The following is a 56,286-nucleotide window of genomic DNA, read 5'->3' on the forward strand; positions in this document are numbered from 1 at the left end:
GCGGTGCGTGGGTGTTGGTTCCGCACGCCCCCCCCCCGCCCGGCGGGTCCGGCCGGCCGGGGCGCCATCGGCGCCGAGCCGGCCTTTTCCGTGACGGGGGCCGGGGGCCACCGGGCCTCTGGCCGTGGCATGGTCATGTCCGCCCACTGTCCGTAGCATCGCGTCACACATGCAACATGCCTTTCGGAGTCGGGGGATGTACATGGACGAGCTGCACGCGTGGGCCAACGAGCCGGGCGCCGTGTACCGATCGGCGCGGGACATGGTCGTCGTCCACGGCGGCGTGACCGAGCACCATCACGAGCACTACCACTCCGGTGGCGAGTACTCCACGAGAACCTCCACGCCCTCGGCGGGCGAGGACTCCCCCTACCCGGGACTGCGCGCGTTCGACACCGACGAGGCCGAGTGGTTCTTCGGCCGGGAGGCCCTCGTCGGCAGGGTCATGAACCGGCTCGAGCTGTGCGTGGCCGATCACAGCCCGCTGGCCGTCGTGGCACCGTCCGGCGCGGGCAAGTCGTCCCTGCTCCGCGCGGGTGTACTGCCGGGCCTCGCCCAGGGCCGCCTACCGGGATCCCGGCACTGGCCGCAGCTGCTCCTGACCCCCACGGCCGAACCGCTCGCGGCACTCGCCTCGGGTCTCGCCAGGCTCACGGGAGCCGAACCGGCGCTGGTCACCGAGGCGATGGAGGCCGGTCGGCTCACCGCTCTGGTACGCGAACGGCTCGATCTGCCGCCGGACCGCCGGGTCGTGCTCGTCGTCGACCAGCTGGAGGAGCTCTTCACCGTCTGCCAGGACGAGTCCGTCCGCCGCCGCTTCGTCGACGTACTCGCCGAGCTGACCGGCGCGGCACCGCCCCAGGGCGAGGCACCCGGCAGCGAGGGCCCCGTGGCCCTGGCCGTCTACGGACTGCGCGCGGACTTCTACGGCTCCTGCAGCGCCTTCCCCCATCTGCGCGACGCCCTGGTGGACCGTCAGGTCATCGTCGGACCGATGAACGACGACGAGGTCCGCCAAGCGGTCACCAGGCCGGCCGAGCGCAGTCGTCTGACGCTCGCGCCCGGTCTCGTGGACGTCGTGCTGCGCGATCTGCGTGGCACGGCACCGCGGGACGACGGCGCGTACGAGGCCGGCCGATTACCCCTCCTCGCGCACGCGCTGCGGGCCACCTGGCTGGAGCGCCGAGGCGACACGCTGACCGTGGACAGCTACCGCGACACCGGCGGCATCGACGGCGCGGTGGCGGCCACCGCCGAGGAGGAGTTCGGGAAGCTGACCCCGTCCGCTCAACGGGCCGCACGGCTGATGTTCCTCGGTCTGGTCAGGATCGGCGAGAACGGCGAGGTGACCCGGCGCCGGCGGACCCGCGCCGACCTGCTGCTCGCCGCCGCCGACCCGAAGGAGGTACCCGATCTCGCGGAGCGCTTCACGCGCGCCCGCCTGCTCACCCAGGGTGTGGAAGGGCGGGAGGGCACGGTCGTCGTCGAGGTCACCCACGAAGCACTGCTGCGGGCGTGGCCCCGGCTGCGCCATGAGTGGATCGGGGCGGGCAAGAGCGGCGAAGCGGTGCGGCAGGAGGTGGAGGAGGCGGCCGTGGCCTGGGAGCGCGGGGGCCGCAAGGACACGACGGCACTGTTCCGGGGAGCCAGGCTGGAACTGGCCCGCTCCTGGGCCTCGGGGGCGAGCCCGGAGGATCTGACGCCGCTGATCGCGGAGTTCCTCGCCGCCTCCGAGCGGCAGCAGCGCCGAAGCCGCCGGCTCCGGCGCGGAGCGGTGGCCGCCGTCACCGCACTGGCGGTCCTGGCCTCGGGTCTCGCGGCGTTCGCGTTCGACCAGAGCCGCAACGCCGTCGAGCAGCGCGACAACGCCATCTTCGACCGGGTCAGCGCCGAGGCGGACCGCCAGCGGGAGACCGACGGAGCGCTGGCCGCGCAGCTCGACCTCGTCGCCCATCGGATGCGCCCGACCGACCGGCTGCACACGCGGCTGATGACGGCGGCGAATTCGGTGCTGCCCACCACCCTGCCGGGCCATTTCGGCACGGCCCCACCGATTGCGTTCGGCCCGGCGGGACACATGGCCACCGGCGGGAGCTCCCTGCGGTTCTGGGACACCAAGGACCCGGCCCGTCCGGTGCCTCTGGCCGGCGAACCCGGGGCGGGAAAGGGCGTTACCGCGTCCGCGATCGCGTACAACGCGAGGGGCGACCTGCTCGCCCGTGGCGGAGGGGACAGCAAGGTACAGCTCCTGGACGTCTCCGACCCCAAGCGCCCTGTGGCGCTCACGGCGCCTTGGGCGGTGGACGGGCGGGGCATGGTGGGGAACCTGCAGTTCAGCCCGGACGGCCGGACGCTGGCCGTTGTCGACATGGATCCCGTCGGCAGCAAAACGAGCGCTACCGTACAGCTGTTCGACATAAGCGATCCGAGGCGCCCTCGGAAGGCGAGCACGGTGGTGTCGGTCGAATGGCAGCACATCTCGTCCGTGGCATTCAGCCATGACGGCCGCACCCTCGCCGTCACCGGGGGCACGGGACGCCCCGGCAGCGACCGCAGACTGCTCGCGCGGCTGTGGAACGTGTCGGATCCGGCCCGCCCGACTGCGCTCGGCGGCGAGCTGGGCGAGCATTCGGGCATCGTCAACAAGGCTGTCTTCAGCCCCGCCGCGCCGGTTCTGGCCACCGCGGGCGGCGACGGAAGGGTGCGGATCTGGGACGTGTCGGACCCGCGTCGGCCGAAGTTGAGCATCACCTTGTTCCTCGGGACGCCGGCCGACTCCATCGCGTTCAGCCGTGGTGGCCACATGCTCGCCACCGGGGACAACGCCGGGAACATCAACATCTGGAACGTGGGAGCCCCCGCACAGACCAGAGCGCTCGTCCCCACCCTGCGCGCGCACAGCACGCTCGTGACCAATCTCGCCTTCGACTCCACGGGGCGCACGCTCGTCAGCAGCGGCGGGGACGGCAAGGTGCGTCTGTGGCGACGGCCCACGAGCCTTTCCGTCCTGGGCGGCGGCCAGGCGGCCGAAGCCCTGGCGATGACCGACGACGGGCGGCTGCTCGCGGTGGCCTCGGGCGCCTACGTGACCTTGTTCGACCTCTCCGACCCGGCGCGCCTGGTTCACATCGGAGGACTGACGGGGTCCTACGGCACTCTGTCCTCCCTTGCCTTCATGCCGCGCAAGCGCGGCTCGTCGGGTACGTCGCAGAGGAACGTGCTCGCCACCGGCGGCTGGCGCGGCGACGTCCGGCTGTGGGACGTGTCCGCCCCCGCCCGGCCGGTGGCGATCGGCAACTCGTTGGCGGGGCAGACGCAACCGGTCTCCGCGCTGGCCTTCGGCGCCGACGGGAGCACGCTGGTCGCGGCGTCGATGGACCTCGACGGCGGTTACGCCGGCGGCCTGCGCGCCTGGAACGTGTCCGATCCGGCGCGCCCCGCCCCGCTCGGCGGCGAGCTGGACAGCGAGGAGTTGGCGACCAACGCCCTGGCCGTCGGAGGCCGGTCGGGCCATGTCTACTCGGCGCAGGCGTGGGGCGACGTCCGGTCCTGGCGAACGGGCGAGGGAACCGCTCCCGTCGCGGACGGCCGCGCGCTCGGCTCCGAGGCGGTCATCTCCCTCGACGCCCATCCGCGCGCCCCACTGGTCGCGACCGGTGGTGCGGACAGCCGGATCAGGCTCTGGGACGTGTCCCGGCCGTCCTCCCCCAAAGCTGTCGGCAAGCCGCCGCTCAGCGGAGGCGCGGTGTGGAGCGTCGGCTTCGCCCCGGACGCCACCATGCTCGCGAGCGGCAACTCCATCGGCCAGGTCCGGCTGTGGAGCGTCTCGGATCCCGCTCGCATCACCGCGTACGGGCTTCCCGTCACGGGACACAACTCCCTTGTCAAGGCGCTGCGGTACAGCCCGCGCGGTGACGTGCTCGTGACCGGCGGCGACGACGGCACCGTACGGCTCTGGCAGACCGATCCGGCTCGCGCCCGGGCGATCCTGTGCGCGTCGACGCGCACGGCGATGACCCCCGAGGTATGGAAGGAGTTCGTGTCGCCGGCCCTGCCCTACGACCCGCCCTGCGGAAAGTGACGCCGGTCGGGCGCCCCCACGGCGCCCGTCCCGACTTGCGGTTTCCGTTTGCGTCAACTCCTACGGTCGTCTCTGTGGCCGGAGAGACCGGCCCGGCGAGGGGAGGCACGGCCATGGCCTGGTCGATCGCGGACGTGGCCCGGATGTCCGGGGTAACGTCCCGGACGCTGCGGCACTACGACGAGATCGGTCTGCTGCCGCCCGCGTGGATCGGAAGCAACGGGCATCGCCACTACGAGGAGGCGGATCTGCTGCGGCTGCAGCAGATCCTGCTGATGCGGGAGCTGGGCCTGGGGCTGCGCGAGATCCAGGCGGTGCTGGACAGCCAGGTCGATCAGGTGGCCGTGCTGCGCGAGCACCACCGGCGGCTGCTCATGGAGCGGGACCGGCTGGAGACGCTGGCCCGCACGGTCGGGCGCACCATCGCCGAACTGGAGGAAGAGAAGGACGACGACAGCATGACGAGGATCAACAGGCCGGAGAACCTGTTCGAGGGCTTCGAGGCCCCGGCCGACGAGCCCGAGGTGCGTGAGCGGTGGCCGGAGGCGTGGGCGGAGTCCCGGCCGGCCGTCGAGGGCATGACCGAGGAGGACCAGGAGCGGTGGCAGCGTGAGGTCACGGCGCAGATGATCCGCTTCGCGGAGTTCATGGTGGCCGGCACGCCGGTCGACGACCCGGCGGTGCAGGCCGAGGTGGACGAACACTACCGGGGCGTCTGCCGGTACTGGACGCCGAACGCCGAGGCGTACAAGGGTCTGGGCCGGACCTACGTCGACGACCCGCGGTTCCGCGCGAACTACGACAAGATCGCCGACGGTCTGGCCCTCTACCAGCGCGATGCGATGGTCGCCTACGCCGACGCCCGGCTGAGCTGACCGATCACGCATACCGCCGGGGGGCTGCAGACCCCCGGCGACAGGTGGCTCCCTTCCCCCTCGTCGAGGCCATCACCCCAGTTCGACAGGGGCCCGCACCAGGGAGCCGTACTCGGTCCAGGAGCCGTCGTAGTTCTTGACGTCCGGGTAGCCGAGGAGTTCGTGGAGCGCGAACCATGTGTGCGAGGAGCGTTCGCCGATGCGGCAGTAGGCGATGATCTCCCGGTCGGGGGTGATGCCCTTGCCCGTGTACAGCTCCTTCAGTTCGTCGGCCGACTTGAAGGTCCCGTCCTCGTTGGCCGCCTGTGCCCAGGGGACGTTGGCCGCGCCGGGGATGTGGCCGGGGACCTGTGCCTGTTCCTGGGGCAGGTGGGGCGGCGCCAGTTTCTCGCCGCGGTACTCCTCGGGGGAACGTACGTCGACCATGCGGGCGGCGGACCCGACGCTGTCGAGGACCTCGGTGCGCAGGGCGCGGAACTGGGGGTTCTCCTGGCCCGTCACCGTGAAGTCGGTGCGCCGGTGCTCCGTGACCATCCGGGTCATGCCCCGGCCTTCCAGCTCCCACTTCTTCCGTCCGCCGTCGAGCAGCTTCACCTTGTTGAAGCCGCGCAGCCGGAGGATCCAATAGGCGTACGCCGCGAACCAGTTGTTGTTGCCCCCGTACAGGATCACGGTGGTGTCGTCCGCGACGCCCGCCGCGGCGAGGAGACCGCCGAGCGCGTCCCGGTCCAGGTAGTCACGGCCCACGGCGGTGTGCAGGTCGGTGGTCCAGTTCCAGCCGACCGCCCCGGGTATGTGGGCGTGTTCGAAGGCGGTCGTGTCCTCGTCCACGTCGATGACGCGAACGGTCGGGTCGTCGAGGTGGGCGGCCAGCCACTCGGTGTCCACCAGGGTCTCCGGATGTGCGTAGCCGTTGGTGCCCATCGTCTTCTCCGTTCTCCTGTGCGCTTCAAGCGCCTCATGTGCCTCATCCGTGCGTCATCAGGTCGCCGACACCTCCTCGCACCACCGCCGTGACGGGGATGCCCGCCCGGTCGAGCAGGCTGGCCGCGATGGTCGCCCTGCGTCCGCTGCCGCAGATCGTCCAGACCTCGCGGTCCCGGGGTATCTCGCCCAGCCGCCTGGGCAGTTCGGCGAGCGGGACGGCGTGCGTGCCGGGAATTCCGCCCTCGGGGCGCTGCGGCCGGACGTCGAGCACCCATCGGTCGGCGAGAGAGGCGGCCAGGTCGGCCGCGTCCGCGGTACGGAAGGAGCGCACCGGCCGGCCGGCCTCGCGCCAGGCGTCGACGCCGCCGGCCACATGGCCCGCGACGTTCTCGTAGCCGATCCGCAGCAGCTGGAGCATCGCCTCCTCGACGGCGGCCTCGGCGGGCTCCGGCAGGACGAGGACGAGCCGGGTGCCGAACGGCACGACCTCACCGACCAGGCTCGCGAAGCGCTCGTCCAGCTCGTCGCAGAGGGAACCCGGCAGATGGGCCGCGGCGAAGGTCCGGCGGTCCCGCCCGTCGACGAGTTGCGCACCGCCGCCGATCAGCCCCTCGACCTCGTTCACCGAGAGCGGGCGGACGGCCGGGCGACCGCCGAGCACCTCTGGACCGGACCGGTTGATCGGCGCCATGTAGCGGTAGTACGCGGGGTATGGCGGCAGGCCCGAGAGACGGTCCCGGACGAACTCCTCCTCGTTCCGGGTGCCGAGCGTGGGGTTGGTGCGCCGTTCGTCGCCCATCGTGGTGGTGCGCTTCCCGGACACCGGGCCCGAGACGCACGAGCTGCCCGCGCCATGGGTCGGCAGCACCCGGGTGGCGTCCGGGAGCAGCGAGAGCCGCCGCAGCGAGCGGAACTGCGCCCGGGTGAGCTCCTTCGTGCGGTCGGCGCCGGAGAGGTCGGTACGGCCCGCGCTGCCGACGAGCAGACTGCCGCCGGTGAAGACGGCGGTCGGGGATTCCCGGCCGTTCTCGCAGACCAGGTAGGAGGTGTGCTCGGCGGTGTGCCCGGGTGTCTCCATCGCCCGTACGAGCACGTCACCGACGGTGATCTCGTCCTCGTCGGCGAGCGGCAGGTGGTCGAAGGCGTACGGCGCGCGGGCAGGGCCGGCCACGGTGGCACCGGTGGCGGCGCGGACCTCCAGGGCGCCGGAGACGTAGTCGTTGTGCACATGGGTCTCCAGGACGTACCGGATGCGCACCCCCTTGGCCGTACAGGACTCGATCAGGCCCCAGCTGTCGCGCTGGGGGTCGACCAGCGCGGCCTCGTCGCCGCTGACGAGGAGGTAGCTGGTGTCGCCGAGCGAGGCCGTGGTCAGGGGCTCGATCTCCATCGCGTGGGCGTTCATGCCGTCACCCTGCTCCCGTGTCGTTCCCTGCGCGTTCCCTGTGAGGCCCCGGAGCCGCCGGGAGCGCCGGGTCGCGGGTGCGCCGGTGTCTCAGACGACGACCACGTCGACCGCCGCCACCGGATTGCAGCCGTAGCCCTGGGCGTTCCACGGCGCCCGTGGGGGCTGGGTGTCGCCGTGCGCGTCGGTCGCCCGGGCCAGCAGCCGGTACCGGCCCGGCTTCCGGGGTGTCCACCGGTACGACCAGCTCGTCCAGGCGTACGGCCCGGTCGGCGGCTCGAGGTCGGCGTCGTGCCACTCCGTGCCGCCGGCGCGCTCCTCCCCCGGGCCGTCCTCGTCCTCGTGCTCGGCCCGCACCTCGACCCGTCCCACGGCGAGACCGGCTCCCGACCACGCCCGGCCGCGTACGACGGTCTGCGTGCCGCGCCGGAGGTCGTCGTCCGGCTCGGGGGCGGTGATGAGCGACTTGACCCGGATCGCCGAGACGGGCCCGTCGGGGATGCCCTCCGAGGCGACGTACACGTACTCCTCGGCCTGGAAGACGCCCGTGAAGGGTTCCGTGACGGCCGTGGCCTCGACCAGCCATTTCACGTCGGCGACGGCGTAGCGGCCGGGGACCACGAGGCGGACCGGGGCGCCGTGCTCGGGCGGGAGGGGCTCGCCGTTCATGTGTGTGGCGAGGAGGGTGTCCGGGTGGAGGGCCTCGGCGAGCGGGAGGCTGCGCTCGAAGGCGGCCGGATGGCCGTGCACGCTGCCGGTGTCGGCTCCGGCGAAGACGAACTCGACCGTCTCCGGTGCGACACCGGCGCGCTCGGCGACGAGATGGAAGGGGACGCCCGCGAACCGTGCGCAGCCGACCGCCCGTTGGTCCCAGGGCAGTCCCGGCGGGCGGGGGACCATCTGGGCGCGGCCGTTGCCCGCGCACTCCAGGACGACGTCGAACTCCCGGCGTCCTTCGCGTCCCAGGGCGAGCAGCTCCTCGTAGCCGAGGGTGACCGGCGTGGTCACCGCCCCGCCGATCCGCAGCCGCCAGCGGGCCGCGGGCGTCCGCGGCACCCCGAAGTGGTCCCGCACGAACAGCGCGTCCGCGGGCGTGAGCCGCTCGGTCAGGGCGGCCCTGGGGGTCTGGGCGTTGTACGGGTCGGTGGTCACCGTCTCGGGTGCCCAGGCGGTGGCACCGGGCCCACGAGGAACGGCCGATGCGGTCATGACGGGCACCTCCGTCAGGCACGATCCCGTTCCAGCGTACGTCCGCCCGGGCCGGGCCACCCCACGAGACCGGGGTGGCCCCTCGGGCCCGGTCCGGGGGCGTCCGATTCGTACAAGACCCGCGCTCCCCCACCCGCATACCGTGCCCGCATGAACACACCACGACTCGATGTCATCGGCCTCGTCGTCTCCGACATGGCCGCCTCGCTCGCCTTCTACCGCCGGCTCGGCCTGGAGATTCCCGTCGAGTCCGACACCGCTCCGCACGTGGAAGCCGCCCTGCCCGGCGGGATGCGGATCGCGTGGGACACGGAGGAGGTGATCCGGTCCTTCGACGCCGGCTGGTCCCGTCCCGAGGGCGGCGACCGGATCGGGCTCGCGTTCCGCTGTGCCTCGCCCCAGGAGGTGGACGCCACCTACGAATCCCTGGTCGCGGCCGGGTACCGCGGGCACCTCAAGCCCTGGGACGCCGTGTGGGGGCAGCGCTATGCCGTCGTGCTCGACCCGGACGGGTGCGGGGTCTCCCTCTTCGCCCAGGCCGAGGCGTAGGCGGACAGCGTCGTACCGGCAAGGGCCCGGGTCTCGCGGGCCAGGTGGGCCTGGTCGACGCAACCGGCGCCGAGCGCCGCCTCGGGGTACGGGACCCCCGCCCTGACCAGGGCGAGCGCCCGCTGGAGGCGCAGGATGCGGGCCAGGGTCTTGGGCCCGTAGCCGAACGCGTCCAGTGACCGCCGGTGCAGCTGCCGGGCGCCGAGCCCGACGGCCTCGGCGGTCTCGGCCACCGGCCGGCCGGCCCGGAGCCGCCGGACGACGGCCTGGAGGAGCGGGTCGGGTGCCGGGGCGTCCGCGGCCCGGCGCAGCGCGAGAGCTTCGAGGGCGGCGGCGGGGTCGGGGGCGTCGGCGACGCGTTCGCCGAGCCGCCGCGCCCGGGCCTCGCCCCACAGCGCCCCGAGCTCGACCCGCCGGTCGCGCAGTTCGCTCGCCGGTACGCCGAGCAGCGCGGGCGCGTCACCGGGGGCGAAGCGGATCCCCGCGTAGCGGCGCGCACCGCCCTCGGGGACGTAGGCGACGGTGTCGGGACCCGCGACGAGCAGCCGGCCGTCGCTCCACAGCACGTCCATGCAGCCGTCGGGCAGCACGGGCACCGGTTCGGCGCCTGCGCGGGGCGTGAGGGTCCAGACGACGGCGCCGTCCAGACGTGCGGGGTGTTCCTCATACACCCTTCGAGCGTAGATCCGGTTCTGGGGCCTGGCTCTAGTCCTTCTCCCAGCCGGAGTGCAGGCGCGACTTCACGTCGTCCGGGGGCAGGAACCGCGACCAGCGTTCGGGGAACTCGGACGGCATGTCCGGGTCGTCCTCGTCCACGTCGTCCTCCTCCGCGCGCAGCCGGGCGACGAGGTCGCGGGCCTGCGCGGCGCGGGCGCGGTCGCTGGCCTCGCGGGCGGCGGCGGTGGCGACGGAGGGCCAGACACGGTCGATCGCCGCGTTCACGGCCGCGCCGACGAGCACGGCGAAGGCCGAGATGCCGATCCAGAGCAGGACGGCGATGGGGGCGGCGAGGGATCCGTAGATCGTGGGGCCCTCGACCTGGCTGGTGAGGTAGATCCGCAGCAGGAAGCTGCCGAGCACCCACATTCCGAGGGCCACCAGGGCGCCCGGGATGTCCTCGATCCATGGGGAGCGGACCGGGACGGACACGTGGTAGAGCGTGGTCAGGAAGGCGATGGAGAGCAGGATGACGACCGGCCAGTAGAGGACGGCGACGACTTCCGTGCCCCACGGGATCAGCTCCACCACCCGGTCCGGGCCGACCACGGCGAGCGGCAGGACGACCGCGCCGATGAGCAGCGCCACGAGGTAGAGCAGGAAGGCGAGGAGCCGGGTCTTGACGATGCCGCGGTGCCCGTCGAGCCCGTACATCACCGTGATGGTGTCGATGAAGACGTTCACGGCCCGCGAGCCCGACCAGAGGGCGATGGCGAAGCCGAGGGAGATCAGTTCGGGGCGTTTGCCCTGGGTGACGTCTTCCAGGAGGGGCTTGGCGATGTCGCGGACGCCGCGGTCGGAGAGGACCGTTCCGGCGGCGCGGAGGATGTTCTCCTGGATGCTCGCGACGGTGTCGGTGTTGGTCCAGTCGTCGGCGTAGCCGAGGAGGGCGATCAGGCCGAGCATCAGCGGGGGCAGGGACAGGAGGGTGAAGAACGCCGCTTCGGCGGCGAGGCCGAGGATGCGGTACTCGATGCACGAGTTGACGGTGTCCTTCAGGAGCAGCCAGACCAGCTTCCGCTTGGAGACGTTGCGGTAGAGGACTCGCGCCCGGTGGAGTCTGCCACCGGACCGCCGCTCGGGTGTTTCGTTTGCTGCCTGCACCTCCTTACCGTATCGGCATGGCAGCCAGCACCCACACAGTGACCAACCAGGCTCCGCCCCTGGTGGGATACGACGCGTTCACGTCCGACCGGCCGCTGGCGGAGGCCGTCGAGCGTCATCTGCCGCCCGAGGTCTTCGCGGAAGCGCGCGATCATTTCGTGGCCCAGGGGCAGTCCGTCGGATCGGTGCAGGCGCAGGAGTGGGGGACGCTCGCCAACGAGTACCCGCCGCGGCTGCGGACGCACGACCGGTACGGGCACCGGATCGACGAGGTCGAGTTCCATCCCGCCTGGCACCGGCTCCTGGGGCGCGCGGTCGGTGCCGGTCTGACCGATGCCTGGGGCCGTCCGGGTGGTCATGTGCGGCGCGCGGCCGGGTTCGTCCTGGCGACGCAGAGCGAGGCGGGGCACGGCTGTCCGCTGTCGATGACCCATGCCGCGGTGCCGGCGCTGCGGGCGGAGCCCGCGCTCGCCGCCGTCTGGGAGCCGCTGCTGACCTCGCACGTGTACGAGGAGGGGCTGCGGCCGCCCGGCGAGAAGGCCGGGGTGCTCCTCGGGATGGGGATGACGGAGAAGCAGGGCGGCAGCGACGTACGGGCGAACGCGACCGAGGCGCGGCCGGTGTCCGGCGGCTCGGACGAGTACGTCCTGACCGGGCACAAGTGGTTCTGCTCGGCGCCGATGTCGGACGGCTTCCTGGTCCTCGCCCAGGCATCCCCCTCTCAGGGAAAGGGGGGCCTGACCTGCTTCCTGGTGCCACGGGTGCTCGAGGACGGTACGCGCAACGCGTTCGCGATCCAGCGGCTCAAGGACAAGCTTGGGAACCGGTCGAATGCCTCCGCCGAGGTCGAGTTCGACGGGACGACCTGGGCGCGCCGGGTCGGGGAGGAGGGCCGCGGGGTGCGCACGATCATCGAGATGGTGGCGGCGACCCGGCTGGACTGTGTGCTGGGTTCGGCGGCGCTGATGCGGCAGGCGCTGACGCAGGCCGTGCACCACACCGCGTACCGCGGTGCGTTCGGCGGTCCGCTGATCGACAAGCCGCTGATGCGCAATGTGCTGGCCGATCTGGCGCTGGAGTCGGAGGCGGCGACGGTGCTCGGGATGCGGCTGGCCGCGGCGTACGACTCCGACACGGAGGCGGAACGGGCTTTCGCGCGGATCGCGGTGCCGGCGGCGAAGTACTGGGTGACGAAGCGGTGCACGCCGATGGTGGCGGAGGCGCTGGAGTGCCTGGGCGGCAACGGCTATGTGGAGGAGTCCGGGATGCCGCGGCTGCTGCGCGAGTCGCCGCTCAACTCGATCTGGGAGGGCTCCGGCAATGTCCAGGCGCTGGATGTGCTGCGGGCGCTGCAGAGGGAGCCGATGGCGCTCAACGCGTTCCTGTCGGAGGTCGGGAAGGCCCGGGGCGCGGATCACAGGCTCGACGGGGCGATCAAGGGGATGCTGACGGAACTGGCCGATCTGGAGGGGATCGAGGGGCGGGCCAGGCGGCTCGTGGAGCGGATGGCGCTGGTGTTGCAGGGGTCGCTGCTGGTGCGGTGGGCGCCGGCGGAGGTGGCGGACGCCTTCTGCGCCTCGCGGCTGGGCGGCGACCGGGGCTCGGCGTTCGGGACGCTGCCGACCACGCTGGATCTGCGGGCGGTGGTGGAGCGGGCGCGGGTGGAGGTCTGAGCCGGGCCACGCGGGATTGAAGCGGAGGGTGGTGCTGCGCCGACACGGCACCACCCGCCGCTCGCACCAGCCTCATGCACGAGCCCCGTTGCTACCAGAGTTGCAAAGGGTTGCAGGATTACCAGAATCGGGCGCTGACGGGGTGCTCTGAACGGCACGATGGGCAGCGACACTCCGGCACATCGATCCAGAACAGTGCAGAACCGATACAGCGCCGCGGGTGGCTGGGAGAGACCGATGAAGAACACTCAGCTGAACAACACCCGGCTCGACATGAAGCGGCTCGCCGCCATGGACGCCGCCCAGGCGACCCGCCTGCTCCACCGGGTACGGGAGGAGACGCTCGCCGGCCGCACACCGCCGATCGCGCCCCGCCCGGTCATCGACGCGTCCTGGCAGCGGATGTTCCGGCTCGGGCTGGACCCGGACCAGGGCACCAGCAGCGTGCTGCTCCAGCGGGACGAGTTGGAGGAGCGCCGCCGTACGACGGTGCTCGGTGAGGTGATGCGGACGCTGAGCACCGGGCTCGCCGGGATCGCGGACGCCTCCATGCAGATCATGGTCGTCACCGACGAACAGGGCCGGGTGCTGTGGCGCCAGGGCAACATGGCGGTGATGCGGCAGGCCAACGGGATCTGTCTGGAGGAGGGTGCGGCCTGGACCGAACACACCACCGGCACGAACGCGGTGGGCACCGCGCTCGCGATGCGGCGGGCCGTCCAGGTCCACTCGGCCGAGCACTACGTCCACACGCTCCACAACTGGACCTGCGCCGCGGCACCCGTCCACGATCCGCGCGACCAGCGGCTGTTGGGGATCGTGGACGTGAGCGGGCCGGCCTCCAGCTTCCATCCGGCGACGCTGGCGCTGGTCGGCTCGGTGGCCCAACTCGCCGAGGCGGAGATGCGCGACCGCCATCTGCGGTCCATCGAGCGGCTGCGCTCGGTGGCCGCACCGATCCTGTGCCGGGTGGGCGGCCGGGCGATCGCGGTGGACACGCACGGCTGGACGGCGGCGGTGACCGGGATGGCCCCGGTGGACCGGCTCACGCTGCCCAAGTCCTTCCGCGCCGGGCGGGTGTGGCTGCCGTCGCTGGGGATGTGCGCGGTGGAGCCCCTGCCGGGCGGCTGGCTGCTGCGGGTCGAGGAGGAACAAGGAGCGGTGGACGCCGCCACCGGCGCGCCGAGCCGCGTGGTCCTCGACCTGAGCAGGCCGCGCCGCTGGTCGGTGGCGGTGTCGGGGGCGGCCGGCAGCTGGACGCAGGAGCTGAGCCCGCGCCACGCCGAGCTGCTGTACGTCCTGGCCCTGCACCGCGACGGACGGACGGCGGCGGAGCTGGCCGAGGACGTGTTCGGCGACCGGACGAGGACGGTGACGGTACGGGCGGAGATGTCCCGGGTCCGCCGCAACCTGGCGAGCGTGCTCGCCCACCGTCCGTACCGCTTCAGCGAGGAGGTCGAGGTCGAGGTCGTCACCCCGGCCCACCCGGCCGACCTCCTGCCCCACTCGACGGCCCCTGCGGTCCGCTCCGCCCGCCTGGGCCGGGGGGAGACGGGGGCGACGGCGTAGGCCGGGCCGCGGCATCGCGCCGCGTGGCTCGGGCCGGGGCGCATGCGGCGGCGGCCCGGCGTGGCGGGTGTCAGACCGGCGCACTCAGTTCCTCGGCCCGCGGTGGGTTCGCGCCGCGGACCGCGCAGGTGGCCGCTGCGACCCTGGTGCCGAAGGTGACGGCCTCCTCCAGGGTCCGCCGGTCGAGGGTGTCGAGTCGGCCGCCCAGTACGCCGGCCGTGTGCAGGCGGTGGAGAAGGCCTGCCGTGAAGGCGTCGCCCGCGCCGACGGTGTCGACGACGTCGACGTGCGGGGCGGGGAGGAGGCTGCGGACGCCGTCGTACGAGACGAGGGCGCCGGCCCCGCCGAGGGTGACGACCACGAGGGGGACGCCCGCGCGGTGCCAGGTGTCGCAGGCCGCCTCGGGGGTGGTGCCGGGGTGGAGGTGGGCCAGGTCGTCCTCGCTGAGCCGGAGGATGTCCGCGAGGGCGCACCAGTGCGGCAGCCGGGCGCGGTAGTGCTCGGGGGCGACGAGCAGCGGGCGCACGTTGGGGTCGAGGGAGATCGTGCTGGTGGGGCGCAGTTCGGCCAGGAGCTCTTCGACGGCGGCGGCGCCCGGTGCGCGCACCAGGGCCAGTGAACCGGTGTGCAGACAGTCGGGGTCGAGGCCGCGTACGGGCGCGAGTTCTTGCCGGGTCCACTGCCAGTCGGCGGTGGCCTCGGCGTGGAAGGTGTACTCGGCCGCGCCGTCGGGGCCGAGGCCGGCGATCGCGAGGGTGCTGGGCTCGGCGGCGTCGGGGCAGAGGTCGATGCGGACGCCTGACTCGGCGAGCCGGCGGCGGAAGAGGCCGCCGAAGACGTCACCGGAGAGCCGGGCCAGGAAGTGGGTGGGGGTGCCGAGGCGGGCGAGCGCGACGGCGGTGTTCGCGGGCCCGCCGCCGGGCAGCACGTCGAGCCGGAGGCCCGGTCCCTCGTCGGCGCCGGGGGCACCGGGGGCGGCGAAGGCGTCGGCGACGCATTCGCCGAGGACGGCCACGGGGCGGCGGGTCGCGGTCATGCGGGAGACCTTTCGATGAGGGGCCTTGCGGCCGGGTGGAGAGAGCCGGTCAGTCGGGGAGGACCGCGGAACCCAGCGGGGTCGAGGACGCGCTCCTCAGGCGCAGTTGGCCGCCCTCCGCCGTGAACTCGACCGCCTGGGACTCGCGGTAGCGCGGGTACACCCGGGCGGTGAGGGCCGCGCCGTCCCCGGTGAACACCTCCACCGACGAGCGGTCGACGAAGATGTCGAGGGCCAGCGTGGCGTCCGGGCCCGGTTCGACATGGGTGCGGTACGTCGCGCGCGTGCCGTGACCGGCGCCGGTCGTGTCGAGCGAGAGCGTGCCGTCGGCCTTCTCGTAGCGCAGGACGGTCGCCTCCGCGGCGGAGGCCTTGAGGCGCACGGTGACCGTGTCGGCGGTGGTGCGCCCCAGGTCGAGGACGGCCTTGACGCGTGCCGTGTCACCGCGGCCGAGTCGCCAGGTGCCGTTCACGGTCTTGTCGGTGACGGTGACGGGCGCGCCCGTGGCCAGCGAGTCGGCCGCCGCGACGGGGCGTTGGCCGAGGCGCCCGTCGGCGGTGAGGAACAGTTCGCGGTGGAGGGACTGGGCGCCGGCCCAGCCACCCACCCTCGTGGGCTCCTTGGCGTTCCAGTCGCTCATCCAGGCGGTCATCAGCCGGCGTCCGGTGTCGTCGCGGTAGCTCTGCGCCGCGTAGATGTCGCCGCCGCCGTCGAGGATCCCGTGCCGCTCCGCGCGGAAGCCGCTGCCGTCGTAGTGGCCGACGGCGTACCGCTGGAGCGACTGCCCGCCCTCGTTGGTGGAGTAGAGCAGGACCCATTTGCCGTCGAGCGGGAACAGGTCGGGGCACTCCCACATCGCGCCGGTCGTGCCGTCGCCCTCGGCGAGGACGCCGGTGTACGTCCAGGTGCGCAGGTCGTCGGAGGCGTACAGCTGTACCTTCCCGCGTCCGCCGTCGCCCGATCCGACGACCATCTTCCAGCGGCCGTCGACGGGGTCGCGGAAGAGCTTGGGGTCGCGGAACCCGGCGGACGAGCCGGGCGGAGCCTGGGTGATGACCTCGTTCCCGGGGGTGAAGGTGACCCCGTCCGTGCTGGTCGCCACGGCGACGGTCTCCGGGGTGGCGCCGGGGTGGGCGCCGGTGTCGGTGAACTTCGTGTACGCGACGGTCAGGGTGCCGTCGTCGTCGACGGCGCTGCCGCTGAAGATCCCGCTGTTGTCGGTGGGGGTCGCGCGCGGCGGCGGGGTGAGGGCGACGGGGAGGTCGCGCCAGTGGACGGCGTCGGGACCCTCGGCGTGGGCCCAGTGCATGGGCCCCCACTTGGGGGCGTCGGGGAAGTACTGGCTGAAGAGGTGGTGGCGGCCGCGCCACTGGATCACGCCGTTGGGGTCGTTGATCCAGCCCTGGTAGGGCGTGTAGTGGAACTGCGGACGCAGCGGGTCGGCGGTGAAGTCCCGGGTGGCGGTCGGCTGGTTGGCCTGGCCGAGGGTGCGGAAGGTGAGGCCGTTGTCGTCCCGGGTGGCGGCCTCTCCGGTGCGTACGTCGTCGAGGTTGAGGTGGCCCCAGCCGCCGGTCTTGCGGTCGACGACTTCGAGGTGGACGCCCTGGCCGCGCCAGGCGGAGGTGTCCCAGACGATCCGGACGTACGCCTCGTCCTCGGGGCCGGTCTGCTTGTGGAGCACCTGGCCGTCGCTGTCCCTGATCAGGGCGACGTAGAGGCGTTCGGGGTCCCAGCCGCCGCCGATCAGAAAGCTGATCCGGGCGGGGGCGGCGAAGGAGGTGGAGGTGAGGGTGCCGGTGGCGTCGTCGCCGGCGGCGGCGTAGCCCCAGAGATGGTGGCTGCCCCTGTGCTGGAAGGGGCCTCCCCAGTAGGTGTCGGTGGTGGTGACGGCGGCGGGGCCGAAGGCGGTGCCCTCGGTGACCGTCCAGCCGGTGAGATCTCCGGTGTCGAAACCGGGGTTGACCGGGCCGGTGGCGAGTGGTCGCGGGGTTGCCTGCGGTGCGGGCGGTGCGGCGTTTGCGCTGATGGGGGTGGACGCGGCGACGAGCAGGGCCGCGATGGCGGTCAGTTGCGGTGCGTTCCAGCGGCTCATCCGGAAGCCTCCGTTGCCAACTCGTAACGAGTGAGGGGCATTGACGTTGCTCGCGGCGGAGTCCATCATCCTGGCCAGTCGATGTCAACGTTGACATAAGTCAACGATGACACCCCTGCGTCCCCTGAGGAGCCGCGCCATGAAGCGCACCTTCCGCACCGCACTCCCCCTCACGGCCACCCTGGTGTCCGGAGCTCTGCTGCTCACCGCCTGCGGCGAAGGAGCCAAGGGCTCCGCCGGGGCCGGGGGCAGCGGCGGGCCCGTCAAGGTCGGCCTGATCACCAAGACCGACACCAACCCGTTCTTCGTGAAGATGAAGGAGGGCGCGGAGGGCGCCGCGAAGAAGGCCGGAGCGGAACTCACCACGGCGGCGGGGAAGTTCGACGGCGACAACGAGGGCCAGGTCACCGCGATCGAGAACATGGTCGCGTCCGGGGTCAAGGGCATCCTGATCACCCCCAACGACTCCAAGGCGATCGTCCCCGCGATCGAGCAGGCCCGGAAGAAGGGCGTACTCGTCATCGCGCTCGACAGCCCCACCGATCCGCAGGCCGCCGCCGACGCGCTGTTCGCCACCGACAACCTCAAGGCCGGCGAGCTGATCGGCCGGTACGCGAAGGCCGCCATGGCGGGGAAGACCGCGAAGATCGCCACGCTCGACCTCGCACCCGGCGTCGCCGTCGGACAACTGCGGCACGACGGCTTCCTCAAGGGGTACGGGATCAAGGAGGGCGACCCGGCCGTCGTCTGCTCCCAGGACACCGGCGGCGACCAGGCCAAGGGCCAGACGGCCATGGAGAACTGCCTGCAGAAGGCCCCGGACATCAACGTCGTCTACACGATCAACGAGCCCGCCGCGCTGGGCGCGTACACGGCGCTCAAGGCGAAGGGCCGCGAGAAGGACGTCCTGATCGTCTCGGTGGACGGCGGATGCACCGGCACGGACGCGGTCAAGAAGGGCAGGATCGCCGCCACGTCGCAGCAGTACCCGCTGCTCATGGCCGCCAAGGGCGTCGACGCGGTCGTCGCGTACGCCAAGGACGGCACGAAGGCCTCCGGTTACGTCGACACCGGCGTCACCCTCATCACGGACACGCCGACCTCGGCGGTCCCGGCCAAGGACACGATGTACGGCCTGGAGAACTGCTGGGGCTGAGCCTCCACCCCCCATTCCCCTTACAAGGAGCCCCAGTTGACCACCACCACCGCACCACCCACCACCGCACCGCCGGCCGCGCCCGGGACCCGGACGCGTCGCACGGCGGGCCGGCTGCTCACCCATCCCACCGCGGGCCCGCTCGTCGCCCTGCTCGTCGCCTGCGTGTTCTTCTCCTTCCAGAGCGAGCAGTTCCTCTCCGGCGGCAATCTCTCCCTCGTCGTCCAGCAGGTGATGGTCGTCGGCACCCTCGCCCTCGGCCAGACCCTGATCATCCTCACCGCCGGCATCGACCTGTCCTGCGGCGCCGTGATGGCCTTCGGCTCCATCGTGATGGCCAAGCTCGCCGCCGAGGGCGCCCTCCCGCCCCTCGTCGCGATCGCCGCGGGCATCGGCGTCTGCGCCCTGTTCGGGCTCGCGAACGGCGCGCTCGTCACCTTCGTCAAGCTGCCGCCGTTCATCGTGACGCTCGGGATGCTCAACATCGCCTTCGCCCTCACCCACATCTACTCCGAAGAGCAGACGGTCACCGAACTCCCGGGCCTGCTCACCGGGTTGGGCGAGACCTTCCCGCTGGGACGTACCGACATCACGTACGGCTCGGTGCTCACCATCGGGCTCTTCCTCTGCTTCGCGTACCTCCTCGGCCAGACGGCCTGGGGCAAGCACACGTACGCGCTCGGCAACAGCCCCGAGGTCGCCCGGCTCACCGGTATCCGCACCACCCGTCTCCAGCTCGGCATCTACACGCTGGCCGGGGTGATCTACGGCATCGCCGCCCTGCTGCTGATCTCCCGGACCGGTGTCGGCGACCCCAAAGCGGGCCAGACCGACAACCTGGACGCGATCACGGCGGTGGTGCTCGGCGGCACGAGTCTCTTCGGCGGCCGCGGGGCGGTCCTCGGCACGCTCGTCGGGGCGCTGATCGTCGGCGTGTTCCGCAACGGCCTCCAGCTGATGGGGGTCGGTTCGATCTACCAGACCCTGATCACCGGCGGCCTCGTCATCCTCGCCGTGACCGTCGACCAGTTCTCCCGCAGGAAGGTCCGCCGATGACGCCGCAGGAAAGCCGGCCGACGACCACCGCTCCCGCGGCGACCCCGGTGCTCAAGGCCCGCGGACTCGTCAAGCGCTACGGCCAGGTCACCGCGCTCGACGGCGCCGACTTCGATCTGATGCCCGGTGAGGTGCTCGCGGTCATCGGGGACAACGGCGCCGGCAAGTCCAGTCTGATCAAGGCGCTCACCGGGGCGCTCCAGCCCGACGAGGGAACCCTCGAGCTCGACGGGGCGCCCGTCCGGTTCCGCGATCCGGTGGACGCGCGCCGGCACGGCATCGAGACCGTCTACCAGGACCTGGCGGTCGCGGCCTCGCTCGACATCGCCAGCAACATGTTCCTGGGCCGCGAGGTCCGTCGGCGCGGCCCGCTCGGCTCCGTACTGCGGATGCTCGACAACAAGCGGATGCGCGAGGAGTCCGCCGCGCACATGGCGGATCTGAAGATCGGCCTGCGGTCCCTCACCCAGGCCGTGGAGACGCTCTCCGGCGGCCAGCGGCAGGGCGTGGCGGTGGCCCGCGCGGTCGCCTGGGCGCGGCATGTGGTGGTGATGGACGAGCCGACGGCGGCGCTCGGGGTGAAGGAGTCGGGCCAGGTGCTCGACATGATCCGCCGGGTCCGGGACCGGGGTCTGCCCGTCGTCCTCATCAGCCACAACATGCCGCACGTCTTCGAGATCGCGGACCGGATCCATGTCCAGCGGCTCGGCCGGCGGGTGGCGCAGATCCGGCCGTCGGACCATTCGATGGCGGAGGTGGTGGCGATCATGACCGGGGCCCTGACCGTGGAAGGGGCGGACGGCGGTACGGTCGAGGGCGACCGAGCCTGAAACGACGACGGAGATGCGGTGACCATGGGGAGCACCCGGCGGCCGACCCTGGCCGATGTGGCGGCGCGGGTCGGTGTGACCCCGAAGACCGTGTCCCGGGTGCTCAACGAGGACGGGCCGGTCTCCGAGGCGACCCGGGCGAAGGTGCTCGCGGTCGTCGAGGAGCTGGGCTTCCGCCCCAATCTCATGGCCCGCAACATGCGGGTGGGGGCGCGGGACTCCACGGTCGGCCTGGTCGTGCCGGACATGGGCAACCCCTTCTTCGGCACGGTCGCGGGCGGCGTCGAGGACGTCGTACGGGACCGTGGGCTCACGCTCCTGATGGGGTCGTCGGGCGAGCGTGAGCCGATGGAGCACGCGCTGATCACCACGTTCCTCGCGCGGCGGATCAGCGGCCTGCTCGTCGTCCCGGCGGCCGGCAGCGACCACCGCTTCCTGCGCCGGGAGCGGGAGAGCGGTCTGCCGGTGGTCTTCGTGGACCGGCCGGGCTCGGGGCTCGCGGCGGACGCGGTGGTCAGCGCGAACGAGGAGGGTGCGCGGGCGGGTGTGGCGCACCTGATCGCGCACGGGCACCGCCGGATCGCCTTCATCGGCGACCGGCCGGCCACGCTCTACACCCGCAAGACACGGCAGCGCGGCTACCGGTCGGCGCTGGATGCGGCGGGGATCGGCCACGACCCGGCGCTGGTCGTCACGGCCCACGACCCGTACGCCGCGGGGGTCGCCGTACGGCGTCTCCTTGCGCTGGCCGACCCGCCGACGGCCGTGTTCGCTGCGAACAACTTCGCCTCGCTCGGGGTCGTACCCGCGCTGGCGGAGGCGGGCCGCCGTGACGTGGCCCTGGTCGGCTTCGACGACCTGCCGTTGGCGGCGGTCCTGGAGCCCGGCCTGACGGTCGTGGCCCAGGACCCGGCGGCGGTCGGCCGCGCGGCGGCGGAGCAGATCCTGGCCCGCCTCGGCGGCGACCGCTCCCGCGCGACGACGCACACGGTCCCGGTGCGTCTGATCGAGCGCGGCTCGGGCGAACTGCCGCCGCGGACCGGTTGAACTCCCCCATGTCGCCCCTCGCCCGGCTCCCCGGTCTCGGTGAGGACCGCGTCCCGGTGGAACTTGATCACGTTCCCGAGACGCTCGGCGTGCTGGTCGGCACGGAAGGTCATCGTGCCCGGGCGACGAAGTCCTCGTAGGCGCGGCGCACCCGGTCCTCCAGTTCGGCATGGCCGCTCGCCGCAACGACGCCTTCCTCGCCCTGACCGCCACCGTCGCGCCCGAGCTGCTCACCCCGCCGGTGAGCGTGGCCCGGCTGCTGCTGCACCCCCGGGGCCTGGCGCCCCGGATCGTGAACATCGACGAGTAGGCCCGGCACATCCTCAACCGCCTGACGGCGGAGGGTGTCCAGAATCCGGACAACCGGCTCACGGAACTGCTCGCCGAGCTGAAGCTGGAGGCCTTCCTCCCCGCGGACGAGCGCAGCGCCGCCCTGCTCGCCGAGCTGGGGCCGCGTCGGCATCCGACACATAGGCGTGATGCGATGAAGGCATGCGCATCACTCTGACCACCTGGTCCCTCGAACAGACCTCGCCGTCCGACCTCCGCCCCTCCCCCGCGCCCGAGGGGGACGACGTCACGATCAGGCGCGCCGAGGTGCCCTCGCCGGAGTACAGCCGCTTCCTCTATACGGCGGTCGGTGGCGACATCCGCTGGAACGACCGGCTGTCGCTCACGTACAAGCAGTGGCAGGAGATCGTCGAGAAGCCGGGGTCCGAGATCTGGGTGGCCTACGACCGGGGCACGCCGGCCGGGTACGTCGAGCTCGACCCGCAGGACGACGGCGTCGTCGAGATCGTCTACTTCGGGCTGATCCCGGCCTTCCGTGGGCGCCGGATCGGCGGCCATCTGCTCTCCTACGGCGTTCAGCGCGCCTGGGACCTGGCCGAGCGCTGGCCGGACCGCGAGGAGACGCGCCGGGTGTGGCTCCACACCTGCTCACTGGACGGGCCGCACGCGATGGACAACTATCTGAGGCGCGGGTTCAAGCTCTTCGACACCAAGGTGGAGGAGGTCGAGGAGTCCGAGGCCCCCGGCCCCTGGCCCGGCGCCCACGCCTGACCCCCTTTTCACCCCACCCGCCTCAACTGCCCCACCCCCAGACGTGACCCACGGCACACCGTCTCGCGATGCGGGACGGTCGTGTCCACATTTCGGACGAAGCTGGACTGGGTCCAAAGTCCCGTGACAGGCTTCCGTCATGTCTGGAACTGGAATTGCCTTGGTGAGTCGGCGGCACGTCGACCTCGGCCGCATGTCCAGCGCCATCTGTCCGGCGCGCTGAGAGAACCAGCACCGCCGCGATCTCCTTTTCTGACCCACCCGCTGCGCACCGTCGCGCCGTCACCTGACCCGAGTACGAGTGTGCTGGTCAGAGCCGCCCTCCCGCAGTCCCGAAGGACAAAACGCCATGGCCGCCACCCCTGAAATCCCCGCACCCGCTACGCCCCGCCGCAAGGTGAGCCGTCACCGTGGCGAGGGTCAGTGGGCCGTGGGGCACTTCACCCCGCTGAACGGCAATGAGCAGTTCAAGAAGGACGACGACGGTCTCAATGTGCGGACACGTATTGAGACGATCTACTCCAAGCGTGGATTCGACTCCATCGACCCCAACGACCTGCGCGGCCGTATGCGGTGGTGGGGCCTCTACACCCAGCGCAAGGAAGGCCTCGACGGCACCAAGACCGGTGTCCTGGAGCCGGAGGAGCTGGACGCGGAGTACTTCATGCTCCGGGTCCGCATCGACGGCGGCCGGCTGACGACCGAGCAGCTGCGGGTCATCGGCGAGATCTCGCAGGAGTTCGCGCGCGGCACCGCCGACATCACCGACCGGCAGAACGTCCAGTACCACTGGATCCGTATCGAGGACGTCCCGGAGATCTGGAACCGCCTGGAGGCGGTCGGCCTGTCGACGACCGAGGCCTGCGGTGACACCCCGCGCGTCATCCTCGGCTCGCCGGTCGCCGGCATCGCCGAGGACGAGATCATCGACGGCACCCCCGCCATCGACGAGATCTACCGCCGGATCGTGGGCAACAAGGACTTCTCCAACCTGCCCCGCAAGTTCAAGTCGGCGGTCTCCGGCTCGCCGCTGCTCGACGTGGCGCACGAGATCAACGACATCGCCTTCGTCGGCGTGAACCACCCGGAGCACGGGCCCGGTTTCGACGTCTGGGTCGGCGGCGGCCTCTCCACCAACCCCAAACTGGGTGTGCGCCTGGGCACCTGGGTCTCGCTCGACGAGGTCCCGGACGTCTACGAGGGCGTCATCTCGATCTTCCGCGACTACGGCTACCGCCGGCTGCGCACCCGCGCCCGGCTGAAGTTCCTCGTCGCCGACTGGGGCCCGGAGAAGTTCCGCCAGGTCCTGGAGGACGAGTACCTGAAGCGCAAGCTGACGGACGGACCGGCCCCGGAGCAGCCTGCCGGGCAGTGGCGGGACCACGTCGGCGTCCACAAGCAGCAGGACGGCCGCTTCTACGTCGGCTTCGCGCCGCGCGTCGGCCGCGTCGACGGCACCACGCTCACCAAGATCGCGGAGATCGCCGAGGCGCACGGTTCGGGCCGCGTCCGTACCACCGCCGAGCAGAAGATGATCGTCCTGGACATCGAGGAGGCGCAGGTCGAGTCGATCGTCTCCGCCCTCGAGTCGCTGGACCTGCGGGTCAACCCCTCGCCGTTCCGGCGCGGCACGATGGCCTGCACCGGTATCGAGTTCTGCAAGCTGGCGATCGTCGAGACGAAGGCGCGCGGTGCCTCGCTCATCGACGAACTCGAGCGCCGCATCCCCGAGTTCGACGAGCCGATCACCATCAACATCAACGGCTGCCCCAACGCCTGCGCCCGTATCCAGGTGGCGGACATCGGTCTCAAGGGTCAGCTGGTCCTGGACGACGAGGGCAACCGCGTCGAGGGCTACCAGGTGCACCTGGGCGGCGCCCTCGGTCTGGAGGCGGGCTTCGGCCGCAAGGTCCGTGGCCTGAAGGTCACCTCGGCCGAGTTGCCGGACTACGTCGAGCGGGTCCTCAAGCGCTTCCAGGAGGAGCGCGAGGACGGCGAGCGCTTCGCCACCTGGGCGGCCCGGGCCTCGGAAGAGGCCCTGTCATGAGCGAGCGCGCTGCCCCGTTCTACTGCCCGTACTGCGGCGACGAGGACCTGTTCCCGCACGAGCAGGGTCACGGCGCCTGGGAATGCCGGGCGTGCAGTCGAGCCTTCCAGTTGAAGTTCCTGGGGCTCCTCGCCCCGGGCACTTCGAGCAACTCCACTGGAGGGGAAGATATATGACGACGACTCAGGCCACCGAGGCCACCGACCTGAAGGCGCTCGCCGAGCAGGCCGGCCGCGACCTGGAGGACGCCTCCGCGCTGGAGATCCTCCAGTGGGCGGCCGACACCTTCGGCAACCGCTTCTGCGTCACCTCCTCCATGGAGGACGCCGTGGTCGCCCACCTCGCCTCGCGCGCCATGCCCGGAGTGGATGTCGTCTTCCTCGACACCGGCTACCACTTCCCCGAGACCATCGGCACCCGGGACGCGGTCGACGCGGTGATGGACGTCAACGTCATCACCCTGACCCCGCGTCAGACGGTCGCCGAGCAGGACGCCGAGTACGGTCCGAAGCTGCACGACCGCGACCCGGACCTGTGCTGCGCGCTGCGCAAGGTCAAGCCGCTCGAGGACGGCCTGGCCGCGTACAGCGCGTGGGCGACCGGCCTGCGCCGCGACGAGTCCCCGACCCGGGCGAACACCCCGGTCGTCGGCTGGGACGAGAAGCGGCAGAAGGTCAAGATCTCCCCCATCGCCCGCTGGACGCAGGACGACGTCGACGCGTACGTCGCCGAGCACGGCGTCCTCACCAACCCGCTCCTCATGGACGGTTACGCCTCCGTCGGCTGCGCGCCCTGCACCCGCCGCGTCGCGGAGGGCGAGGACGCCCGGGCCGGCCGCTGGGCAGGCCGGACCAAGACCGAATGCGGGCTGCACGGCTGATGACGACCACCACAGAGACTTCCCAGGAGAATCACGTGACCGGTGCCACCATCTGGCTCACGGGCCTGCCGAGCGCCGGCAAGACCACGATCGCGTACGAACTCGCCGGCCGGCTGCGCGGCGAGGGCCACCGCGTCGAGGTGCTCGACGGCGACGAGATCCGCGAGTTCCTCTCCGCGGGCCTCGGCTTCAGCCGCGAGGACCGGCACACCAATGTGCAGCGGATCGGCTTCGTGTCCGAGCTGCTCGCGTCGAACGGTGTGAAGGTCCTGGTCCCGGTCATCGCTCCGTACGAGGACAGCCGCGAGGCCGTCCGCAAGCGTCACCAGTCCGAGGGCACCCCCTATGTCGAGGTGCACGTGGCCACTCCGGTGGACGTGTGCTCCGTACGCGATGTGAAGGGGCTGTACGCCAAGCAGGCCGCGGGCGAGCTCCAGGGGCTCACCGGGGTCGACGACCCGTACGACGAGCCGCGGAACCCCGATCTGCGGATCGAGTCCCAGAACCAGACCGTGCAGGAGTCGGCAGCACAGCTCCACGCGCTGCTCACCGAGAGGGGTCTCGCATGACGACCGCCGTTACCGTGAACGAGGCGACCGACAGCCCGTTCGCGCTGTCGCACCTGGACTCGCTCGAGTCCGAGGCCGTCCACATCTTCCGTGAGGTGGCGGGCGAGTTCGAGCGGCCGGTGATCCTCTTCTCCGGCGGCAAGGACTCGATCGTCATGCTGCACCTGGCGCTCAAGGCGTTCGCGCCCGCGCCGGTGCCGTTCACGCTGCTGCACGTCGACACCGGGCACAACTTCCCCGAGGTCATCGAGTACCGCGACCGCGTCGTGGCCCAGCACGGGCTGCGGCTGCACGTCGCCTCCGTGCAGGAGTACATCGACGCCGGGAAGCTGCGCGAGCGTCCCGACGGGACGCGCAACCCGCTCCAGACGGTGCCGCTGACCGAGGCGATCCAGCAGCACCGTTTCGACGCCGTCTTCGGCGGCGGCCGGCGCGACGAGGAGAAGGCCCGCGCCAAGGAGCGGGTGTTCTCGCTGCGCGACGAGTTCTCGCAGTGGGACCCGCGCCGGCAGCGCCCGGAGCTGTGGCAGCTCTACAACGGCCGCCACGCACCCGGTGAGCACGTCCGTGTCTTCCCGCTGTCGAACTGGACCGAGCTCGACGTGTGGCAGTACATCCAGCGGGAGAAGATCGAGCTCCCCGAGATCTACTTCGCCCACGAGCGCGAGGTGTTCGCCCGCAACGGCATGTGGCTGACGGCCGGCGAGTGGGGCGGCCCGAAGGAGTCCGAGACGGTCGAGACGCGGCTCATCCGCTACCGCACCGTCGGTGACATGTCCTGCACGGGCGCCGTCGACTCCGACGCCCGCACGCTGGACGCCGTGATCGCCGAGATCGCCGCCTCCCGGCTCACCGAGCGGGGCGCGACCCGCGCCGACGACAAGATGTCCGAGGCCGCGATGGAAGACCGCAAGCGCGAAGGGTACTTCTAGCCATGACGAGCACCACCGAGCAGTTCGCCGACGTGGCGGCCACCACCCTGCTGCGCTTCGCCACCGCCGGGTCCGTCGACGACGGCAAGTCCACCCTGGTGGGCCGTCTCCTGCACGACTCCAAGTCGGTCCTCACCGACCAGCTGGAGGCCGTCGAGGCCGCGTCCCTCAAGCGTGGTCAGGAGGCACCCGACCTGGCGCTGCTGACCGACGGTCTGCGGGCCGAGCGCGAGCAGGGCATCACCATCGACGTGGCCTACCGCTACTTCGCGACCCCGCGGCGCCGGTTCATCCTGGCCGACACCCCGGGCCACGTGCAGTACACCCGCAACATGGTCACGGGTGCCTCGACCGCCGAGCTGGCCGTGGTCCTGGTCGACGCGCGCAACGGTGTGGTCGAGCAGACCCGCCGCCACGCGGCCGTCGCCGCCCTGCTGCGCGTGCCGCACGTGGTCCTGGCCGTGAACAAGATGGACCTCGTCGACTACGCGGAGCCCGTCTTCGCGGCGATCGCCGAGGAGTTCACGCAGTACGCGTCCGAGCTCGGCGTCCCGGAGATCACCGCGATCCCGATCTCGGCGCTGGCCGGCGACAACGTGGTGGAGCCCTCCGCCAACATGGACTGGTACGGCGGCCCGACCGTGCTTGAGCACCTGGAGACGGTCCCGGTCAGCCATGACCTGACGGCCTGCCACGCGCGCTTCCCGGTGCAGTACGTGATCCGTCCGCAGACCGCCGAGCACCCCGACTACCGGGGTTACGCCGGTCAGATCGCGGCCGGTGCGTTCCGGGTCGGCGAGCAGATCACCGTCCTGCCGTCGGGCCGGACCTCCACGATCACGGCGATCGACGCGCTGGGCGAGTCGGTCGACATCGCCTGGGCCCCGCAGTCGGTGACGATCCGGCTTGCCGACGACATCGACATCTCGCGCGGCGACCTCCTCGCCCCGAGCGGTGACGCCCCGGCCACCAGCCAGGACGTCGAGGCGACGGTCTGCCACGTGGCGGACCAGCCGCTGACCGTCGGGCAGCGGGTGCTGCTGAAGCACACCACCCGCACGGTCAAGGCGATCGTCAAGGAGATCCCGTCCCGGCTGACCCTGGACGACCTCTCCCAGCACCCCGAGCCGGGGCAGCTGGTCGCCAACGACATCGGCCGGGTCAAGGTCCGTACCGCGGAGCCGCTCGCGCTCGACGCGTACGCCGACTCCCGCCGTACCGGCTCGTTCCTGCTGATCGACCCCGCGGACGGCACCACGCTCGCGGCCGGCATGGCGGGCGAGTCCTTCGCCGGCGCCAAGGCCGCGGCCGTCGCGGAGACCACGGAAGACGAAGGGTGGGACTTCTGAGATGAGCATCGACGTCTACAGCACCTTCGCCAAGGAGGGGGGCCGGGTGGGTTCCGGCGCCCTCGGTGCGGGCCGCGGAGGTGTCGCGCGATGTGCGTGCTGACGCCGATGCGCCGCGTACGCGGCGCGATCCCGCTCCACCTGCTCCACCTCGAACGACATAGACGAAGAAGACTTCGAAGACCCTGAGGGGAACCTTTCGTGCCTGCCTCCCGTACCACCCTGCGCCGCTCCTTCGCCGCCGCCGCGGCTCTGCCGCTGCTGATCGGCGCACTCGCCTCCTGCGGCTACGGCTCCGAGGCCAAGAACGACGAGAAGAAGGTGGCCGCCGAGGGCGAGAAGCTCTCGGCCGACACGGTCCGGCTCGGGTACTTCCCGAACCTGACGCACGCCACCGCCCTGGTCGGCGACCAGGAGGGCATCATCCAGAAGGAGCTGGGCGGCACGCAGCTGAAGGTCTCGACCTTCAACGCCGGCCCCTCCGAGATCGAGGCGCTCAACGCCGACTCGATCGACATCGGCTTCATCGGCCCCTCCCCCTCGATCAACGGCTACACCAAGTCCAAGGGCAAGAACCTGCGCATCATCGCCGGTTCGGCCTCCGGCGGCGTGAAGCTGGTCGTGAACCCGGCCAAGATCAAGACCCTGGACGACATCAAGGGCAAGCGGATCGCGACCCCGCAGCTCGGCAACACCCAGGACGTGGCCTTCCTCAACTGGATCTCGGAGAAGGGCTGGAAGGTCGACGCCCAGAGCGGCAAGGGCGACGTCTCCGTGCTCCGTACGGACAACAAGGTGACCCCGGACGCCTACAAGGCCGGCTCGATCGACGGCGCCTGGGTGCCGGAGCCTACCGCGTCCAAGCTGGTCAGCGAGGGCGCGAAGGTGCTGCTCGACGAGTCCACGCTGTGGCCCGACAAGAAGTTCGTGATCACGAACATCATCGTGTCGCAGAAGTTCCTCACCGAGCACCCGGACGTCGTCGAGGCGGTGCTGCGCGGCTCGGTGAAGACCAACGAGTGGATCAACGCCAACCAGGCGAAGGCCAAGGAGTCGGCGAACGCCAAGCTGAAGGAGCTCACCGGCAAGCCGCTGGGCGCGAAGGTCATCGACGGTGCCTGGCCCTCGATCCAGTTCACCAACGACCCGCTGGCCGCCACGCTCCAGGCCCAGGCGGACCACGCGGTGAAGGCCGGTCTGCTCAAGCAGCCCGACCTGGCCGGCATCTACGACCTGAAGCCGCTCAACAAGGTCCTGAAGGCCGCCGGGCAGCCCGAGGTCTCCGACGCCGGTCTCGGCGTCAAGTAACAAGTCCGCAGCTCATACCCAGGAGGTGACGACCATGGCCACGACCGCGACGCTCGCCAAGGCCGAGGACCGTGCGGCGGTGACGCACGCCGCCCGTATCGAGCACGTCTCGAAGTCCTTCGGCGGACCCAACGGCGGGCAGCTCGTTCTCGACGACATCTCTCTCGATGTCGCCCCGGGCGAGTTCGTCACCCTCCTGGGTGCCTCGGGCTGCGGAAAGTCCACCCTGCTCAACCTGGTCGCCGGGCTCGACCGGCCGTCCGCGGGGTCCATCGAGACCCCCGGCGGCCGGCCGGCCCTGATGTTCCAGGAGCACGCCCTGTTCCCGTGGCTCACCGCGGGCAAGAACATCGAACTGGCCCTGCGGCTGCGCGGGGTCCCGAAGGCCGAGCGCCGCCCGGAGGCGGAGCGCCTGCTCGAGCTGGTGCGGCTCACGGGCTCGTACGGCAAGCGGGTGCACGAGCTGTCCGGCGGTATGCGCCAGCGTGTGGCGCTCGCCCGGGCGCTCGCCCAGGACAGCGATCTGCTGCTGATGGACGAGCCGTTCGCGGCGCTCGACGCGATCACCCGCGACGTGCTGCACGACGAGCTCACCCGGATCTGGCGGGAGACGAAGCTGTCGGTGCTGTTCGTCACCCACAACGTGCGCGAGGCCGTGCGGCTGGCCGAGCGCGTGGTGCTGCTGTCGTCCCGGCCGGGGCGGATCGCCCGGGAGTGGACCATCGACATCCCGCAGCCGCGCCGCATCGAGGACGCCGCCGTGGCGGAGCTGTCCGTCGAGATCACCGAAGAACTGCGTGAGGAGATCCGCCGTCATGGCCAGCACTGATACGACGACGTCGACGGCCGCCAAGGCCGACGACCTGGCCGGTCTGGAGGCGGGCCTCGACGCGCTCGACGCCGTGCAGGTGAACCGCACGCCTCTGCGCGAGGTCGTGCTGAAGAAGGTGCTGCCGCCGGTCACGGCCGTGGTGCTGGTGCTGGTGGTCTGGCAGCTCCTGGTGCTGGCCGAGGTCACCGACGAGTCCAAGCTGCCGGCACCGTCCGCGGTGTGGGACAGCGTGACCACCATGTGGCTGGAGGGCACGCTCCTCGAGGTCCTCTGGACCAGTGTGTCGCGCGCCCTGCTCGGCTTCCTGATGGCGCTCGCGATCGGCACCCCGCTGGGTCTGCTCGTCGCCCGGGTGAAGTTCGTCCGGGCCGCCATCGGACCGGTCCTCGCGGGTCTGCAGTCCCTGCCGTCCGTGGCCTGGGTCGCCCCGGCCGTGCTGTGGATCGGCCTCAACGACTCGATGATGTACGCGGTCATCCTGCTGGGCGCCGTGCCGTCGATCGCCAACGGTCTGGTGGCCGGTGTCGACCAGGTCCCGCCGCTCTTCCTGCGGGCCGGGCGGACGCTGGGCGCGACCGGGCTCAGGGGCGCCTGGCACATCGTGATGCCGGCCGCGCTGCCGGGCTATCTCGCGGGTCTGAAGCAGGGCTGGGCGTTCTCCTGGCGCTCGCTGATGGCCGCCGAGATCATCGCCTCCTCGCCCGATCTGGGTCTGGGGCTCGGTCAGCTGCTCGAGAACGGCCGCAACAACTTCGACATGCCGGGGATCTTCCTGGCCATCATCCTGATCCTGCTCGTCGGTGTCGCCATCGACCTGCTGATCTTCAGCCCGCTGGAGCGCGCGGTGCTGCGCCGCCGCGGCCTGCTGGTGAAGGCCTGACCATGAGCGCCCCCGTTCTCCTCGTCATCGCCCACGGCAGCCGTGACCCGCGGCACGCGGCGACCGTGCACGCGCTGGTGCGCCGTGCCCGGGCGCTGCGGCCGGGGGTGCGCGTGGAGACGGCGTTCCTGGACTTCAACCTGCCGTCGGTGCCCGGGGTGCTCGACCGGCTCGCGGCCGACGGCGTACGGGACGTGGTGGCGCTGCCGCTGCTGCTGACCCGGGCCTTCCACGCGAAGTCCGACATCCCGGCCGTGCTGCGCCAGGCGCCGCCCGGCCTGCGGATCCGCCAGGCGGAGGTGCTCGGCCCGTCGCCGCTGCTGGTCGCGGCGGTGGAGCGCCGGCTGTACGAGGCCGGGCTGACGCCCGGCGCCAAGCGCTCGACCGGGGTCGTCCTGGCCTCGGCGGGCTCCACGGACCCGGACGCGATCGCGGTGATCGCAGCTGTGTCTTCCCGGGGGACAACCCCCGGACCCCCGGCAGCAACCCCCGCGTGGCGCCGGGCGGTCGCCGAGATGAAGCGCTCGACCGGGGTCGTCCTGGCCTCGGCGGGCTCCACGGACCCGGAGGCGATCGCGGTGATCGCAGAAACGGCGCGGGAGCTGCGGCGCACCGGTTGGTGCTCCGTGCGGCCCGCGTTCGCCTCCGCATCTCTCCCCCGTACCGAGGACGCGGTCCGGGCGATGCGCGCCGACGGCGTCCGCCGGGTGGCGGTGGCCCCCTACGTCATCGCCCCCGGCCGTCTGCCGGACCGCATCGCGGCGGGCGCGGCGGAGGCCGACGTCCTGGCGGACGTCCTCGGCCCCTCGCCTGAGCTGGCCCAGCTGCTGATCGAGCGGTACGAGGAGCGCTACGCGCTGCGCACCGAGGGCATCGCGGCACAGGCCGCGGGCTAGGCGGCGCCGGGCAGGCCCCGCCCGGCGATCATGACCGCTCCACGTTCTCGGAGTGACCTGCGCCACACGGTGTCACAACGAACGCTCATGCGGTGTCTTAAGGCCGAACCCCGGCGAACGAAGGAGACACCATGACTGAGAACACCGACGTGGTCGTGATCGGTGGCGGGTACGCCGGCGTCATGGCGGCCAATCGCCTGACGCAGCGCGGCGACGTGACGGTGACGTTGATCAACCCGCGTGCGACCTTCGTCGAGCGGATCCGCCTGCACCAGCTGGTGGGCGGGACGAACGACGCGGTCGTCGACTACCGCGAGGTCCTGGGCGAGGGCGTCCGGCTGGTGGTCGACAGCGTGACCCGGATCGACGCGGCGGGGCGCGGTCTGGAGCTGGCGTCGGGTGGCAGGGTCGGTTACGACTACCTGGTCTACGCGGTGGGCAGTGGCAGCGCCGACCCCCGGGTGCCCGGGGCGGCTGAGTTCGCCTATCCGATCGCCGATCTGGAGGAGGCGGAGCGGCTGCGGCCGGTCCTGGACGCCGCGTCCGCTGCGGCTCCGGTGACGGTGGTCGGTGCAGGTCCGACCGGCATCGAGACGGCCGCCGAGCTGGCGGAGGCGGGCCGCGCGGTGACCCTGGTGTGCGGCGGGGTCCTCGGCCCCTACCTGCACGCCCGGGGCCGGCGCTCGGTCGCCGGGCGGCTGGCCAGGCTCGGGGTGAGCGTGGTCGACGGGCCCGACACGAAGGTGACGGCGGTGACCCGCGAGGCCGTGCGGCTCGCCGACGGCCGCGAGCTGCCGAGCGAGGTGACCATCTGGACCGCCGGATTCGGTGTGCCGGACCTGGCGGTGCGCAGCGGGCTGAGCACCGACGCGCTGGGCCGGCTGCTCACGGACGAGACGCTGACCAGCGTGGACGACGAGCGCATTGTCGCGGCCGGGGATTCGGCGGCGCCCTCGGGCCTGCCGCTGCGGATGAGCTGCCAGGCCGCGATGCCGCTGGGCGCACGGGCCGCCGACACGATCCTCAGCCGGATCGCCGGTGAGCAGCCCTCGCCCCTCAACCAGGTGTTCGCCGGCCAGTGCATCAGCCTGGGCCGACGTGCCGGTATCTTCCAGTTCGCCCACAAGCACGATGTCGCGCTGTGGTTCCACATCGCCGGCCGACCTGGCGCGAAGCTCAAGGAGTTCGTGTGCAAGGGCACCGTCAAGCACCTGGCCGATGAGGCGCACAAGCCCGGCGGGTACGGCCTGCACCGCGTGTCGGGAGGTACCAAGCGCCAGGAGCTGCTCCAGGCCAAGCACGGCGAGGCGACGGCCACCGCCGAACCGGCGGCGTGACCAGGTATCGAGGAAAAGGATTCGAGACATGAGCGAGCACGCCACCGACCCGGCGACCGAGGCGTTCATCGCCCACCGCAACCTGCTCTTCACCGTCGCGTACGAGATGCTCGGATCGGCGGCCGACGCCGAGGACGTCCTCCAGGAGACCTGGCTGCGCTGGGTCGACGTCGACCGGGAGCAGGTGCGGGACCACCGTGCCTACCTCGTCCGGATCACGACCCGGCAGGCGCTCAACAGGCTGCGCACCATGAGCCGCCGCAAGGAGGCGTACGTCGGCCCGTGGCTGCCCGAACCGCTGCTCACCGCTCCGGACGTGGCCGAGGACGTCGAACTCGCCGAGAGTGTGTCGATGGCGATGATGCTCGTCCTCGAGACGCTGTCGCCGACCGAACGCGCCGTCTTCGTGCTGCGCGAGGCCTTCGACGTCGGCTACGACGAGATCGCGGTCGCCGTCGACAAGAGCCCGGCGGCCGTGCGTCAGATCGCACACCGCGCCCGCCGGCACGTCGACGCCCGCCGCCCTCGCCAGGTCGTCTCCGCGAGCGAGACCCGGGCGGCTGTGGAGTCGTTCCGGCGCGTGCTCGAAACCGGGAACCCGCAGGACCTGCTCGACGTGCTCGCCCCGCAGGTCGTCCTGATGAGCGACGGCGGCGGCGTCAAGCGGGCCGCGCTGCGGCCGGTTGTCGGCGCCGAGAAGGTGGCCCGCTTCATGACCGGTCTCGCCAAGACCAAGCAGTCGGTCGTCGTCGAACCCACCGTGGTCAACGGCAACCCGGCACTCCTCGTCCACGTGGACGGCGAGTTCGACGGCATCATGGCCATCCATGTCGAGGACGCCCGCATCACCGGCCTCTACTACGTCCGCAACCCGGAGAAGCTGACCCGCATCACATCCGAGAACCCGCTCACCCTGCGATGAACACCGGCGATGAACACCGGTGGCGCGCCGGGACCTTCAGTCCGACGGCGGCCAGGGACCGGCGAGCAGCCGCTCGGCCTCCGCGACGATCGCTTCGGCGAGGTGCTCGCGGGTGCCGCGCCGGACCGCCTCCCAGTCGTTGTACGCCTCGACCGTGTCGACCAGCGGCCGGAGCGCCTGCGGCCGAGCCAGCGCGCCCCAGCCCTCGTACGTGATGATGTCGCCGCCGGCCCCCGGCGCCAGACTGCCGTTCACGATCAGCCGGAGCCACCAGCGCACGAGTTCCCAGCGGGCCGCTTCCCAGGGGATACCGGTGTCGTCGGCGGGCAGGTCCTCGGTCAGGCCCAGCTCGGCCAGGACCTGGTCGAAAAGCGCGTCGGCGTTCTCGTGCTCGGTGCGCAGCAGGCCGGCGAGCAGGGGAAGCGACTCCGCCTCGACGTCGAGCATCAGCGCGGTGAGCCCTGCCTCCACCAGCTGGTGCGGGGAGAGTTGACGGCCGATCAGGCGCTCCAGCGCCAGGATCCGCAGATGCTCGACCGCCTCCTGCGCGGTGACGGCGTACGGGGTGTACGGCGTGGGCGCGGTGACGTCGATGCCCGGACCGCCCGCGACGAAGTACGACCAGAAGTCGACGGTCGTGTGGGCCAGGCGGCTGGTCGATCGGCCGGCGAATTCGCACTGGATGTAGTCGCTGAGGTCGTTCCCGTACATGATGATGTCGGTCTGCCAGACGGACAGCACGGGGTGCCCGGACTCGCCCGCCGTGCCGGGCAGGTAACGGTGTCCGTAGACCGGGACCAGCTGCGGCACGGTCGCCAGCTCCGACCTCGCGACGCGCAGCGCGTCGGATGTCTCCGCGGGTCTCGACGGCCAGGCAGGATGCCAGAACCCGTTGTGCTCCACGTCGAAGAGCACGCCCTCCACCGGCCACGCCAGCCGCTCGGCCAGGTCCTCGGGGTCGCCGTGCCGCCAGTCGGGCCAGTGCGGTGAACCGTGCGGGAGTCCGGCGGCGAGAAAGACCCTGTGGTCCGCCGAGAAGGTGAAGCCGAACCGGGCCTCGATCCCGCCGAGTTCACGGTCGGTGAGGCCCGGCCCGATCTCGGCGCGGAGCAGGTTCTGCAAGGCCCTGGCGGCTTCGAGGGTCAAGGGCGGGGGCGACGGGGTGACCATCCCGTCAGCTTAGGGACGGACCCTGGGGACCTGGGTCCTGGGGTCGCGGCCGCTGGTGGCGAGGGCGCGCTCGAGGTCGGAGGCGTTCTCCGGCAGCTCGACGGGGTCGGCGAAGCCGTCGTACTGGCGGTAGACCTCGGCGTGCTCCTCGACGACCGCGCGCACGAACGTCCCCGTCGCGTCGGGGACGGTGAAGTCCTGGCCGGTGGAGCGGGCCAGGTCCCAGCCGTGCAGGGTGAGTTCCTTGACGATGAGCGAGGCGATCACCGGTGCCGGCATGGTCATGTAACCGGTGCCCACGTCGCCCTCCCAGACGTCCGGCTTCTCCCAGGCCGCGAGCGCCCGGTCGAGCTGGGCCGCGTACCGGTCCGCCCAGTCGGCGTCGGCCGTGAAGTCGCGCTGGACGGTCTCCTCGGGGAGCTGCCGGCGCAGGGCGCGGTGCTCCAGGCCGTGGGAGGAGTAGAGGACGAGGTGGTTGACGAGTTCGCGGACGGTCCAGTCGGCGCAGACGGACGGCCGGCCGAGCTGGTCGGCGGTGACGCCGCGGGCGACGCGGGCGGCCTCGGCGGCGCAGACAGTGAGATGGGTGTGGATGTCGTTCATGCCGCCGAGGCTACGAAGCGTGCGATTGCCCGGTCTTGAAGAATCGCGACAGGGTCGCGCTCAGCCGAAGTCGAGCCCGCCCGTCCGGGTCCGCTTGAGTTCGAACAGGTCGGAGTGGCCGGCGAGCACCCGGAAGCTGTCGAAGAGGTCGGCCGCCTCCCGGCCGCGCGGGATGGCCCGCAGGACCGGCCCGAACCAGACCGTGCCGTCGACGTGGATGGTCGGCGTGCCGACGTACCCGTCGGCCTCCGGGTCCTTGCCGGCGTCGTGGCTGCGCCGGACCGCCTCGTCGTAGGTGTCGTCGTGCGCGGCCTCGGCCAGTTCGGCCGGCAGGCCGAGCTCCGCGAGGGACTCGGCGATCACCGCGTCGAAGTCCTTCTGCTTCTCCTGGTGGATGCGGGTGCCGTACGCGGTGTAGAGCGGGCGCAGGACCTCGTCGCCGTGCTTCTCGGCAGCCGCGGCCGCCACCCGCACCGGGCCGATCGACTTGTCGACGAGCTCCCGGTACCAGTCGGGCAGTTCGTTGCCGACGTTGTGGAAGTACAGGCTCATCACCCGGAAGCGCAGCTCGATGTCGCGGTGCTGCTCGACCTCCAGCATCCAGCGGGAGGTGATCCAGGCGAAGGGGCAGGCGGGGTCGAAGTAGAAGTCGACGACGGTCCTGGGCTGCGTCTCGGTGGTCATGGCAGGAGCCTAGCCAGCGACCGGCCGCCGTCTTCGGTCCATTCACGACTCCGTCAACTGGGCCACTTCCGGCGGGAACCCCGGTGATTGTTGTAGCGTCCATCCATGATCTCGGAGACGTACGCGCTCGGCGGTGACCTTCCCGTACGGCGGCTCGGCTACGGAACGGCCCAGCTCACCGGCCCCGGCTACTGGGGGCCGCGCGGCGAGCGGACGGACGCGGTCGCCGTCCTGCGGCGGGCGGTGGAGCGGGGCGTCACGCTGATCGACACGGCCGACAACTACGGCCCCGGCATCGCCGAGGAGCTGGTCGCGGAGGCGCTGCACCCCTACCGGGACGGGCTGGTGATCGCGACCAAGGGCGGGGTCGTGCGGACGAGCGACAGCGCCTGGCACGTGGAGGGCCGGCCGGAGCGGCTGCGCGCGATGTGCGAGGCGAGTCTGCGGCGGCTGCGGACGGACCGGATCGACCTGTACCAGCTGCACCGGCTCGACCCCGAGGTGCCGATGGCCGAGCAGCTCGGCGCTCTCGACGAGCTGCGCGCGGAGGGCAAGATCCGGCACATCGGCCTGGACTCGGTGACGGCGGAGCAGGTGGCGCAGGCGCTGGCGCTGACGTCCTCGATCGTCTCGGTGCAGAACCGCTTCAACCTCCTGGACCGAGGGTCGGCGGCGGTGCTGGAGGTCTGCGAGGCGCACGGCCTGGCGTTCCTGCCGTGGTTCCCCCTGGCCAACGGCGCACTGACCGGTGAGGCCGCGGCGGCGCTGGACGCGGTGGCGGGGCGGCTGGGGGCGAGCCGGGGGCAGGTCGCGCTGGCGTGGTTGCTGCACCACTCCCGCGTGCTGCTGCCGACCCCCGGCACCGGTTCGCTCACGCACCTGGAGGAGAACCTGGACGCCGCCGCGCTCCGGCTCGACGCGTCCGAGCTCTCCCTCCTGGACGCGCTCGCCGGACTCCCCGTCCCCTCGTGACCGGCGTCAGGCGCTCGTGAGGATGACGAGCTGCTGGGTCGCTCGGGTCATCGCCACATAGCGGTCGACCGCTCCTTCGACGCCCTCGCCGAACGTGTCCGGATCGATGAGGACGACCAGGTCGAACTCGAGCCCCTTCGACAGCGCCGGGGTCAGCGACCGGACTCGGGACGTCTCCCGGAACGAGCCCTCGCCGATGTCACCGGTGCCGATGACGCAGGCGATGCCCTCGGCGTGCGCGTCGAGCCAGGTGTCGAGGATCGCGTCCAGATCCGAGACGGGTCCGTGGACGACGGGGATGCCGTTGCTGCGGATGGAGGTCGGCACGTTGGCGTCGGGGAGCGCGGCCCGGATGACCGGCTCGGCCTCCGTCATGACCTCTTCCGGGGTGCGGTAGTTGACGGTCAGGGAGGTCATGGTGATCCGGTTGAGCCCGACGCGTTCGAGCCGTTCCTCCCACGACTCCGTGAACCCGTGCCTGGCCTGGGCGCGGTCCCCGACGATGGTGAAGCTCCGGGACGGGCAGCGGAGCAGCAGCATCTGCCATTCCGCGTCGGTCAGTTCCTGAGCTTCGTCCACGACGATGTGCGCGAAGGGGCCGGCGAGCAGGTCCCGTTCGGTGGTGGCCAGTTCGGACTCGTCGACCAGGCTGATCTGGGCGTCCTTGCCCCGCAACATCGTCACCAGGCCTTCGCCGTCGTCACCGTCGGCGCCGGAGTCGGACGCGGCGTCGATCAGGTTGTCGACGACCTGCGCCATGCGCTCGCGCTGGGCGGCGAGGGTGGCCTCGTACCGACGCTTCCGCCGGGACGCCTCCGGGTCGCCGAGCCGCTGCCGAGCCGCGTCGAGGAGCGGCAGGTCGGACACCGTCCAGGCCTGGGGGGCCTCCTTGCGCTGGAGCTTGCGCACCTCGTCGCGGTCGAGCCAGGGCGCGCACATCCGCAGGTAGGCGGGGACCGACCACAGGTCGCCGACGAGGTCGGCCGCTTCGAGCAGCGGCCACGCGCCGTTGAGGGTCGTGACCAGCTCCTTGTCCCGCATGAGCGAGGTGCGGAACTGTTCGGGCGAGACGTCGCCGTCGAACTTGTCCATCAGGATCGTGACCAGTTCCTCCCAGATCTGCTCACGCGCTTCGTTGTGCGGAGTTCCTCGGCCCGCCGCCTCGAACGCCTCGGCCCAGTCGTCGGCGCTCAGCCGGATGTCGGCCCAGTCGGTCGTGACCGTCATCCCCTCGGTGGGCGGCTCCTCGTAGAATCTGACGGCCTTCTCCACCGCCTTCACCATGTCCGCGGACGACTTGAGGCGGGCCACGTCCGGGTCGGTCTCGACGGCGGCCGTGGCGCCCTCGTCGACGAGGTCCCGCAGGGTGCAGGTCTGGACGCCCTCCTCGCCGAGGCTGGGCAGGACGTCTTCGACGTACGCCAGGTAGGGCCGGTGCGGACCGACGAACAGCACGCCGCCCTTACGGTGACCGAGCCGCGGGTCGGAGTAGAGGAGGTGGGCGGTGCGGTGCAGGGCGACGACCGTCTTGCCCGTACCCGGACCGCCGTCGACGACGAGCGCACCACGGGACTCCGCCCGGATGATGGCGTCCTGGTCGGCCTGGATGGTGGCGAGCACGTCCCGCATCCGGGAGGACCGGTTGCTGCCCAGGCTGGCGATGAACGCGGACTGGTCGTCGAGCGCGGCATGCCCTTCGAGACCGTCGGCGGTGAACACCTCGTCCCAGTAGTCGCTGATCCGGCCGCGGGTCCAGCGGTACCTGCGGCGGCTCGCCAGGCCCATCGGGTTGGCGTGGGTCGCCGCGAAGAACGGCTCCGCAGCGGGAGAGCGCCAGTCGAGCAGCAGCCGACGGCCGTCGCTGTCGGTGAGGCCGAGCCGTCCGATGTACACGGGCTCGGCGTCGTCCGCGCCGACGACGCGTCCGAGGCACAGGTCCAGTCCGAAGCGACGCAGGGCACGCAGCCGGCCGGTCAGCCGGTGGATCTCCGTGTCGCGCTCCATCGCCTCCCGGCCGATGCCGCCGGGCGCCCTGCGCACGGCGTCGAGACGGTCGGACAGCTCGGTGATCGACTGCTCGAGGCTCTCCGCGATGGCCGCGAAGTGCTGCTCGTCGCCGGCGATCAGGGTCGGGTCGGCCTTGAGGGAGATCGAGTCGGAGAGTTCGAACGCGCTGGTGGTCAGGGGCTGCAAGTGGTGAGTCTCCATTTATCGCAGGTTCCGGCTGAGGCCTGCGATTCTGCGGCATGACCGGGGCCTTGCCGCAAGCCCCCCAGTGCGCTATAAGTTAAGAGTGGCAGGGAGTACGTACTCCCTGCCTTTGTCGTTCTCCGGGGGCGGGACTTCAGTCCCGGGTCATCTCCACGAGCTTGACCACGGTGTTCCAGTTGCGCGTGGTGGCCACGACGCCCTTGACGACGGCGGGCCGGGAAAGCGCCTCGCCGAGCTTGGACCTGCCCAGACCCTCGGGGGCGTAGAGGTAGAGCGCGCGGTCGCCGAGCCGGAACTCCTCGGGCAGGAAGGCGGCCTGGTCGAGGGCGGCGAACCGCTCCGGGCCGACCGGCTCGGAGAAGAACGTGACGTGGAGCTGCTTGCCCTCCAGCTCGGCGGCGGGGAAGGGGCAGGCGTCGGCGACGGCGGCGAGGTACTCCGCGTCGCGGACGAGGCAGTCGACACGGAAGCCGAACCGCTTCTCGATGGCGTTCTCGACGGCGGCGGTGACGTCCTCGTCGCGCTGCTCGTCGGCGTCGGTGGTGAAGACCGCGTTCCCGCTCTGCAGATAGGTCCGGACGTCACGGTGGCCGAGCTCTTCGAGCACTGAACGGAGCTCCGCCATCGGCACCTTGCGGTGTCCGCCCACGTTGATTCCGCGCAGCAGTGCGGCGTACGTCGTCGTCATGGTCACACCATAGGGCGGCCGCCGTGCCCCGTGGGGGAGGGCACGGCGGCCGCCGGTCAACAGGGCGGAGCCGCTACTCGACGATCTTGAGCAGCTTGTTGGCGGTGCCCGCGGAGGGGTTGCTGATCTTGTCCGCCGTCGCTCCGGACACCAGCGCCTGGGCGACCTGGTCCGGGGTGGCGTCGGGGTGTGCCGCGAGGTACACGGCGGCGGCGCCGACGACGTGCGGGGTCGCCATGGACGTACCCGAGATCGTCTTGGTGCCGGTGTCGCTGTCGTTCCAGGCCGAGGTGATCTCCGAGCCGGGGGCGTAGAGGTCCACCACGGAACCGAAGTTGGAGAAGCTGGACTGCTGGTCGTCCTCGGTCGAGGAGGCGACGGTGATCGCCTCCTGGACACGGGAGGGGGAGCCCTGGCCCGCGTCGGAGGACTCGTTGCCGGCGGCGACACCGAAGGTCACGCCGGAGGCGATGGCCTTCTTGACGGCCTCGTCGAGGGCCGGGTCGGCGCCTCCGCCGAGGCTCATGTTCGCGACGGACGGGCCCTGGTGGTTCTTGGTGACCCAGTCGATGCCGGCTACGACCTGCTCGGTGGTGCCGGAGCCGTTGTCGTCCAGGACGCGGACGGCGACGATCTTGGCCTTCTTGGCGACACCGTGGGCGGTGCCGGCGATGGTGCCGGCGACATGGGTGCCGTGGCCGTTGCCGTCCTGGGCCGTGTTGTCGTTGTCGATGGCGTCGAAGCCGTCGGCGGCTCGGCCGCCGAAGTCCTCGTGGCTGACGCGGACTCCGGTGTCGATGACGTACGCGGTGACGCCCTCGCCGGCCTTGTCGGGGTAGGTGTACTTCTTGTCCCCGGCCGTGTCGGCCTGGTCGACCCGGTCCAGACCCCAGGACGGCGGGTCGGTCTGGGTGGCGTTGATGGAGAACTTCTTGTTCTGGACGACCTTGGCGACGGCCGGGTCGGCGGCCAGGCGCTTGGCCTCGGTCTCCGAAAGGTCGTTCACCGAGAAGCCGTTGACGGCGGAGTCGTAGCTACGGCGCAGGGTGCCGCCGTACTCCTTCGCCAGCTCGCCCTTGTCGGCCTTCTCGTCCAGCAGGACGACGTAGCTGCCTGCGACGGCGCCTTCGGCGCCGAGTCCGTAGACCGTCCCGAGGGCGGGCGTGGGGGCCGCGCCGGCGAACGGGCTTGTGAGGACGGTGACTCCGGCCGCGGCCGCGATCGCGGTCGAGACGGCGATGAGCTTCGTCCGGCGGACACGCTTGTGTATTGCCATGAAGAGGGGTCTCCTCGTCAGGATTTGTGGGGGGATGCGCCACTGGAAGGAAAGTCTCCGGTGGCTGCCTCGAAACCCTTGCTCATTGACGAGTGCAAATCAAGACCTACATGCACCTGTGATTTACTCAACAAGGTTTCGTAATAATAAAAGCGGTCAACTTGGGCCAACTCGACGCACGTGTAAGGCCCCCGGGGTGACCGGGGGCCTGGAGTACGACGCCCTACGGCAGTTCGGCCTCGATCAGATCAGCGGCCCGGAGCGCCCCGCCCTCGTTCGCGATCCGTTCCTGGATCTCCTTGGCGCGGAGGGCCACTTCGGGGTCGTCGACAAGGGCGAGGACGGCTTCGCGCAGGCTCTCGGCGGTGGCCTCCTCCATCGGCAGGTGCCGGGCCACACCCAGGGACTGGAGCATGTCCGCGTTGCCGAACTGGTCGACGGCCTGCGGGACCGCGACCATCGGCGTGGCGGTGGCCAGGCCCTCCTGGCTGCCGCCCGCGCCGGCATGGGTGATGAAGGCGTCCGCCTGCTTCAGGATCGCCAACTGGGGTACCCAGGGGTGCACTTCGACATTGGCCGGAATCTCGCCCAGCTCCGACGGGTCGACGAACGCGCCGATCTGGAGCACGACATGCCAGCCCGGCAGGTCCCCGAAGGCTGCAGCGCAGGATTTGTAGAACTCCGGCTGCTTGGTGAAGGCCGAGCCCAGGGAGACCAGGAGCACCTTCTCCGCGCCCGCCGGCCGCTGCCACTCCCCCTGGTCCGCCCGGTCGCCCTGGCAGGCGCCGACGAAGGTGAAGACGGACTCGTCGACCCGATCGGCGTGCGGCTGAAGCGCCTTGGGGATGAGCACGATCGCCCGGCGGGGGCGTGCGATCAGCCGGTCGGGATGGGTGTCGACGCCGTGCTCGGCGAGCCAGTCCTCGAAGCGGGCGTAGTACGCCTTGCCCCGCTCGGAGGCCTTGAGCTCGGCGAACATCGGCTCGGCCACCTCCTCCTCGTAACCCTCCCACGGGACGAGATTCGGCCAGAGTCCCACGGCGGGCACACCCCACCGGTGTGCGAGGACCGGAGCCGGGTAGGCGGTGATGTCGTGGAGGACGAGGTCCGGCCGGTCGGCGTCGAACGCCTCGGCCAGCTGCGGGAGGACGTGCATGGCGTCGCGGAGGAACGGTTCGAGGTTGTCGATCAGTTCGGTGCCCCAGGCGTCCGGATCGTCGTCGGTGGGGAGGGTCGACTCGTATACGACGGGGGTGGCGCCGGTCGCGGCGACCTTATCGGCGAAGGAGGCGGGGATGGCGTAACTGACACGGTGCCCGCGGGCGACGAGCTCGCGGATCACTTCGAGGCTCGGGTTCACATGGCCGTGGGCGGCGATGGAGAACATGGCGATGTGGGCGGGGCGCGGGGTGGTGGTCATGCCGCCACAGTAAACGAGACGAGACGTCTCGTCCAGTCTTTACGGCGGCTCGGGATCCCTGCTCCGGGAACGCCCAGGGAACGGCGGCCGACCAGACTTCGGGACATGAGCGCCGTGGACCCGGCCGGACCGCCGGCCGGCGAGGCGCGGGACCGAGGAGGTCGCGATGAGCACCACGCGACTCACGGTGGGCGACCGGGCCCCCGACCTGGGCTGCGCCACGCTGGGCGGGGAGACCCTGTCCCCGGTCGGGCGGCCGGGGCGGACCGTGATCCTGAAGTTCTACCGCTTCGCCAACTGCCCTCTGTGCAATCTGCACGTACGGGAATGGGTGCGCCGGGCGGACGAGGTGCGGGCCGCGGGCCTGACCACGCTCGCCGTCTTCCACTCCCCCGTCGAGGCCCTGCGCTCACAGCTCCTCAAGGGCGCCGAGATCCCGTTCGACGTGCTCGCCGACCCGGAGAAGCGGCTGTTCCGCGCCTACGGTGTGGAGGAGTCCCTGGGCGGCATGTTCCACGGCAAGGTCATGAGCGACAACATGCGTGCGATGGGCGCCGGCTACCTCGGCATGATGCCGTTCGGCCACGAGGGCGGCATCCGGGGGCATCCGGCGGACTTCCTCATCGGGCCCGACGGGGTGGTCCGCATGGCGCACTACGGGGCCCACTACGCCGACACCCTCTCGGTCGACGCCGTGCTCGCTGCCGCTACGACGCCAACGGCGACGACAACGCCCGCACCGCCGCCAATGGCCGAGCAGCGCCAAGGCGCTCGAAGGTGAGGGCCGCCTCGGCGAGCAGGTCCGCGTCCGTACCCGTACCCGTGCCCGTTCGGGTGTCCGGGGCGGCCGAGGCCGCCTGAACCTTCGAGCGGGCCGACCAGAACGGCTGCCTGGCCCGCTCGTAGAGCCGGGCGGCCGCCAGGAAGTGCGTCCGGGCGACGTCCGGTTCCTCCCGCGCCGCCGCGTGGGCGCCCCGCGCGGTCTCGGCCATCGCGCTCCAGGCCGAGCTGCGGAACATCTCGGCGACCCCGGCCGCCGCCTCGGCCCGCCCGGCGGCGCCCTCGCGGTCGCCGAGCGCCGCGAACGCCTCGGCGGCCAGCGGGTTGAGCAGCGCCGAACAGCTCGGGCAGTTCCCGTCCCGTTCGCACGCCACGGCCGCCGCGTGCACCGACCGCAGCGCCTCGTCAGGAGCCCCGCGCTCCAGGGCGTCGAACGCGGCCGTCGCGTACAGCCGCCCCCAGGCGTGCGGGGCCATCGTCCCGGCCGCGGCGAGCGCCATCCCCCGCTTCAGACAGTCGGCGACCGCGGCGCTGTCCCCGCGCCCGGCGGCGAGTTCACCGAGCCGCTGCCAGGGCAGCACCCCGGATCTGCTGTCGAGCGAAGCGTGCAGGTCCACGCTGCGTTCCAGACAACCGGGGGCCTCGTCCCAGCGGCCCTGGAGCAGAAGCGCCTCGCCGAGGAGACACCACGCGAACGCCTCCGCGCGACGGGCTCCCCTGGCGACGGCCAGGTCGAGCGTGTCGCGCGCGTAGCCCTCCACGCTCTCGAACAGCCCGTCGCCGTACAGGTGGTACTCGCCGATGCAGCAGTGGATGTCGAAGATCCGGGCCAGCTGGGCGTCGGTGTCGGCCGTCGCTCCGAACCGCTCGATCTCCAGCTGGAGCCCTTCCCGCCAGGCGCCCCGGAGGTGGCAGACGATGGCGAGGGTCTCGCTCGCGGCGGCCACGTCCGCGCCGGTGCCGAACCGTTCGGCGGCCTTGAGGCTCGCCTCGGCACGGTCCTGCGCCGCCTCCATGTCCCCCGTCTCGTACAGCCAGGTGGCGCGCGTCCCGGCGATCCTGCCTGTCTCGGCCTCGTCCCCGATGTGCCCGGCGACGGTCTCGGCGGCCCGCAGATGGGGTTCCGCGTCGGCCGGGTGGTGTCCCGCGAGATGGGCGGCGGCGGCCTTGCGGTGCCGTCGGGCGGGCACCACCTCGTCGTCGCCCGGCAGCCGGGCCGCCGTGGCGAAGGCCGCCGCGGCGCCCGCCGCGTCCCCGGAGAGCATCCGCAGGTCCCCGACCTGTTCCCACAGCTCGCCGGTCAGCCCGGCGGGCTCCTCGGCGCGCCCGGCCCTGATCCGCTCGAAGAGCTGCTGCGTGCGGACGTCGGGCACGGCGTCCACCTCGTCGGCGAGGGCCTCGCGCAGCCGTCCGTAGACGGCCAGGGCGTCATGCCGGCGCCCGGCCAGCGCGTGGACACGCATCAGCGCGAAGGCCGCGTCCTCGTCGGTCGAGTCCTCGGCCAGGACGGTGTGCAGCGCGGCGGCGGCCCCGTCCAGGTCCGCCCGGGCCTCGAGCAGTCGGGCGTGGCCGACGAGAAGTCCCAGGTGTTCGGCGCGCAGGGCCTCGCGCCGGTCCGCCGTCCACTCCTCGTAGCGGAACTCGGGCAGCAGCTCGCCGCCGTACCGCTCGAGCGCGGCTTCGTAGGCGCCGGGGTCCTTCTTCCCGCGTGCGGCGAGGGCGGCCGTTTCGAAGGCGTCCACGTCGATCTCGGTGAGCGCCGGGGCGAGGAGCAGCCGCTCGTCGGCGGAGACGATGTACGTGTAGGTGGCGGCGGGGTCGGGGTCGAGCACCCGGCGTGCCTCGTGGAGGGCCTTGCGCAGCTGGTTGGCTCCGGCGGCGGGGGACAGCTCGGGCCACAGGGCGTCGAGGAGCTGTTCGCGGTGGAGCCGGTGGCCGGGTGCGAGGGCGAGCAGAGCGAGGAGGGCCTTCGCCTTGCGCAGCCGCCACCGCTCGTCGGCGATCTCGCGGCCGCCCGCCTCGGCCCGGAAGTCGCCGAGCAGGTGGATGCGCAGCGCATACGGCCCGCTCATACCTGCAAATCTAGTCCTCCGGGCCGGACCTCGCGCGGGCTCCATCCGGCCCGGGGCGGCCCGGCGGCTGCCGATGCGGCTCGGCCCAGCAGTTCCCCGTGCGGCTCGGCGCGGCTCGCCAGGGCCCGGTACGGCTCGGCGCGGCAGGGCCCGGTACGGCTCGGCTCGGCGGGGCCCGGTGCGGCTCAGTTCCGCTGGTAGCGGGCGAGGACCAGGTTGCCGTCCTCCACCAGGCGTTTGCGCAGCTCCTCGGTGTCGATCGCCCCGCTGTAGTACTCCTGGTACGCCGGGGTGGCCACCTTGTCCTTCCACTCCGGGTAGCCGCGCACCGACTGGGCCGGCGCGGAGCGCAGCTGCTCGGCCACGGCGGCTCCGGTCGCCCAGCCGTCCTTCGCGGTGTGCAGGGACGGGTCCGCGAGGGCGGCCGTGCCGGTCGGCAGCATCCAGTCGCCGCGGGCCAGACGGACCATGTTGGCCGGCTGGAGGAAGAAGTCGAGGAACTGGGCCGCCTCCTTCTTGTACGGGCTGTCCTCGGCGATCGAGAGCGTCTGCGGGCTGACGCCCTGCGCGAGCCCGTTCTTCCCCGCGGGCGCGGGCAGCACGATCCACTCGAAGCCCTTGGGTGCCTGCTGGGTGATCTGCTGACGGTAGGAGAAGCCGAGCGGAACCATCGCGTACTTGCCGCCGAAGAAGCCCGGCAGGGCGTCGGAGCCGCCGGTGCCCAGGGTGGAGCGTGAGGCGCTGAGGTCGCCGTTCACCTGGTCGTGGATGGTCCCGGGAACGACGCCGTCCTCCTCGGTGAACCGGATGGTGACCTTGCCGTCGGGTGCCCGGTGGAAGAGCTGCCCGCCCGCCGAGAGCCCCAGGTTGAGGCTGACCGAGACCGGCTCCTTCAGCGGCCAGGCGACCGCGTACCGCCCCTTGCCCATGGTGGTCGTCAGGTCCTTGGTGATCTGCCGGAACTCCTCCCAGCTCCAGGGCTTCTCCGGGGTCGGGATCCGGACGCCGGAGGACTCCAGGATCTTCTTGTTGGCCATGATCATGCGGGGTTCCTGGAGGAAGGGAACGCCGTAGATCCCGTCGCCGAAGGTCGTCGTCTCCCAACTTCGCGCCGGGATGTCGGACTTCAGACGTGCGGGCAGGAGCCCCGTCAGGTCGGCGAGGTAGCCGCCGTACGCGAAGTCGGCCAGGTCGTCGGAGGCGTCGTGGATGATGTCGGGCGCCTCACCGCCCTCGAAGGAGGTGAGGAGCTGGTCGTGGACGGAGTCCCAGCTGCCCTGGACGTAGTCGACCTGGATGTCGGGGTGGGCGGCGTTCCACTCCTTCACCAACTCCTTGTTGGCGTCGACGGACTCCTGCTGCCAGGCCAGGGACTGGAAGCGGAGCCGGATCGTGCCGCCGTCGGCGTCGTCCCCGGCGGCGCATCCGGTGAGGAGCAGCGCCAGTGCGGCGGCGGCCGACGTGAACATCCGTACGCGCATCAGGACTTCACCGCCCCTGCCAGCATTCCGCCCGTGATCCGCTTCTGGATGATCGCGAAGATGACGAGCGAGGGGATCGTGGCGAGGAACGCGGCCGCGGCGAGCGGTCCGAGGTCGGCGACGCCCTCCGCGCCGAGGAAGTGGGTGAGGACGACCGGCAAGGTCTGCTTCTCCGGGGTCTTGAGCAGGACGAGCGCGAAGAAGAACTCGTTCCATGCGGTGATGAAGGCGAAGAGCGCGGTGGCGACGATGCCGGGGGCGAGCAGCGGGGCGGTGACCGAGACGAGCGTACGGAGCTTCCCGGCGCCGTCGACGGCCGCGGCCTCCTCCAGCTCGGCCGGGACGGCCCGTACGTACCCGACCAGCATCCACAGCGCGAACGGCAGCGACCAGACGACGTACAGCATGACCAGGCCGAAGAGGCTGTTGATCAGATGCAGGTTCTTCAGGACGAGGAAGAGCGGGATGATCACCAGCACGAACGGGAACGCCTGGCTGATCACGACCCAGCCGGTGGCGGCCGTGGAGAGCCGGCTGCGGTGGCGGGCCATCACATAGGCCATGGGCGTGGCGATGACGACGGCGATCAGGGCCGCCGCGAGGGCGGCGATCAGGCTGTTGGCCGCGGCCTGGAGCAGCGGCTGTTCGTCGAAGGCCTGACGGAAGTTGGCGAGGGTCGGGTCCTTCGGGATCCAGGTCGGGTGGAGCGAGCCCAGTTCGGTGGCCGGTTTGAAGGCGGTGGAGATCAGCCAGAGGAACGGGAAGGCGAGGAAGACCAGATACGCGAGGAGGGCGAGGTACTGGCCGACGCGTGCGGGCCTGCTGGTACGGAGCGTGCTCACCGGTCCTGGTCCCCCTTCAGCCGTCCGACGAGATAGAGGGCGAGGAGTACGGAGATGACGGCGACCATCACACAGCCCATCGCGGCGGCGTAGCCGAACTGCCCGTAGCGGAAGGCCTCTTCGTAGGCGAAGAGCATAGGGAGCCGGGTGCGGCCGCCGGGTCCGCCGTTGGTCAGGACGTAGACCAGGGCGAAGGAGTTGAAGTTCCAGATGAAGTTGAGCGCGGTGATGGCGAGGGCGACCGGTTTGAGGGCGGGCCAGGTGACGGTGCGGAAGCGGCGCCAGGCGCCCGCGCCGTCGAGGGCGGCGGCCTCGTGGAGTTCGTGCGGGGTGTTCTGCAGTCCGGCGAGCAGGGCGACCGTGGTCTGCGGCATCCCGGCCCAGATGCCGACGAGGATCACGGCGGGCAGGGCGGTGGCGAGCCCGGTGAGCCAGTCGCGTCCGTCGCCGAGGCCGAGATCGCGGATCGTCTCGTTGAGGATGCCCGCGTCGGGGTTGTAGACGAGCCGCCACATGATGCCGACGACGACCTCGGGCATGGCCCAGGGGATGATCGCGAGCGCCCGGGCCAGCCAGCGGAAGCGCAGGTTCTGGTTGAGCAGGAGCGCGAGGCCGAGGGCGAGCAGGAACTGCGGGGCGGTGACGCCGACGGCCCAGAGCAGGCCGATCCGGAAGGACTCCCAGAACAGCGAGTCGTGCAGCAGGTCCTGGAAGTTGAGCGTGCCGACCCACTGGGTGGGCTGGGTGCGGCCGGACTGGGCGTCGGTGAAGGCGAGCGCGATGCCGTACAGCAGCGGGCCGACGCTGAGGATCAGGATGGGGATCAGCGCGGGCAGCACCAGGAACCAGGCGCTGTGGTCCCGCCCGTGACCTGGTTTCCCGCCGGCGGTCCTCGGTCCGCCGGACCGCTTCGTTGCGGTCGCCACACTCACAGATTCGACCCCTTATGCGCCTTTTGCCACGCTGCATCGGCCTCCGTCATGGTCCTGACAGGCCGTCGGTTCGTCAAGGCAACCTGCATCGATGCGAGACTTTGGCTGGTTCGCACACGCATCGGGGAGACACGGAGATTCGGATGGACGAGGCGCGGGCGCGGGAGATCCTGACCGCCGCGGGGCTGCCGGCGGCGGACGCGACGCTTCTCGCGCTGGGCGAGAACGCGGTCTTCGCGCTCGGCGAGCTGGTGGTGAAGGTCGGCCGGGACGCGGAGCTGCTGCCGCGCGCGGAACGGGAGCTGGCGCTCGCGGGCTGGCTGGCGGAGGCGGGCATCCCGGCGGTACGGGCGGCGGAGCCCAAGCCCCGTGCGGTGGAGGGCCACCCGGTCACCCTCTGGCACCGGCTGCCCGAGGCCGTACGGCCGGCCGAGCCGCGCGACCTGGCACCGCTGCTGCGGCGGATCCACGCCCTGCCGGAGCCGGAAGGTCTCACGCTCCCGCGCCGTGACCTGCTCGGCGGGGTCGAGCGATGGCTGCGTCTGGCGGGCGACGCGATCGACCCGGCCGACGCCGCCTTCCTGCGCGAGCGGCGCGACTCCTTCGCCCCGGCGGCGGCCGCGCTCACCCCGCATCTGGCCCCCGGCCCGATCCACGGTGACGCGCTGCCGCGCAACGTCCACGTCGGCCCGGAGGGGCCGGTTCTGGTCGACCTGGAGACCTTCTCCTCCGATCTGCGCGAGCACGATCTGGTGGTGCTCGCCCTCTCCCGGGACCGGTACGGCCTCGATCCGGCCGCGTACGACGCCTTCACCGACGCGTACGGCTGGGACGTACGGGAGTGGGACGGGTGCGCCGTGCTGCGCGGGGCCCGGGAGACCGCGAGCTGCGCGTGGGTCGCCCAGCACGCGCCGACGAACCCCAAGGCGCTGGCCGAATTCGAGCGGCGCGTGGCCTCGCTGCGGGAGGGTGACCCCGAGGTCCGCTGGTACCCCTTCTGACATCTTGACGGGGGTTCGCATGCGGGGCTCGTGTGCGAGGCCCGCATGCGGGGCTCGAATCTCGAATTCCCACTCACGAACGGGGTGTTGTGATGCGTGTGGAACTGTCCGAGGTGACGCTCGACGTCGAGGTGAGCGGCGAGGGTCCGGCCGTGCTGCTGGTGCACGGCTTTCCCGACAGCCACCATCTGTGGCGCCATCAGGTGCCGGCCCTGACCGCGGCCGGGTACAAGTGCATCGCTCCGACCCTGCGCGGCTTCGGCGCCTCGGGCCGGCCCGAGGACGGCGTGGAGGGGTACCACCCGGCGAAGCATGTCGGCGACCTGCTCGAACTCCTCGCGCGGCTGGAGGTCGACCGGGTCCATCTCGTCGGGCACGACTGGGGCTCGGGCATCGTGCAGGGCTTCGCCCAGTTCGCGGCCGAGCGGGTCGCGAGTCTGAGCATCCTGTCGGTCGGCCACCTGGCGTCCATCCGTGACGCGGGCTTCGAGCAGAAGCAGCGGTCCTGGTACATGATCCTGTTCCAGTTCCCCGGGCTCGCCGAGGAGTGGCTGGCGCGGGACGACTTCGCCAACCTCCGGGAGATGCTGGGCGAGCACCCCGACGCGGAGGCGATCATCGAGCCGCTGCGGGCGCCGGGCGCGCTGACGGCCGCCCTGAACATCTACCGTGCGGGCCTCCCCGCCGAGGTCCAGTTCGGCCCGGCTCTGCCCCTCCCGCCGCTGCCGGGCCCCGTCATGGGCGTCTGGTCCACCGGCGACCGCTTCCTGACCGAGCAGTCCATGACCGGCACCGGTAAGCACGTGGACGGCACCTGGCGCTACGAGCGGATCGAGAACGCCGGTCACTGGCTCCAGCTGGACCAGCCGGAGCGGATCAACACGCTGCTCCTGGACTTCCTGGCGGAGAACCCGATCGGCTGACGGGTCCGCACGGTCCGGTGGCGGTCAGCCCGCCACCGGCGCGAGCTCCCGCAGGGGCCAGCACGGGTCGACGACCGCCTCCGGGCTGCCCTTGCGGCGCAGGAAGTCCTGGAAGTCCTCCGCCCAGGCGCGGTACCAGCCGATCTGACGCTCATGCAGCTCCGCAGGGGTCAGCGCGGCCACCGACGCGTGCCGTTCGGCTATCGCGACCGCCACCCGCACGGCGGCCAACGCATCGGCCGCCGCCTGGTGGGCCGCCTCCAGGACGACTCCGTACTCCGCGCAGACGGCCTCCAGGGTCCGCTTCCCGCGGCGGTAGCGGTCGACGGCCCGGTCGATGGTGTACGGGTCGACGACCGGGCCTATGGGTGTGCCGCCCAGTCGCTCGCTCAGCGAGGGGAGTCCGTGGCGCCGCAGCTCGGCGGAGAGCAGGGTCAGGTCGAAGGAGGCGTTGTACGCCACGACCGGGACGCCCCGGGCCCAGTACCCGGTCAGGGTCTCGGCGATCTCGTCGGCGACCTCGCGCACCGGCCGCCCCTCGGCGGCCGCCCGCTCGCTGCTGATGCCGTGGATCGCGGACGCCTGCGCCGGGATCCGGATCCCCGGGTCGGCGAGCCAGTCCCGCTGCCGCGCGACGCGTCCGTCGTGGACGCCGACGACGGAGGCCGTCACGATCCGCGCCTCCAGCGGTTCGGTGCCGGTCGTCTCCAGGTCGAATCCGACCAGCTCTTCCCCGTGCCAAGCCATCGGGTCCTCCTTACGTGATCTCCCCCGTGGTGCTGAAAACTCTCGCACGAGCCACTGACAACGACCCTCGGGCCACGGGCCCGGCCCTCAGGACACCGGCCGGGAGTCGAGCCAGACCGACTCGAACTCCTCCCGATAGGTGGCGAAAAGTCCGTAATCTCCATCGCGCGCCTGTTGTCCGGAACGCACCAGGTTCCGGCCGCCCCCGCGCAGCACCAGGACCGGTGCCTCCATCCCCCGCGCCTTCCGCAGATACGACTGGACGACGCCGACCCCGTCCGGCCCGTCCCCGTCCACCAGGTACGCGGTGAAGCGCGGCGTCTCGTCGAAGACATGGATCTGGAAGGCGCCCGGGTCGCGCAGCCGGGAGCGCACCCGCCGCATGTGGAGGATGTTCATCTCCACCGAGCGGCTCAGCTCGCCCTTCTTCAGGCCGAGTTCGCGCTCGCGCCGCTTGACGGCGCTGCTCGCCGGGTTCAGGAACAACAGCCGTATCCGGCAGCCGGACTCTGCGAGACGTACGAGCCGCCGCCCGGAGAAGTTCTGCACCAGCAGATTCAGGCCTATGCCGGTGGCGTCGAGGCGCCGCGCCCCACCGAAGAGGTCCTCGGCCGGCAGCTGCCGCTGCAGCCGCACCCGGTCGGGGTGGACGGAGACCACGTCCGCGTACCGGTCGCCGACCAGGTCCTCGACCGCGTCGACCGGCAGCCGGTCCGCGGACGGCACCCCCGCCCCGCTGCCGAGGATCTCCAGGAGCCGGGCGGAGGCCCGCTCGGACTGGGCGAGCACGGTGAGCGAGAGAGCCCGGTTGCGGGAGACGACGTTACGCGTCACCTCCAGCTCGTCCAGCGCGAGCTCGACCTCCCGCCGGTCGTCGAAGTACGGCTCGAAGCACGGCCAGTGCTGCACCATCAGCTCCCGCAGCTGCGGCAGCGTGAGGAAACTGAGCACGTTGTCGTCGGCCGGGTCGAGGAGGTAGCCCTTGCGCCGCGAGACCTCGCGGACGGCGACGGCGCGCTGCACCCACTCCTGTCCGGCCGGGCCGGCCGCGGCCACCACCCAGTCCTCGCCGTGCACCGGCTCGTACACCGGCCGCAGCACGGCGGCCACCACGGCGCGCAGCCGCTGCTCGACGAGATTCAGCCAGATGTAGGCCCGGCCGGCCCGCTGGGCCCGGGTGCGCACCTCGCTCCAGGCTTCGGCGCCCCAGTCGAGCTCCGCCCCGATCTCCATCGGCCTGGCGACGGAGACCGCGCCGGGCGGGACTTCCACGGGGTCGGCGGCGCCCCCCTCGTGACCCGCGTCACCTGGGGGCAGCTCCAGACCTCCCGAGCTCACCCGCGCACCGCCTTCTGCTCCTGGACGCCCGATCCGACCGTCTGTCAACGATCAAGGAAGGGTACTCCGGGAGCGGGAGGCGGTGCAGCAGGATCGGCAGGCTGCTTGCTCAACTCCCCTGATTCGGAGCGCCGTTCTGGTTGGCGAGATCGTCCGGAGTGAGCGGATTCATAGCGGTAACGTCCCTGGGTGCGAGCTGGAAGCCCTGCCAGTGCACCGGCATCGGCTGCTGGTCCTCGTCCCGGGCGATGTGGTGGAACCCGATGTTGACCCAGACGGCGGGGTCGGTCAGCGTCTCGCCGTTGACCCACTTGTCCACGCTGTCCGGCGCGTTCCGGCCACAGTTGAGAATGTTATTGCTGGCGAACTGCTCACAGGCCCGGGTCTGGGTGAAGTAGATGTCGTGCTTGGTGAAGCCGCGCCCGGCGTGGGTGTTGGAAGGACCCGGCACGATCTCGTACGAGCGGGCGTGGCCGTCCTTGTTCTTGCCGTTGGCGCTGACCACCCGCCACCAGCGCATGTTCTTCGCGTCTCCCGCGAGTTCCTTCGTCACCGGCGTGCGGGTGGTCTTCACGGACGGTCCGCCGCCACCGGCCGCCGGGGCGGTGACCTTGGAGTCGTACTGCTCGATCCGGTCCTTGACGCTGCCGTCGAGACCGAAGTCGAGCCGCCAGAAGACGTTGTGTGCGTGGCTGGTGGCGTAGGAGCGGGCGCCGTGGCCGATGGGCCAGCCGCGGCCGTCGGTCGCGTTGTAGTCCCCCGGGGACAGACTGCCGGTGGCGCCGACGTTGGCGGCGATCGTGCCGTCCGAGGAGAACCGCCACTCGGTGATGTACTCGTACCAGGCCACCTTGTTGACGGTGTAGACGAGGAGGTCCTTGCCCTGGGCCTGCCAGACCTTCGTACCCTCGTCGTTGGCCATCCGGTACGCGTGGCCGCGCGCCCGGGTGGTGGTGCACAGGCCGTTGACGTTGCCGAGCTCGGGCACCTTCACCGTGGTGATCGTGCCGCCGGGGCATTCGGCCGGCTTCAGGTTCTGCAGCCCCCAGCCGAAGCCGGCGCCGGTCAGGTCGTCGTACTCGGCGTTGCCGTCGTCGTAGGGGACGTGGATCTGCGCGAGCTTGGCGCTGTTGAGGACGCGTATCGGGGCGCTCGCGCCCTTGGGCTGGTAGGTGACCTTGTCCAGGACGAGCCCGGAGTCGGTGTCGTAGCGCCAGCACATGCGCCAGGTGGTGCCGCCGTCGAGCGTCTGCTCGAGGCGGTAGGCGGCGGAGCAGTCGGGCCGGGGCGGTGCGGGGGCCGCGGTGGCGGAGCCCATCGGGCCCGCGGCCGCGGCGGCGGTGCCGAGCAGGGCGGCGGCGGCGAGAACGGCGCCGTGTCTGCGGGCACGGACAAGGATCGGGTGGGACATGACGAACGAACTCCCTCGTAGGCGTGTCGGTGGTCAGCCGACGCGCGTGACGGTCCTGGCGCTGAGGTCGACGATCAGATTCCGGGTGTCGATCCACGAGCCGTTGAGGATCTTGGTGACGAGACGGACGCACCGGTGCTCGCCGCACTTCGCGAGCTGGGCCGGGACGTTCGCCTCGCGGTAGGTGCGGTAGACGTCACCGTTGAACCAGAGCTGGTCCGGCGAGGTCAGCGCCTTGCCGGTGGCGTCCTTGTAGTCCTCGCGGACCCCCTTGCCGAGCGGGCTCGCGAGGATGAGCTCCAGCGCCTCGCGCAGCTCCTCCGGGTGCGCCGAGGGCTGCACCCCGCGCTGCACGCCGGCGTGCTCGACCTTCCCGGTCTCCAGGTTGACGGTCCGGGTGATCAGCTCGTCGCGCCCGTAGTCGTAGAAGCGCACCTCGGCGCGGCGCGGCGCGCCCGGCCGGTCGATCTCCTCGGGGAGCGGATCGGCCAGCTCGGTGGCCAGGTGCTGGGGACCACGGCCCCCTTCGACGTCGCGCTGCGCGGAGGCGGCCGGCGGGGTCAGCGCCAGGGCCTCGGCCCGCTTCAGCTCGTCGTCGGTGAGCGGGTCGGTGCCCACTCCTTTCGTGCCCTCCGGCGGTGCGGTGGCCAGGGTCGCGGGCTCCGGCGCGGTACCGTCGGAGGCGTCCGCCGACGACGGCGGTACGGACGCGGCGGTACGACTCCGGGAGGTGTCGTCGGCCCCCGCGGTCCCCGGCAGGGTGATCCCGACCATGACGGCGGTCCCCGTCACCGCCATGGCCGCGCCCGCCACCACCTTCCCCAGATGGCGGCGCACTATTTCGTACACACTTCCCCCTCTGTTCCCCCTTGTGCACTGGTCACCCGGTAGGACGGGCCGAAGTCCTAGGAGGTTGCACCGTTTTCGGGCAGGATCTGGCCGGAGTGCACCCCAACACCCGGATCAGGATGGAAGAGTCGTACCTATGCAGGTCTGGCCGGGACAGGCGTATCCCCTGGGCGCCACCTACGACGGCGCAGGAACCAATTTCGCGGTCTTCTCGGAGGCCGCCCACAGAATCGAGCTGTGTCTGCTCCACGACGACGGCTCGGAGACGGCGGTGGAGCTGCGTGAGACGGACGCCTTCGTCCGGCACGCCTATCTGCCCGGAGTGATGCCGGGTCAGCGGTACGGGTTCCGGGTCCATGGCCCGTACGCGCCCGAGCGGGGGCAGCGCTGCAACTCGGCGAAGCTGCTCCTGGACCCCTACGCCCGAGCTGTCTCGGGCACGATCGACTGGGGCGAGTCGGTGTACGGCTACCACTTCGGCCGGCCCGACTCGCGCAACGACCTGGACTCGGCGCCCCACACGATGACCTCGGTCGTGGTCAATCC

Annotated in this window: 51 protein-coding genes (1 of these 51 only partly in view); 29 read left to right on the forward strand and 22 right to left on the reverse strand. The window is 71.6% G+C overall.

Annotated features, from left to right (window positions below):
• The first annotated feature begins 202 nt into the window (after positions 1-202).
• On the forward strand, positions 203-4,081 hold the full coding sequence (locus ABZ939_RS29845) for a hypothetical protein (protein ID WP_361861836.1): 3,879 nt from the start codon (positions 203-205) through the stop codon (positions 4,079-4,081).
• 113 nt (positions 4,082-4,194) lie between these two features.
• Positions 4,195-4,956, forward strand: coding sequence for a MerR family transcriptional regulator (locus tag ABZ939_RS29850; RefSeq protein WP_361862122.1), 762 nt, complete (start codon positions 4,195-4,197; stop codon positions 4,954-4,956).
• A 72-nt stretch (positions 4,957-5,028) separates the two neighbouring features.
• On the opposite strand, the gene ABZ939_RS29855 is transcribed toward ABZ939_RS29850, so the two are convergent.
• The 3 genes from ABZ939_RS29855 to ABZ939_RS29865 form a co-directional block, all read right to left on the reverse strand.
• Complete coding sequence (locus tag ABZ939_RS29855; protein WP_361861839.1) at positions 5,029-5,880, reverse strand: sulfurtransferase; 852 nt, start codon at positions 5,878-5,880, stop codon at positions 5,029-5,031.
• Between the two features lie 43 nt (positions 5,881-5,923).
• Positions 5,924-7,288, reverse strand: a complete 1,365-nt coding sequence (locus ABZ939_RS29860) for a rhodanese-like domain-containing protein (RefSeq protein WP_361861842.1) — start codon at positions 7,286-7,288, stop codon at positions 5,924-5,926.
• Positions 7,289-7,378: 90 nt separating this feature from the next.
• Complete coding sequence (locus ABZ939_RS29865) at positions 7,379-8,497, reverse strand: sulfite oxidase (RefSeq protein WP_361861845.1); 1,119 nt, start codon at positions 8,495-8,497, stop codon at positions 7,379-7,381.
• Positions 8,498-8,647: 150 nt separating this feature from the next.
• On the opposite strand from ABZ939_RS29865, the gene ABZ939_RS29870 reads away from it, so the two are divergent.
• Positions 8,648-9,046: a VOC family protein gene (locus ABZ939_RS29870; RefSeq protein ID WP_361861848.1), complete on the forward strand. Its 399-nt coding sequence runs from the start codon at positions 8,648-8,650 to the stop codon at positions 9,044-9,046.
• On the opposite strand, the gene ABZ939_RS29875 is transcribed toward ABZ939_RS29870, so the two are convergent.
• Together ABZ939_RS29875 and ABZ939_RS29880 are read right to left on the reverse strand one after the other, a co-directional pair.
• On the reverse strand, positions 8,983-9,717 hold the full coding sequence (locus ABZ939_RS29875) for a helix-turn-helix domain-containing protein (protein ID WP_361861850.1): 735 nt from the start codon (positions 9,715-9,717) through the stop codon (positions 8,983-8,985). The two genes, ABZ939_RS29870 and ABZ939_RS29875, sit on opposite strands and share 64 nt — an antisense overlap.
• Before the next feature lie 34 nt (positions 9,718-9,751).
• A complete protein-coding gene (locus ABZ939_RS29880; protein ID WP_361861853.1) occupies positions 9,752-10,867 on the reverse strand; it encodes a YihY/virulence factor BrkB family protein in 1,116 nt (371 codons plus the stop codon).
• Positions 10,868-10,884: 17 nt separating this feature from the next.
• Here ABZ939_RS29880 and ABZ939_RS29885 point away from each other — a divergent pair, with 17 nt between their 5' ends.
• Together ABZ939_RS29885 and ABZ939_RS29890 are read left to right on the forward strand one after the other, a co-directional pair.
• Positions 10,885-12,540, forward strand: a complete 1,656-nt coding sequence (locus ABZ939_RS29885) for an acyl-CoA dehydrogenase family protein (RefSeq protein WP_361861856.1) — start codon at positions 10,885-10,887, stop codon at positions 12,538-12,540.
• Positions 12,541-12,777: 237 nt separating this feature from the next.
• Positions 12,778-14,109, forward strand: coding sequence for a GAF domain-containing protein (locus tag ABZ939_RS29890; RefSeq protein ID WP_361861859.1), 1,332 nt, complete (start codon positions 12,778-12,780; stop codon positions 14,107-14,109).
• A 70-nt stretch (positions 14,110-14,179) separates the two neighbouring features.
• Here ABZ939_RS29890 and ABZ939_RS29895 read toward each other — a convergent pair whose 3' ends face one another.
• Together ABZ939_RS29895 and ABZ939_RS29900 are read right to left on the reverse strand one after the other, a co-directional pair.
• Positions 14,180-15,145, reverse strand: a complete 966-nt coding sequence (locus ABZ939_RS29895; protein WP_361861862.1) for a carbohydrate kinase — start codon at positions 15,143-15,145, stop codon at positions 14,180-14,182.
• Positions 15,146-15,194: 49 nt separating this feature from the next.
• On the reverse strand, positions 15,195-17,237 hold the full coding sequence (locus tag ABZ939_RS29900; protein WP_361861865.1) for a GH32 C-terminal domain-containing protein: 2,043 nt from the start codon (positions 17,235-17,237) through the stop codon (positions 15,195-15,197).
• Positions 17,238-17,376: 139 nt separating this feature from the next.
• Between ABZ939_RS29900 and ABZ939_RS29905 the strand changes: the two genes are divergently transcribed.
• The 19 genes from ABZ939_RS29905 (at position 17,377) to ABZ939_RS29995 (ending at position 34,340) form a co-directional block, all read left to right on the forward strand.
• The gene (locus ABZ939_RS29905; protein WP_361861868.1) at positions 17,377-18,393 is read left to right on the forward strand and encodes a sugar ABC transporter substrate-binding protein; all 1,017 of its coding nucleotides are present in this window, start codon (positions 17,377-17,379) and stop codon (positions 18,391-18,393) included.
• Between the two features lie 36 nt (positions 18,394-18,429).
• On the forward strand, positions 18,430-19,449 hold the full coding sequence (locus tag ABZ939_RS29910; protein ID WP_361861871.1) for an ABC transporter permease: 1,020 nt from the start codon (positions 18,430-18,432) through the stop codon (positions 19,447-19,449).
• On the forward strand, positions 19,446-20,279 hold the full coding sequence (locus ABZ939_RS29915) for an ATP-binding cassette domain-containing protein (RefSeq protein WP_361861874.1): 834 nt from the start codon (positions 19,446-19,448) through the stop codon (positions 20,277-20,279). Before ABZ939_RS29910 ends, ABZ939_RS29915 begins: the two co-directional genes overlap by 4 nt.
• A 24-nt stretch (positions 20,280-20,303) precedes the next feature.
• On the forward strand, positions 20,304-21,326 hold the full coding sequence (locus ABZ939_RS29920; RefSeq protein ID WP_361861877.1) for a LacI family DNA-binding transcriptional regulator: 1,023 nt from the start codon (positions 20,304-20,306) through the stop codon (positions 21,324-21,326).
• 169 nt (positions 21,327-21,495) lie between these two features.
• Positions 21,496-21,636, forward strand: a complete 141-nt coding sequence (locus tag ABZ939_RS29925; RefSeq protein WP_361861880.1) for a hypothetical protein — start codon at positions 21,496-21,498, stop codon at positions 21,634-21,636.
• A gap of 182 nt (positions 21,637-21,818) precedes the next feature.
• Positions 21,819-22,388, forward strand: a complete 570-nt coding sequence (locus ABZ939_RS29930) for a GNAT family N-acetyltransferase (RefSeq protein WP_361861883.1) — start codon at positions 21,819-21,821, stop codon at positions 22,386-22,388.
• A gap of 139 nt (positions 22,389-22,527) precedes the next feature.
• The gene (locus ABZ939_RS29935; protein WP_310591794.1) at positions 22,528-22,611 is read left to right on the forward strand and encodes a putative leader peptide; all 84 of its coding nucleotides are present in this window, start codon (positions 22,528-22,530) and stop codon (positions 22,609-22,611) included.
• Positions 22,612-22,737: 126 nt separating this feature from the next.
• A complete protein-coding gene (locus ABZ939_RS29940) occupies positions 22,738-24,435 on the forward strand; it encodes a nitrite/sulfite reductase (protein ID WP_361861886.1) in 1,698 nt (565 codons plus the stop codon).
• Positions 24,432-24,611: a hypothetical protein gene (locus ABZ939_RS29945; protein WP_361861889.1), complete on the forward strand. Its 180-nt coding sequence runs from the start codon at positions 24,432-24,434 to the stop codon at positions 24,609-24,611. Before ABZ939_RS29940 ends, ABZ939_RS29945 begins: the two co-directional genes overlap by 4 nt.
• Entirely contained in the window at positions 24,608-25,315 is a 708-nt protein-coding gene (locus ABZ939_RS29950; protein ID WP_361861892.1) for a phosphoadenylyl-sulfate reductase, read from the forward strand. The genes ABZ939_RS29945 and ABZ939_RS29950 overlap by 4 nt, the downstream gene beginning before the upstream one ends.
• Positions 25,315-25,884, forward strand: a complete 570-nt coding sequence (cysC, locus tag ABZ939_RS29955) for an adenylyl-sulfate kinase (RefSeq protein WP_361861895.1) — start codon at positions 25,315-25,317, stop codon at positions 25,882-25,884. Before ABZ939_RS29950 ends, cysC begins: the two co-directional genes overlap by 1 nt.
• A complete protein-coding gene (gene cysD, locus ABZ939_RS29960; RefSeq protein WP_361861898.1) occupies positions 25,881-26,816 on the forward strand; it encodes a sulfate adenylyltransferase subunit CysD in 936 nt (311 codons plus the stop codon). Before cysC ends, cysD begins: the two co-directional genes overlap by 4 nt.
• Before the next feature lie 2 nt (positions 26,817-26,818).
• Positions 26,819-28,165, forward strand: a complete 1,347-nt coding sequence (locus ABZ939_RS29965; protein ID WP_361861901.1) for a GTP-binding protein — start codon at positions 26,819-26,821, stop codon at positions 28,163-28,165.
• A 201-nt stretch (positions 28,166-28,366) separates the two neighbouring features.
• Entirely contained in the window at positions 28,367-29,473 is a 1,107-nt protein-coding gene (locus ABZ939_RS29970) for an aliphatic sulfonate ABC transporter substrate-binding protein (protein ID WP_361861904.1), read from the forward strand.
• A 34-nt stretch (positions 29,474-29,507) separates the two neighbouring features.
• Positions 29,508-30,302, forward strand: a complete 795-nt coding sequence (locus ABZ939_RS29975) for an ABC transporter ATP-binding protein (protein ID WP_361861906.1) — start codon at positions 29,508-29,510, stop codon at positions 30,300-30,302.
• Positions 30,289-31,185, forward strand: a complete 897-nt coding sequence (locus ABZ939_RS29980) for an ABC transporter permease subunit (protein ID WP_361861909.1) — start codon at positions 30,289-30,291, stop codon at positions 31,183-31,185. The genes ABZ939_RS29975 and ABZ939_RS29980 overlap by 14 nt, the downstream gene beginning before the upstream one ends.
• 2 nt (positions 31,186-31,187) lie before the next feature.
• Positions 31,188-32,081, forward strand: a complete 894-nt coding sequence (locus tag ABZ939_RS29985) for a sirohydrochlorin chelatase (protein WP_361861912.1) — start codon at positions 31,188-31,190, stop codon at positions 32,079-32,081.
• A gap of 131 nt (positions 32,082-32,212) precedes the next feature.
• Positions 32,213-33,418, forward strand: a complete 1,206-nt coding sequence (locus tag ABZ939_RS29990; RefSeq protein ID WP_361861915.1) for an FAD-dependent oxidoreductase — start codon at positions 32,213-32,215, stop codon at positions 33,416-33,418.
• Positions 33,419-33,446: 28 nt separating this feature from the next.
• Entirely contained in the window at positions 33,447-34,340 is an 894-nt protein-coding gene (locus ABZ939_RS29995; protein WP_361861917.1) for an RNA polymerase sigma-70 factor, read from the forward strand.
• 36 nt (positions 34,341-34,376) lie between these two features.
• On the opposite strand, the gene ABZ939_RS30000 is transcribed toward ABZ939_RS29995, so the two are convergent.
• Genes ABZ939_RS30000 through ABZ939_RS30010 form a run of 3 tightly spaced genes read right to left on the reverse strand, consistent with a single transcriptional unit; the run spans position 34,377 to position 36,797 of the window.
• Entirely contained in the window at positions 34,377-35,510 is a 1,134-nt protein-coding gene (locus tag ABZ939_RS30000) for a hypothetical protein (protein WP_361861920.1), read from the reverse strand.
• Between the two features lie 9 nt (positions 35,511-35,519).
• A complete protein-coding gene (locus tag ABZ939_RS30005) occupies positions 35,520-36,113 on the reverse strand; it encodes a TIGR03086 family metal-binding protein (protein WP_361861923.1) in 594 nt (197 codons plus the stop codon).
• A 60-nt stretch (positions 36,114-36,173) separates the two neighbouring features.
• On the reverse strand, positions 36,174-36,797 hold the full coding sequence (locus tag ABZ939_RS30010; protein WP_361861926.1) for a DsbA family protein: 624 nt from the start codon (positions 36,795-36,797) through the stop codon (positions 36,174-36,176).
• A 105-nt stretch (positions 36,798-36,902) separates the two neighbouring features.
• Between ABZ939_RS30010 and ABZ939_RS30015 the strand changes: the two genes are divergently transcribed.
• Complete coding sequence (locus tag ABZ939_RS30015; RefSeq protein WP_361861929.1) at positions 36,903-37,769, forward strand: aldo/keto reductase; 867 nt, start codon at positions 36,903-36,905, stop codon at positions 37,767-37,769.
• Positions 37,770-37,775: 6 nt separating this feature from the next.
• Here ABZ939_RS30015 and helR read toward each other — a convergent pair whose 3' ends face one another.
• The 4 genes from helR to mgt form a co-directional block, all read right to left on the reverse strand.
• A complete protein-coding gene (gene helR / locus ABZ939_RS30020; RefSeq protein WP_361862125.1) occupies positions 37,776-39,962 on the reverse strand; it encodes an RNA polymerase recycling motor ATPase HelR in 2,187 nt (728 codons plus the stop codon).
• 151 nt (positions 39,963-40,113) lie between these two features.
• The gene (locus ABZ939_RS30025) at positions 40,114-40,668 is read right to left on the reverse strand and encodes a DUF1697 domain-containing protein (RefSeq protein WP_361861932.1); all 555 of its coding nucleotides are present in this window, start codon (positions 40,666-40,668) and stop codon (positions 40,114-40,116) included.
• A 73-nt stretch (positions 40,669-40,741) separates the two neighbouring features.
• Complete coding sequence (locus ABZ939_RS30030) at positions 40,742-41,944, reverse strand: S8 family serine peptidase (protein WP_361861935.1); 1,203 nt, start codon at positions 41,942-41,944, stop codon at positions 40,742-40,744.
• 223 nt (positions 41,945-42,167) lie between these two features.
• Positions 42,168-43,364: a macrolide-inactivating glycosyltransferase gene (gene mgt / locus ABZ939_RS30035; RefSeq protein WP_361861938.1), complete on the reverse strand. Its 1,197-nt coding sequence runs from the start codon at positions 43,362-43,364 to the stop codon at positions 42,168-42,170.
• 166 nt (positions 43,365-43,530) lie between these two features.
• On the opposite strand from mgt, the gene ABZ939_RS30040 reads away from it, so the two are divergent.
• Positions 43,531-44,145, forward strand: a complete 615-nt coding sequence (locus ABZ939_RS30040) for a peroxiredoxin-like family protein (RefSeq protein ID WP_361861941.1) — start codon at positions 43,531-43,533, stop codon at positions 44,143-44,145.
• Here the strand turns inward: ABZ939_RS30040 and ABZ939_RS30045 are convergent.
• The 4 genes from ABZ939_RS30045 to ABZ939_RS30060 all read right to left on the reverse strand — a co-directional run bounded on the left by ABZ939_RS30045 (position 44,072) and on the right by ABZ939_RS30060 (position 49,465).
• Positions 44,072-46,216, reverse strand: coding sequence for a BTAD domain-containing putative transcriptional regulator (locus ABZ939_RS30045; protein WP_361861944.1), 2,145 nt, complete (start codon positions 46,214-46,216; stop codon positions 44,072-44,074). The genes ABZ939_RS30040 and ABZ939_RS30045 overlap by 74 nt on opposite strands.
• Before the next feature lie 185 nt (positions 46,217-46,401).
• Complete coding sequence (locus ABZ939_RS30050) at positions 46,402-47,697, reverse strand: extracellular solute-binding protein (protein ID WP_361861947.1); 1,296 nt, start codon at positions 47,695-47,697, stop codon at positions 46,402-46,404.
• Entirely contained in the window at positions 47,697-48,539 is an 843-nt protein-coding gene (locus ABZ939_RS30055; RefSeq protein ID WP_361861950.1) for a carbohydrate ABC transporter permease, read from the reverse strand. Before ABZ939_RS30055 ends, ABZ939_RS30050 begins: the two co-directional genes overlap by 1 nt.
• A complete protein-coding gene (locus ABZ939_RS30060) occupies positions 48,536-49,465 on the reverse strand; it encodes a sugar ABC transporter permease (protein ID WP_361861953.1) in 930 nt (309 codons plus the stop codon). The genes ABZ939_RS30055 and ABZ939_RS30060 overlap by 4 nt, the downstream gene beginning before the upstream one ends.
• Positions 49,466-49,614: 149 nt before the next feature.
• Here ABZ939_RS30060 and ABZ939_RS30065 point away from each other — a divergent pair, with 149 nt between their 5' ends.
• Together ABZ939_RS30065 and ABZ939_RS30070 are read left to right on the forward strand one after the other, a co-directional pair.
• Entirely contained in the window at positions 49,615-50,472 is an 858-nt protein-coding gene (locus ABZ939_RS30065; protein ID WP_361861956.1) for an aminoglycoside phosphotransferase family protein, read from the forward strand.
• Between the two features lie 92 nt (positions 50,473-50,564).
• The gene (locus tag ABZ939_RS30070; RefSeq protein ID WP_361861958.1) at positions 50,565-51,395 is read left to right on the forward strand and encodes an alpha/beta fold hydrolase; all 831 of its coding nucleotides are present in this window, start codon (positions 50,565-50,567) and stop codon (positions 51,393-51,395) included.
• A gap of 24 nt (positions 51,396-51,419) precedes the next feature.
• Here ABZ939_RS30070 and ABZ939_RS30075 read toward each other — a convergent pair whose 3' ends face one another.
• The 4 genes from ABZ939_RS30075 to ABZ939_RS30090 all read right to left on the reverse strand — a co-directional run bounded on the left by ABZ939_RS30075 (position 51,420) and on the right by ABZ939_RS30090 (position 55,740).
• Positions 51,420-52,142, reverse strand: coding sequence for a 3'-5' exonuclease (locus ABZ939_RS30075; protein ID WP_361861961.1), 723 nt, complete (start codon positions 52,140-52,142; stop codon positions 51,420-51,422).
• 87 nt (positions 52,143-52,229) lie between these two features.
• Positions 52,230-53,480 (reverse strand): SAV2148 family HEPN domain-containing protein, encoded by a 1,251-nt coding sequence (locus ABZ939_RS30080; protein WP_361861964.1) that lies wholly within the window; start codon positions 53,478-53,480, stop codon positions 52,230-52,232.
• Positions 53,481-53,589: 109 nt separating this feature from the next.
• Positions 53,590-54,891, reverse strand: a complete 1,302-nt coding sequence (locus tag ABZ939_RS30085) for a copper amine oxidase (RefSeq protein WP_361861967.1) — start codon at positions 54,889-54,891, stop codon at positions 53,590-53,592.
• Between the two features lie 33 nt (positions 54,892-54,924).
• Complete coding sequence (locus ABZ939_RS30090) at positions 54,925-55,740, reverse strand: Tat pathway signal sequence domain protein (RefSeq protein ID WP_361861970.1); 816 nt, start codon at positions 55,738-55,740, stop codon at positions 54,925-54,927.
• A 136-nt stretch (positions 55,741-55,876) separates the two neighbouring features.
• Here ABZ939_RS30090 and glgX point away from each other — a divergent pair, with 136 nt between their 5' ends.
• Positions 55,877-56,286, forward strand: the 5' portion of a protein-coding gene (gene glgX, locus ABZ939_RS30095; RefSeq protein WP_361861973.1) for a glycogen debranching protein GlgX. 1,711 nt of this gene lie beyond the right edge of the window; 410 of the gene's 2,121 nt are visible here — the first part of the coding sequence; its start codon is at positions 55,877-55,879; its stop codon lies off the right edge, out of view.

Source organism: Streptomyces sp. NPDC046712 (assembly GCF_040645695.1).
In the GTDB taxonomy this organism is placed as follows: Bacteria; Actinomycetota; Actinomycetes; order Streptomycetales; family Streptomycetaceae; genus Streptomyces.

Excerpts from the sequence above, each read along its gene's own strand:
- ABZ939_RS29870 (WP_361861848.1), top strand. The coding sequence starts at position 8,648 with ATGAACACACCACGACTCGATGTCATCGGCCTCGTCGTCTCCGACATG.
- mgt (WP_361861938.1), bottom strand. The coding sequence starts at position 43,364 with ATGACCACCACCCCGCGCCCCGCCCACATCGCCATGTTCTCCATCGCC.
- ABZ939_RS29930 (WP_361861883.1), top strand. The coding sequence starts at position 21,819 with ATGCGCATCACTCTGACCACCTGGTCCCTCGAACAGACCTCGCCGTCC.
- ABZ939_RS29940 (WP_361861886.1), top strand. The coding sequence starts at position 22,738 with ATGGCCGCCACCCCTGAAATCCCCGCACCCGCTACGCCCCGCCGCAAG.
- ABZ939_RS29935 (WP_310591794.1), top strand. The coding sequence starts at position 22,528 with ATGTCTGGAACTGGAATTGCCTTGGTGAGTCGGCGGCACGTCGACCTC.
- ABZ939_RS29975 (WP_361861906.1), top strand. The coding sequence starts at position 29,508 with ATGGCCACGACCGCGACGCTCGCCAAGGCCGAGGACCGTGCGGCGGTG.
- ABZ939_RS30085 (WP_361861967.1), bottom strand. The coding sequence starts at position 54,891 with ATGTCCCACCCGATCCTTGTCCGTGCCCGCAGACACGGCGCCGTTCTC.
- ABZ939_RS29855 (WP_361861839.1), bottom strand. The coding sequence starts at position 5,880 with ATGGGCACCAACGGCTACGCACATCCGGAGACCCTGGTGGACACCGAG.
- ABZ939_RS30000 (WP_361861920.1), bottom strand. The coding sequence starts at position 35,510 with ATGGTCACCCCGTCGCCCCCGCCCTTGACCCTCGAAGCCGCCAGGGCC.
- ABZ939_RS30030 (WP_361861935.1), bottom strand. The coding sequence starts at position 41,944 with ATGGCAATACACAAGCGTGTCCGCCGGACGAAGCTCATCGCCGTCTCG.
- ABZ939_RS29890 (WP_361861859.1), top strand. The coding sequence starts at position 12,778 with ATGAAGAACACTCAGCTGAACAACACCCGGCTCGACATGAAGCGGCTC.
- ABZ939_RS29860 (WP_361861842.1), bottom strand. The coding sequence starts at position 7,288 with ATGAACGCCCACGCGATGGAGATCGAGCCCCTGACCACGGCCTCGCTC.
- ABZ939_RS29945 (WP_361861889.1), top strand. The coding sequence starts at position 24,432 with ATGAGCGAGCGCGCTGCCCCGTTCTACTGCCCGTACTGCGGCGACGAG.
- cysD (WP_361861898.1), top strand. The coding sequence starts at position 25,881 with ATGACGACCGCCGTTACCGTGAACGAGGCGACCGACAGCCCGTTCGCG.
- ABZ939_RS29865 (WP_361861845.1), bottom strand. The coding sequence starts at position 8,497 with ATGACCGCATCGGCCGTTCCTCGTGGGCCCGGTGCCACCGCCTGGGCA.
- ABZ939_RS30075 (WP_361861961.1), bottom strand. The coding sequence starts at position 52,142 with ATGGCTTGGCACGGGGAAGAGCTGGTCGGATTCGACCTGGAGACGACC.
- ABZ939_RS30005 (WP_361861923.1), bottom strand. The coding sequence starts at position 36,113 with ATGAACGACATCCACACCCATCTCACTGTCTGCGCCGCCGAGGCCGCC.
- ABZ939_RS29920 (WP_361861877.1), top strand. The coding sequence starts at position 20,304 with ATGGGGAGCACCCGGCGGCCGACCCTGGCCGATGTGGCGGCGCGGGTC.
- ABZ939_RS29915 (WP_361861874.1), top strand. The coding sequence starts at position 19,446 with ATGACGCCGCAGGAAAGCCGGCCGACGACCACCGCTCCCGCGGCGACC.
- ABZ939_RS29895 (WP_361861862.1), bottom strand. The coding sequence starts at position 15,145 with ATGACCGCGACCCGCCGCCCCGTGGCCGTCCTCGGCGAATGCGTCGCC.
- cysC (WP_361861895.1), top strand. The coding sequence starts at position 25,315 with ATGACGACCACCACAGAGACTTCCCAGGAGAATCACGTGACCGGTGCC.
- ABZ939_RS30010 (WP_361861926.1), bottom strand. The coding sequence starts at position 36,797 with ATGACCACCGAGACGCAGCCCAGGACCGTCGTCGACTTCTACTTCGAC.
- ABZ939_RS30070 (WP_361861958.1), top strand. The coding sequence starts at position 50,565 with ATGCGTGTGGAACTGTCCGAGGTGACGCTCGACGTCGAGGTGAGCGGC.
- ABZ939_RS29965 (WP_361861901.1), top strand. The coding sequence starts at position 26,819 with ATGACGAGCACCACCGAGCAGTTCGCCGACGTGGCGGCCACCACCCTG.
- ABZ939_RS30015 (WP_361861929.1), top strand. The coding sequence starts at position 36,903 with ATGATCTCGGAGACGTACGCGCTCGGCGGTGACCTTCCCGTACGGCGG.
- ABZ939_RS29900 (WP_361861865.1), bottom strand. The coding sequence starts at position 17,237 with ATGAGCCGCTGGAACGCACCGCAACTGACCGCCATCGCGGCCCTGCTC.
- ABZ939_RS29845 (WP_361861836.1), top strand. The coding sequence starts at position 203 with ATGGACGAGCTGCACGCGTGGGCCAACGAGCCGGGCGCCGTGTACCGA.
- ABZ939_RS29990 (WP_361861915.1), top strand. The coding sequence starts at position 32,213 with ATGACTGAGAACACCGACGTGGTCGTGATCGGTGGCGGGTACGCCGGC.
- ABZ939_RS30025 (WP_361861932.1), bottom strand. The coding sequence starts at position 40,668 with ATGACGACGACGTACGCCGCACTGCTGCGCGGAATCAACGTGGGCGGA.
- ABZ939_RS29995 (WP_361861917.1), top strand. The coding sequence starts at position 33,447 with ATGAGCGAGCACGCCACCGACCCGGCGACCGAGGCGTTCATCGCCCAC.
- ABZ939_RS30065 (WP_361861956.1), top strand. The coding sequence starts at position 49,615 with ATGGACGAGGCGCGGGCGCGGGAGATCCTGACCGCCGCGGGGCTGCCG.
- ABZ939_RS29950 (WP_361861892.1), top strand. The coding sequence starts at position 24,608 with ATGACGACGACTCAGGCCACCGAGGCCACCGACCTGAAGGCGCTCGCC.
- ABZ939_RS30040 (WP_361861941.1), top strand. The coding sequence starts at position 43,531 with ATGAGCACCACGCGACTCACGGTGGGCGACCGGGCCCCCGACCTGGGC.
- ABZ939_RS29925 (WP_361861880.1), top strand. The coding sequence starts at position 21,496 with ATGGCCGCTCGCCGCAACGACGCCTTCCTCGCCCTGACCGCCACCGTC.
- ABZ939_RS30045 (WP_361861944.1), bottom strand. The coding sequence starts at position 46,216 with ATGAGCGGGCCGTATGCGCTGCGCATCCACCTGCTCGGCGACTTCCGG.
- ABZ939_RS29985 (WP_361861912.1), top strand. The coding sequence starts at position 31,188 with ATGAGCGCCCCCGTTCTCCTCGTCATCGCCCACGGCAGCCGTGACCCG.
- ABZ939_RS30050 (WP_361861947.1), bottom strand. The coding sequence starts at position 47,697 with ATGCGCGTACGGATGTTCACGTCGGCCGCCGCCGCACTGGCGCTGCTC.
- ABZ939_RS29850 (WP_361862122.1), top strand. The coding sequence starts at position 4,195 with ATGGCCTGGTCGATCGCGGACGTGGCCCGGATGTCCGGGGTAACGTCC.
- ABZ939_RS29980 (WP_361861909.1), top strand. The coding sequence starts at position 30,289 with ATGGCCAGCACTGATACGACGACGTCGACGGCCGCCAAGGCCGACGAC.
- ABZ939_RS29885 (WP_361861856.1), top strand. The coding sequence starts at position 10,885 with ATGGCAGCCAGCACCCACACAGTGACCAACCAGGCTCCGCCCCTGGTG.
- ABZ939_RS29905 (WP_361861868.1), top strand. The coding sequence starts at position 17,377 with ATGAAGCGCACCTTCCGCACCGCACTCCCCCTCACGGCCACCCTGGTG.